Below are 56,313 nucleotides of genomic sequence, written 5' to 3'. Positions count from 1 at the left end.
CCCGATAGCCTCAAGAAGCCTTTCGGCCTGTTGCGGGTCTGGGAGTGGATCGCCATTCCGCTGGTGCTGCTGGTGGTGGGGTTGCTCGGCAAGGGCGTCTATCGGCTGATCGAGGTCATGACCCGCTGGTTACCTACCGGCTCGCCGAGCATCTTCGCCACCCAGATTCGCGGCCCCGTGGCGTTCATCGTCATGTCGCTGTTGACCCAGGCGCTGCTCGATTACGTCGTCTCCTTCTCGGCAGTCGCGACCACGACGCTGCGAGTGGTGCTGATCGCCATCCTGGCCTGGGGGACCGGCGCCGTCGCGCTGCGTCTGGTCGATACCATCATGCTGAAGATGACGCGGCGTCTCGCCGGGCAGATCGACGACTCCAAGCCCAAGGACGACCGCAAGCTGTTGACCACGCTCTACGCGGTGCGTCGGATCATCATCCTGATCATGGTGACGGCGGTCACGATCTACGTGCTGGGACAGATCCAGCTGTTCGAGACGCTGGGGCTGTCGATTCTGGCATCGGCGAGCGTGCTGGCGGTGCTGGTGGGCGTGGCGGGTCAGGCCGTGCTGGGCAACATCCTGTCGTCGTTCCAGCTGTCGCTGGCGAAGCCGATACGGGTCGGCGATCTGGTGATGTTCGAAGGGCAGTGGTGTTACGTCGAAGGCATTTTCTACACCCATATCCGGCTGCGAATCTGGAACGAGCGACGCCTGATCGTCCCGGTTACCTATTTCGCCTCGAAAGCCTTCGAGAACCTCTCCGCCAAGAGCACCAAGGAGTATCGGAGCGTGGTGCTCACGCTACACCTGAGCGCCGATATCTCGCTGCTGCGGGAGAAGTTTATCGAGTTCGCCAAGGCGGAGGATAACGTCATCGAGCATCACAAGCTGCTCTGTGCCGTGACCGACCAGACCGGCCCGGCGCAGACCGTGACCTGCTACCTGATGACCGTCGACCCGCTCTCGGGGTGGGCCGCCGAAGTGAGTGTCAGAGAGAAGCTGCTGACGTTCATTCGCGACAACCACCCGGAATGGTGGCCGAGGGAGGTGGTGGTGATCAGTCACCGGGATGTCGCCCGAGGCCACGCGACAGGAGACGACGGCGAAACGTCCCAGTGAGCGGCGGGGTTCGTGCGCTGTCGGTTCAACCCGTTGAGGGTTTCGTTCGTTGACGGTTTCGTTCGATCACGACGTCTTTCGTCGACAGGGATTGGCCTCGTTTCGACGCCTCGAGATGGGAGGCCTAAGATGGGAGGCTTAAGATAAGAGGCCGGTCATCGGTTTCCCCGGTGACCCGGCTCCCTCACACAGCGTCTCTTACCTGCAGTTTCTCTCACATAAAGCCTCTCTCACATGAGTATCGGCCATGAGCAACTCTGGAAAGCGCGGCGGCGATAAGGAGATATCGGGGCTGCAGCTCTATCTGCATGGGCTGGGCATTTCGGTGCGCGACAATGCGCAGGCCTTTGGCTTCTCGATCCTGATCACCGTGAGCTACGGCATCGTCTCGGGGGCGGCCGGCAAGCCGTCTTCGCTCGAGCTGGTCGGCTTCGCCCTGTCGGCGGTTGCCGGCATATCGCTGTTGAATGTGCTGGTTACCCTGCTCAAGGCGGAGGGGCCGGACGACTCCGAGCGCTCCTACGTGGTGCTGGTCGGGACGGCCACCGATTTCCTCTCGGTGGGCGCCGGTCTCGGCGTCGTGTTCGCGGCCAGCATGCTGGGAGGATGGCTGCCCTGGGTTATGGCGCCCTTTCTGGCAGGGGTGACCTACTGCCTGGTGCAGGGGATGCAGATCGCGCTGGCGAAGTTCGGTTCCGACGAAGAAGAGAAGAAGTAAGCCTTCGAGCGGATGCGGCGCTGGTGACGTTGAATCTGCGGCGCCGCCAGGGCAACGAAGCACGAGGACGAACGGCACGAGGACGCAAGCGGCACAAGAGAGCAAGAGCAGACGGTGCAAGAACACCGGGGCAAACGAAACGAGCCCAGGCGATGAATTCGAGTGAAGATAGATTCGAGCGGCGATAGTTTAGAGCGATGAGGATGACGGCATGAAACACGAATTCTGGCAGGCCCGATGGGAGAACGACCAGCTCGGCTTTCATCTCGCCTTCGTACACCCCATTCTCAAGCGCAATCTGGCGAGCTTCGGGCTGGCGGCCGACGCGCGAATCTTTCTGCCGCTGTGCGGCAAGACGCTGGATATCGGCTGGCTGCTCGAACAGGGGCATCGCGTCGTCGGTGCAGAGTTGAGCGAGATCGCGGTGTCGCAGCTGTTCGAGGCGCTCGGCGTCGAACCGTCGGTCGATGAATGGCGCGGTGGCCGGCGGTGGCAGCATGCGGGGCTGACCGTCTTCCAAGGCGATATCTTCGAATTGACCGCCGCCGAGATGGGCCCGGTCGACATGATCTATGACCGCGCCGCGCTGGTGGCGTTGCCGCCCGCCATGCGGCCCGGCTACGCCGAGCAGATTCTGGCGTTGGCCGGTGGTGCGCCGCAGCTGCTGATCACCTTCGAATATGATCCGGCCGAGAAGGATGGCCCGCCGTTTCCGGTGCTGCCCGAAGAAATCGAACGGCACTACGCCAATCGCTACACGCTCGAGATGCTATCGAGAAAGGACGTGCTCCAGTCGTCGCTCAACTTCCGCGATGCCGGCGTGACCCGATTCGTCGAGGTCGCGTGGAAACTGCTGCCGGCACGGACTGGCCAGGCCGCGGGTTTCATCCCGCCAGCGCCTCGTCGATGATCTCGAGCCCTTGCCGGGCTTCGGCCGGGGTGACGATACATGGCGGCACCACATGAATGCGATTGGCGACCACGAACGGCAACAGCCCGCGGTCGATCATCCCCTGCTTGAGCCGGGCCACTTCGGCGGCCGGCAGCGGGGCGCGGCTCTGCTTGCTCTCGACGAGTTCGATGGCGTGAAAGACGCCCAGGCCGCGCACGTCGCCGATGATGTCGTGCTTGTCCCGAAGCTGCTCCAACCCCGGCGTCAGCACCGATTCACCGATGCTGGCCGCGTTGCCCACCACGTCTTCCTGTTCCATCACCTCGAGCGTGGCGCAGATCGCGGCCATCGCCAGCGGATGCCCGGAGTAGGTCAGCCCGCCGTAGAACATCTCCTCGTCGAAGTGGCTGGCGATGCGCTCGCTGATGATCACGCCGCCGGCCGGGACGTATCCCGAGTTGACGCCCTTGGCGAAGGTGATCAGGTCCGGTACCACGCCGAAATGCTCCAGCGCCAGCCATTTGCCGGTGCGGCCGAATCCTGCCATCACCTCGTCCAGGATCAGCACGATGCCGAACTCGTCGGCCAGCGCCCGGACGCCCTCGAGATATCCTCGCGGCGGCACCAGAACGCCCGCGGTGCCGGGGATGGTTTCCAGCAGCAGGCCGGCGATGCTCGCCGCCCCCTCGCATTCGATGACGCGCCGGAGATGGTGCAGCGCGCGCTGGCATTCCTCCTCTTCGTTACCGGCCCAGAATTCGCTGCGGTAGAGAAACGGGTTGAAGAACCGGACGTGGCCGCGGGAGAACTCGTTGGGAACGCGCCGGAAGTCGCCGGTCGCGGCGATCGCCGACCCCGTGCCGCCATGGTAGGAGCGGTAGGCAGAGAGGATCTTCTCCCGGCCGGTCACGGCGCGTGCCATGCGGATGGCGTTCTCGTTGGCATCGGCGCCGGCGTTGGTGAAGAACACCTTGCTGAAACCGGTCGGCGCCAGGTCGAGGATCTTCCGGGCGGCGCGGCCCCGGGCCAGGTTGGCGTGAGCGGGGGCGATCGTGGCGAGCTCGTCGGCCTGGGCCTTGATCGCCTCGATCACGCGGGGATGCTGATGGCCGATGTTGGTATTGACCAGTTGGCTCGAGAAGTCGAGATAGTCGCGACCGTCGTAGTCCCACAGGCGGCACCCCTCGCCGCCCTTGAACACCATCGGCTGGAGCGCGCCCTGGGCAGACCAGGAGTGGAAGACGCCGGCGCGGTCCAGCGCTCTGACGTGATCGTTGTTCACGTTTCCGGTTTGCGAGCTTTCGCGGATTGTCATGATCGGATCGCCGTGTCAGAGAGTGGGCATGGTGTACTGGTTGGTGGCCTCGCGTAGCCCGGATGGCCAGCGGGCGGTGACGGTCTTCATGCGGGTATAGAAGCGCACGCCGTCCGCGCCGTGGACATGCAGCGCGCCGAACAGCGAGCGCTTCCAGCCGCCGAAGCTGTGGAACGCCATGGGCACCGGGATCGGCACGTTGACGCCGACCATGCCGACCTGAATCCGCTCGCAGTACTGGCGGGCGCTGTCGCCGTCCCGGGTGAAGATGGCCGTGCCGTTGCCGAACTCGTGATCGTTGACCATCTTCACCGCGGCATCGAAGCTCTCGGCGCGGGCGATGACCAGTACCGGGCCGAAGATCTCCTCGTCGTAGATGCGCATGCCGGGCTTGACGTGGTCGAACAGGGTGCCGCCGATGAAGAAGCCGTCCGTGCCGTGATCGAGACGACGGCCGTCCCGCACCAGCTCGGCGCCTTCGTTGATGCCCTGTTCGATGTAACCGCTGACCTTTTCCAGATGCTGGCGGGAGACCAGCGGCCCCATGTCGTGATCCGGGCCGTCGGTGATGCTTTCGCCCACCCGCAGCTCGTCCAGTCGGGAAAGGATCTTCTCGCGCAGCGCCTCCGCTGTCTTTTCGCCCACCGGCATGGCGACCGAGATCGCCATGCAGCGTTCGCCGGCACTGCCGTAGGCCGCGCCCATTAGCGCGTCCGCGGCCTGATCGAGATCGGCATCCGGCATGATCACCATGTGGTTCTTGGCCCCGCCGAGCGCCTGTACCCGCTTGCCGTGGGCCGAGGCGGTAGCGTAGACGTACTCGGCGATGGGGGTGGAGCCGACGAAGCTGACGGCCTGGACCCGCGGATCGGTCAGCAGCGTATCGACGGCTTCCTTGTCGCCGTTGACGACGTTGAGCACGCCGTCGGGCAGGCCGGCTTCGCTGAACAGCTCCGCGATGCGCAGGGTGGACGACGGGTCCTTCTCCGAGGGCTTGAGCACGAAGGTGTTACCCGCCGCGATGGCGATCGGGAACATCCATAGCGGCACCATGGCGGGGAAGTTGAACGGCGTGATGCCGGCACACACGCCCAGCGGCTGCATCATCGAGTACGAATCGATGCCGGGGCCGACGTTGAGCGAATGCTCGCCTTTCTGCAGGTGCGGCATGCCGCACGCGAACTCGACCACCTCGAGCCCGCGGGTCAGCTCGCCCCTGGCGTCGGAAAGCACCTTGCCGTGCTCCTTCGCAATCAGCCGGGCCAGTTCGTCGGCATGGGTTTCCAGCAGCGCCTTGTACTTGAACAGCACCCGGGCGCGCTTGAGCGGGGAAAAAGCCGACCACTGCTCGAACGCGGCCTGCGACGAGGCGATGACCCGCTCGGTGTCCGCTTTCGATGCCAGCAGAACCTCGCCGGACTGTCGGCCGGTGGACGGATTGAAAATCGGGCTGGTGCGCGTCGAATCCAGCGCGGCACGCTTGCCGTCGACGAAGTGAGTCAGCTGCTCGGACATGTGACATCGATCCTCTTGTTCGTCAATCGACGATGGAAAACCCGGATGCGGCGCGACGCCGAGCGATTGCCCGGCCGGCCTTCGGCCAAGAGTGAGCCAGGGAGATAGCGTCAAACAATCCCGGTATGCTTAATTTCACTAAAGCGAACGCTTAACTTTATCGACCGTTCCCGGCGGCGTGGGCTGTGTGCTGAGCGGCGGGCGGTGACGAGCAGGTGGTGACGAGCGGGTGGTAACGAGGGCCAGGGTCTGATGAGTCAACGCAAGATAACGCTGATGGGGCAGCTGGGAGACGTCGATCTGCGGCTGCTGCGTATTTTTCGCAAGGTGGTCGAATGCGGCGGCTTCTCCTCGGCGGAGGTCGATCTCAACATCAGCCGGGCCGCCATCAGCATGGCGATGAGCGACCTGGAGGCGCGGCTCTCCATGCGGCTCTGCCAGCGAGGCCGCAGCGGCTTCCAGCTGACCAGCGAGGGGCAGGCGGTCTTCGACGCCACCATGCAGCTGCTGGCGGCGGTGGAGGACTTCCGCACCCGCGTCAACGGGCTGCATTCCCAATTGACCGGCGAGCTCAATATCGGCATTACCGACAACCTCGTCACCATGCCCAACATGCATATCACTGAGGCGTTGAGAGCCCTCAAGGCCAGGGGCGACAGGGTGCACATCAACATCCGCATGGCGCCTCCCGGCGATATCGAGATGGCGGTTCTCGAAGGCAGCCTGCACACCGGCGCCGTGCCCAGGCTCAAGGCGATCCCCGGCCTCGATTACGTGCCGCTCTACGAGGAGCGGTCGGCACTCTACTGCAGCAGCCGGCATCCTTTGTTTGAGGATCGAGCCACCGGGCCCGATCGGATCGCCGAATACGACGCCGTCGTGCCGTCCTACGCCCAGACGCCGGAGATCCGGAAAGCGTACGAAAGCCTCAAGCCGATGGCGTCGGCCACCGACCGGGAAGGCGTCGCCTTTCTGGTGCTGACGGGGAGCTACATCGGCTTCCTGCCGACCCATTTCGCCCAACGCTGGGTAGAACAGGGCGAGATGAAGCAGCTCTGCCCCGACGATTTCGGCTACGAGACGAGCTACTGCCTGATCACCCGCAAGGGTCGCCCGCCCAACCTGGTTCTGGAAAGCTTCTTCGAGGAGCTGGATGACCTGATGGACGAATGGCGCCGCGCCGGACCGGCGTCTGGCTGAGGTTCACGGGCTCGGATTTTCGGGCGTGCCGAAGGCTTCCCAATAGATACCGGCGATCCAGTCCAGAAAGACGCGCACCCTTGGCGAAAGCTGGCGTCGCTGCGGGTAGACCGCATGGAGAGGGAGCGCCGGTTTCTTCCACCCGGGCAGGATTTCCACCAGCTCGCCGCTGGCCAGATGGGGCGCCAGGCTGAAGCGGGGGAGTTGAATCAGCCCGAAGCCCGCCCGAGCTGCTGCCACGTAGCTTTCGGCATCGTTGACGGTCAGCCAGCCACCGGTAGTAAAGGCCCGCTTTTCGCCATCGACGATCAGATCGAGAGTCCTGTCCGGAGCCTTGAACCCGGAGACAAAGTGAACGCCGTGATGGTCGCGGAGCGAGTCGGGTGTGCGCGGTATACCCATGCGTTCCAGGTAGGCCGGGCTCGCACAGATGACCTGCTCGAGTGTCGCCAGCCGCCGTGCGACCAGGCTGGAATCCTCGGGTTCGCCGCTGCGCAACGCGCAATCGATACCTTCGCCGACCAGGTCGACCCGTCGATCTCCCGTCGTGATGATCAGCTCCAGCGCGGGATAGCGCGCATGGAAGGCATCGAGCCGGGGCAGAACGATTCGACTGGCGTGCGTGCCATGCAGTTCGACACGCAATACGCCTCGTGGGTTGTCCGCAACCGGCTGCAGGATGGATTCGGCATCCTCGAGTTCCGCCAGCAGGTGGACACAGCGTTCGTGAAAGGCTTCGCCCTCCGGTGTCGGCCGAACCTGACGTGTGGTTCGCTCCAGCAGCCTCACACCGAGGCGAGTTTCCAGTTGCTGAATCGCCAGCGTCGCCGTGGCGCGGGGAATATCCAGCGCATTGGCCGCGCGCGTGAAACTGCCGCTTTCCACGATCCGCACGAAGAGCGTCATCGAATCGAACCGGTCCATTATTGTTCGCCTGGGCTGAATAGTGTTGGCAGATTAGTCGATTTATTCAGCTCATGGAAACGCCAATACTGCCTCTCGCTGGGCTGGTGGAGGCGACGACAAGGCATTGTTCGCCGGGCACTCGCTTCGCACCTGCCGATCCATCGAATGAGACAAGGAGTCGACTCATGACGAGTACTGAACAGAAAGTCGCGCTGGTTACCGGCGCCTCTCGCGGCATCGGCCGTGCCATCGCCCTGCAACTGGCCGCCGATGGTTTCGCCGTGGTGGTCAACTACGCTGGCAACACGGCGCTGGCCGAGGAGGTCGTGGCGGACGTCGAAGCCAAGGGTGGTCGCGCCCTGGCGGTCCAGGCCGATATCGCCGATGCTGACGCCGTGGCGCGCCTGTTCGAGCAGACGCTGGCGACCTTCGGCCGGCTCGATGTCGTGGTCAACAACGCTGGCATGATGCAGATGGCGAAGATGACCAGCGACAACGTCGCGATTCTCGACCGGACGCTCGAGATCAACCTGCGCGGCAGCTGGCTGGTAATGGCGAAAGCCGCCGAGAGCCTGGGCGAAGGCGGTCGCATCATCGCGTTGTCCTCTTCGGTGCTGGGCAAGTCCTTCCCGGGGTATGGCGCCTACATTGCCAGCAAGGCCGGAGTCGAAGGGCTGGTCAAGGTGCTCGCCAACGAGCTTCGGGGCCGCAATATCGCCGTCAATGGCGTGGCGCCCGGCCCGGTGGGGACGGAGCTGTTCTTCGAGGGCAAGAGCGAGGAGCAGATCCAGTCGATCGCCAACCTGGCGCCGTTCGAACGCCTGGGCCAGCCGGAGGAGATCGCCGATGTCATTTCGTTCCTGGCCGGACCGCAGGGCCGCTGGGTCAATGGCCAGATCCTGCGCGCCAATGGCGGCATGGTGTGACGCCTGGCCCCCGGGAAAGGAGATGCCGAGACGCCGCCGGTACGAAACCGGCGGCGCCCGGTGGCCTGCTGCCGTGTAGTGAGCGTCAGCGCTGCGCGGCCAGCGTCGGCGTCCGGTCGAGCAGGCGGATCAGGAACGCGCCCAGCGCCGACAGGGTCGCCAGCGCGATCACGCCCGGCCAGCCCCACGTGCCGAGCAGCAAGCTTCCCAGTGCCGAGCCCGCCGCCATGCCGATGAAGATCAGCGTGAACATCACTGCGTTGAGACGGCTGCGGGCGGCGGGGTCGAGTCCGTAGATCAGGGTCTGGTGGGAGACGAGCGTGGCCTGGATGCCGAAATCGAAGCCCAGCGCGCCAATCACGATCAGCCCCAAGGCCAGCGGCGCGGGCAGCCAGGATTCGGCCGCCATCGCCAGGAAGAAGAGCACCACGATCGCACTGCCGATGCGGGTGACCTGATGCGGGCCGCTGCGATCGGCCATGCGACCGGCGAGCGGAGCGGCAAGTGCACCGGCGGCGCCGGCCAGCCCGAACGCGCCGGAGACCGCGCTTCCGAGCTGGTAACTCTCGAGCAGGTGGATCGAAAGGGTCGACCAGAAGGCGCTGAAGGCGACCGAGAGCAGCGCCTGCGCCGTGGCGGCGCGGCGCAGTTCCGGCTGATCGCGCCACAGGTGGTACAGCGTCGCCAGCAGGGCGCGATAGCTGAGTCGCGAGGTCGGTTCGAACCGGGGCAGGCCGCGCCACAGCGCCACGCTGATGAGCATGATCAGCCCCATGGCGATGAGGAACATGGCGCGCCAGCCGAACGCTTCGGCGACCAGGCCGCTGACGACACGCGACAGCAAAATGCCCAGCAGCAGGCCGGTCATGACGGTGCCGACGACCTTGCCGCGCTCGCGATCGGCGGCCAGCACGGCGGCGGCGGGCACGATGTCCTGCGCGATGGTCGCGGTCAGGCCGACGGCGAGGCTCGCGACCAGCAGGGTAGCGATCGACGGCGCCAGCGCGGTCGCCAGCAGTGCCAGGGCCAGCAGAATGGCCTTGATCACGATCAGACGGCGGCGATCCACCCGGTCGCCCAGCGGGATCAGCAGCAGAATGCCCAGGGCGTAGCCGAGCTGGGTCAGCGTCGGGATCAGGCCGGCCGTGCGGGCATCGATGTCGATATCCGCCGCCAGAATGCCGAGCAGCGGTTGCACGTAGTAGAGCGAGGCGACGCTGAGCCCGGCGCTGGTCGCCAGCAGTAGTATCAGCCGGCGGGGGAGCGCGGGCGGCGCCGTCGCGTTCGAAGCGCAGTTCATGACGAGTTCCTGATGCGGTTTTGGGATGTCGTGCATTCTGATGGTGTATGACCATCGCGTGTAGTAGCGTGATTCGCACAACGCCTATGCACAGGATGAATGACACGCCATGGATGACGCCCGCTTTGGCTCCGCCGATCGCCTCGAACTGTTGCAGACCTTCATGCGTATCGTCGAAACCGGCAGTCTGTCCGCCGCCGCCCAGCGCCTGGACGTGAGCCAGCCCACCGTCAGCCGGCGACTCAAGGCGCTGGAGAGCATGCTGGGGCTGCGGCTGGTGCAACGCTCGACCCATCGTCTCAGCCTCACCGATGACGGCGAGCGCTGCTTTCGCCATGCCCAGGGCGTGTGCGAGCGCTGGGATTCGATGGCCCAGGACCTGCAGGGATTGACCGAGACGCCGCGCGGCAGGCTGCGGGTGCTGGTGCCGCATGCCTTCGGCCAGGAGCAGCTGCTGGAACTGCTGGAATCCTATCTTCGAGACTGCCCGGAGGTCAGTGTCGAGTGGCTGCTGCACGATCGCTATCCGGACTTCATCGCCGAAGGTATCGACTGCGTGATTCGTGTCGGCAAGGTAGAGGACCCGGCGGTCGTCGCCGTGCCCGTAGCGGAGGTGCCGCGTATCGTGGTGGCCGCGCCGGAGGTCGTCGCCGGGATCGAGATCGACGATATCGATGCCGTGGCTTCGCTACCCTGGCTGGCGCTGCGCACCTTCTACCGCGATCGCGTCTCGCTGACGCACGCCGTCGACGGTCGCGAACAGCACTTCGCCATAACCCCGCGGGTAAGTACCGACAATCTGGCAGCCATCCGTCGGCTCGCGGTTTCGGGCTTCGGCGCCGCCATCGTCTCGGCCTGGCGGGTTGCCGACGATCTGGAAGAGAAGCGTCTGGTCCAGCTGGTGCCGAGCTGGTATCCGTCGCCGCTGCCGGTCTATCTGGTCTATCCCTACGCCGAGGACTACCCGCCGCGCCTGCGTCGCTTCATCGAGCTGATGCGCGAGCAGGCCCCCGGCATGTCGGGCATGACGATGCGCCGGGAGAGCCCGCCCGCCGCCCGGTGAAGTACCGCTAGCCGGTGGATGCCTGACGCCGCCTTTCGTGCAGGATCAGCCTTGTGGCCACGGTCGCCGCGATCAGGCCGGAGGCGGCGGCCACCATCATCGCCCAGCGCGGCCCGGCATGGTCGGCCAGCCAGCCGACGATCGGGGCGCCGAGCGGTGTGCCTCCCATGATCACCGCCATGCGCAGCGCCATCACGCGGCCGCGCATGGCGGGATCGGTGGTCAACTGCATCAGCGCGTTGGACGCCGTATTGAAGGTCAGCGCCGAGAACCCGGTCATCGTCAGCATCGCGGCGAACACGATGACGTTGGGCGCGACGCCGGCCAGCGTGCAGAAGACGCCGAAGGCGAGCGTCGATACCGCCAGCAGCGGCAGGTTGGGTCGTTCGCGACGGGCGGCCATGAGCGCGCCGCCCACCGAGCCGACCGCCAGTGCCGAGGTCAGAAGGCCATACTGGTCGGCGCCGCCGTGAAACACGGTGACCGACATGGTGGAGATATAGATCGGGAAGTTGAAACCGAAGGTGCCGATCAGAAACAGCATGACCATCATCGCTTTCAGGTCGGGGCGTCTCCACACGTAGCGAAAGCCTTCCAGCAGGCCGCCGGCGCGCCGGCCCGACCTGAGCGACGTATAGAGCTGATCGGTCCTCAGCAGGAACAGCGAACCGAGCACTGCCGCGAAGGAGACCGCGTTGACGAGAAATACCCAGCCGGTGCCGATGGCGGCGATCAGCACGCCGGCTACCGCCGGGCCGATCATCCGCGCGCTGTTGAATGAGGTCGAGTTGAGGGCGACGGCATTGGCGAGATAGCGCTCGCCGACCAGATCGTTGACGAACACCTGGCGGGCGGGGCCGTCGAAGGCAGTCACGCAGCCGAGTCCGAGCGCGAACGCATAGACCTGCCACAGCGTCACCACGCCGGTCACCGTGACCAGGCCGAGCCCCAGCGCCAGCAGGCCCAGCAGCGCCTGGGTCAGCATGATCAGCCTGCGGCGGTCGAAGCGATCCGCCGCGTAGCCGGTGAACGGCAACAGCACCAACTGCGGGCCGAACTGCAGCGCCATGGTGATGCCCACGGCGCTGGCATTGTGGTCGGTGAGAATGGTCAACACCAGCCAGTCCTGGGCGACGCGCTGCATCCAGGTGCCGATATTGGAGACCAGCGCGCCGATGGCCCAGACCCGATAGTTGTAGAGTCGCAGCGAGCGGAAGAGGCGGGTATCGCTCATGATGCGCGGCATGGCCCGCGGCGGGGCACGACTATCGTGGGCAAGGTCGTTATCGAGACCGTCGTTGCGAAGACAGGCGTTATCGAGATCGTCGTTGCGAAGACAGGCGTTGTGGGAAAAATCGTCGTCATGCGAAGTTCGAAGGTTCCTTGTCCATGAAGCCGAAGCCGGCCGGGGTTCCTGGCCGGGGTCGCCCGCCGTCACGGGCGAGTGCTGTTCTCTAGTGTAGCGCGTCGACCTGCGAGGAGGGCGAGAAGGACGGGCTCTAGAAGGGCGGTGCGCGATGCCCACGCTGGCGTTTGCCCGCCTCGGTCCACCAGGCCAGGTCGTCGGCAAACCGGCCGAAAGCACGCTCGAAGGAGGCACCGGCATCGCCGAGAGGCGTGCCACTTTCATCCAGCGTCTTGCCGATCTGCCCGACGGCGACCGTGCTGGAGATCACCACCATGCCCATTTCGGCCAGCGTGCCGCGCCAGGCCATGTTGGCGTGGGCGCCACCGAGGCGGCCGGCCGAGTAGCTGACGATCCCGGCCGGCCGCCAGAACCACTCTTCCAGGAAGTGGTCGGTCAGGTTCTTGAGCCCCGGTTGCATGCCCCAGTTGTATTCGCCGGTGACGAAGACGAAGCCGTCCGCCTCGCGGATCTTGCCGGCCAGGGCTTCCATCGCCTCCGGCGCCTCGCCCTCGGGATACTCCTTGTACATGCGATCCAGCATGGGAAGATCGATTGCCCTGGCATCGATCAGTTCGGCGTCGATGCCGCGCGCAGCGAGCGTACGCACCGCATAGTCGGCCAGGCGGATACCGGCGCGGTCGGATCGGTAGGAACCGTAGAACACCAGGATGCGATCGGTCATGAGTAGCTCCTTGAAGCAGACAACGGCATTGACGGATTCCGTCAGATTAGGCTCTGAATGAAAAGTCGGCGAGCGATGGTGGCTGCATCCGGACATCGCCTTCGGCGGAATCGGATGACAGCGGCCGAGAGGTTGGTTTTTGCTCGAGGGGTCGCAAGATAATCCTTAACACGCTACCTTCCCTGGTAACCCTTACGACTCGCCATGCGTTTTTTCGTCATACGGTGCCGAGTCTTCATCGAGAGGAAAACTTCATGAGCCAGCAAAACGAGTACGTTCCGCCGAAAGTCTGGACGCCCAATAAGGAGAGCGGCGGAAAGTTCGCCAGCATCAACCGTCCTGTCGCCGGGCCGACCCACGACAAGGCGCTGCCGGTCGGCAAGCATCCGTTCCAGCTCTACTCGCTGGCCACGCCCAACGGGGTCAAGGCCGGGGTCATGTTCGAGGAGCTGCTGGCGCTGGGCAAGGACGCCGAGTACGACGCCTGGCTGATCAATATCGGCGACGGCGATCAGTTCGGCAGCGGCTTCGTCGAGGTCAACCCGAATTCCAAGATTCCGGCGCTGATGGATTACAGCGGCGACAAGCCGGTTCGCGTGTTCGAGTCCGGCTCGATCCTGCTGCACCTGGCCGAGAAGTTCGGGGCCTTCCTGCCGACCGATCCGGCCAAGCGGGTCGAGACCATGAACTGGCTGTTCTGGCAGATGGGCAGCGCACCGTATCTGGGGGGCGGCTTCGGCCACTTCTATGCGTATGCGCCGGAGAAGATCGAATACGCCATCGATCGCTTCACCATGGAAGCCAAGCGGCAGCTCGATGTGCTCGACCGGCGGCTGGCCGAATCACGCTACCTGGCGGGCGACGAGTACACCATCGCCGACATCGCCACCTGGTCCTGGTATGGGCAACTGGTGCTGGGACGGCTGTACGAGGCCGCGGAGTTCCTGGACGTGGAGAGCTACGAGAACGTCCAGCGCTGGGCCAGGGAGATCGACGCCCGCCCGGCCGTGCAGCGCGGCCGCATGGTCAACCGTACCTTCGGCGAGCCGGAAACCCAGCTTCACGAACGCCACGACGCCAGCGACTTCGAAACACGAACGCAGGACAAGATCGGCGGTTGATATCGCGCATTTGCCGCCCGGAGCCCGGCTACGTGCCGGGCTTTTTGCGTTAGGCTTTAGCTTTGGTCATGAGCTTTATCTTTGGTCATGAGCTTTAGCTTTGGTCATGAAGAGAAGATCCGGCAGAGCCATGACGCCTACTGCTTGCGATAGGGCATATCCATGAAAACGCTATTTCGAGGCTACCTCGACGCTTCGCTAATCCTGCGCGTGACCATCGCGCTGGTTCTCGGCGTGGTGGTCGGATTGATCGGTGGTGAGACGGTCGCGGGCTGGCTGGCGCCGTTCGGCGATCTGCTGCTGCGATTGCTGCAGTTTCTGATCGTGCCGATCGTGCTGTTCACCTTGATCGTGGGCATCAATCAGGCCGATCTCGGCCGCATGGGACGCATCGGTGGCAAGGTGTTTGGTTATTACGTGGCGTCCTCAGCCATGGCGATCGTGGTCGGGCTGGCGGTGGCGTCGCTGTTCTCGCCGGGCAGCGGCATGACGCTGGACGACGGCGCCAGTGTCGACGTGCCGGAAAACCCGGGCCTCGTCAGCGTGCTGTTGAGCATCGTACCGGACAATATCGTCGGCGCGCTCGCCGAACCCAACCTGCTGGGGATCATCTTTACCGCTTTCGTGTTCGGCATCGCGCTGCTGAAGATGCGCCACAGCGAGGGCCAGGGCGAGCTGGGCGAGAAGCTCTACGGCGTCATCGAAGGCTTGAACGCGGTGACCATGAAGGTGATGGCGGGCGTGCTGCAGTACGTGCCCATCGGGGTGTTCGCCATCGTCGCGGGAACCGTGGCCAGACAGGGCATGGATACCATTCTGTCGTTGGGCACCATGGTGATCGTGCTCTATCTCGCGCTGGCCATGCATCTGGTTCTCTATTGCGTATTGATGAAGGCGTTCGGGGTGCGCTTGAAAGCGTTCTTCCGTGAGGCGCGCACGCCGATGGCAACGGCCTTCGCGACCCAGAGCAGTACCGGCACGTTGCCGCTGACGCTGAACGCGGCACAGCGGTTGGGTATTTCTCGGAGTCTTTACGGCTTCAGCCTGCCGCTCGGCGCGACGATCAACATGGACGGCGCGGCAATCCGGATCGCGATCTCGGCGGTATTCGCGGCCAACGTGGTCGGCATGCCGCTGGATTTCATGACCATGGTCGAAATCGTGCTGATCGGCACATTGACCTCCATCGGCACGGCGGGCGTGCCCGGTGCCGGTATCGTGATGATCGCGACGGTCTTCGCTCAGGTCGGGCTGCCCATCGAAACCGTGGCGCTGCTGACCTCGATCGACGCGCTGGTCGGCATGGGCTGTACCGCGCTCAACGTCACCGGCGACCTGACGGGAACCGCCGTGATTGCCCGGAGCGAGGGCGAAGCCGAGCGGACAGCGTCGCAACCGGGCGAAGGCTCGTCGGCCTGATATCGGTTGCAGAGACGGGTCGCAGGGCTCGATTGCAGGAACCGGTTACAGGTCCGATTGTAGAGACCGATTTCAAGGGCCGATTGCAGAGATTATGGAATGTATTCCGAGACACATACGAACTATCTGATCATCGGTGGCGGCAGCATGGGGCTGGCGGCGGCGGATTACCTGGCCGCCCATTCCGGCGCCGGTGGCCACGTGGTGAGGGTGCTCGATGCTCATCGCCCGCCCCACGATCAGGGGGCGCATCACGGTGAAACCCGGTTGATTCGCCTGGCCTACGGCGAGGGCAGCGGCTATGTCTCGCTGGCTCTGCGTGCGCTGGAGCGCTGGCGCGAGCTCGAACGGGAAACGGGCGAATCGTTGTTTCTGCCCACCGGCGTGCTCAATCTCGGCCCGGCTTCGGCGCCGTTCATCCAGCAGGTCGAAGCCAGTGCGCGGCAGTACGGTCTGCCGCTGGAGGGCATGGATGGCTCGGCGGCATCCGAGCGCTGGCCGGGATGGCAACTCGATGCCTCGATGCGTGGCGGTTTCGAGTCGCGCGCCGGTGTGCTGCGGGTCGAGCGGATCATCGAGTGCTGGCGGCAGCGAGTCGAACGAAGTGCCAACGTGACGCTGACATCGGATGCTCGTGTCGTGCGCCTGGAACCTCTGGAGCAGGGCGGTTATGCGGCGACCTGTGCTGACGGGCGGCGATTCAGCGCCGACAGATTGCTGGTCTCCGCAGGGCAGCACGTAGCGCCGCTTTTGGCCGAGCTCGGGATCGAACTGCCACTGACGCGGGTGCGCAAGACGTTCGCCTGGTTCGAGGCCGACGACCGCTATGCCCCGGAGCGCTTCCCCGGCTTCAGCCTGACCGACGACGAGCTCGGCATCTACTATGGCTTCCCTGACATCAAGGGCGCCGGGTTCAAGATCGGCCGCCACGACAGCGGCCAGGTTCTGGCGCCGGGCGAGCCGATGGCGCCGTTTGGCGAACATCCCGAGGATATCGCCGAGCTCCAGCAGGTGATCGACCGCTATCTGCCGGGCGTCGGTACGTTGCGTCATGGCGCTGTCTGCCAATATATCCGCACCCCGGACGAGCACTTTCTGATCGATGAGCTGCTCCCCGGCCTGATCGTGGCCGGCGGCTTCTCCGGCCACGGCTTCAAGTTCGCCAGCGCCATGGGGGAGTCGCTGGGTCGCTGGCTGACGAGCGGTCGCGCTGCGCCGGAGCTGGCAGGGTTCGGGATGAGCAGGCTATCGGGGCGCGACAGCCAGGGCCCGCTGTCGTAGTCGTTCGTTCTGAAGCGCCGAGGCCTCGAGCGATGATGGATTTCGCGTAAACTGGCGGGCTTCACGAGCAAGTGGTGGCACCATGTCCTTCATTCCTTTTTCCGCGCTGGCCTGTCCGCTGGACGGAGACCCGCTGCATCGCCAGGGCCAGACGTGGCGCTGCGCGGCCGGTCACAGTTTCGATATCGCGCGGCAGGGCTATACCCACCTGCTGCCCGTCCAGCACAAGCGTTCCCGCGATCCGGGGGACAGCAAGGCGATGGTGGCGGCACGCCAGCGCTTTCTGAATGCGGGCCATTACCAGCCCATCGCCGAGGCGGTATCGCGTCTTGCCCTGGCGGAACGACCCGCCGGCGACGCGTTTCGCTGCCTGGATGCCGGCTGCGGCGAGGGGTATTACCTGCGTCGGCTGGCGGCGAGCGCCCCCGATGCCGTCTTGTCACTGTTGGGCCTGGATATCTCCAAGTGGGCGGTGCTGTCTGCTGCCAAGCAAGAGCGAGCGATATCGTCTGCTGCCAGGCAGGACAAAGACGCCGAGACGCCGGAAAGCGCAGCCGGTCGACAAGTTTCGACACATGGGCGAGAAGAGCGTGCCAGTTGGATGGTGGGCAGCAACGCCAATCTTCCGATACAGGATGGTTCGCTGGACTGCGTGCTGTGTCTGTTCGGCTTCCCGGTCTATCCGGAATTCGTTCGCGTGCTCGAGCCGGGTGGGGTGCTGATCCAGGCCGATGCCGGGCCGGACCATCTTCGCGAGTTGCGCGAGATCATCTACCCCAGCCTGAAACCGGAGCGCGAGCGATCGGCAGCGGTGCCCGAGGGGCTGGTGCGGCAAGACGTGGAGACGATCCGTTATTCGTTGGCGCTGGAGGAGCCGCAGGCCATTGCCGATTTGTTGGCGATGACGCCGCACCTCTACCGCGCCAGTGCCGAAGGCCGGGCCAGGGCGGAGGCGCTGGAAGCGCTTACCGTGACCGTCGATGTGCGCTTGACGCGGTTCGCGCGAGGGGCTGGTAACCGGGAGACCACACCGTCGGGAGTCGATTCTGCGCACACCTGATCCGGCCATTCAGGAGTGGTTCAGTGTCGCCGTTGGTAATTCTCCGCCCATTGAAGAGCCTCGTCGAAAGGTAGGGCGGGGCTGTAGTAGAAGCCCTGCCCTATGTCGCAGCCGAGATCCTTGAGATGCGCCTCGATCGAGCCATTCTCTACCCCCTCCGCAATGGACTGCCGATTGAAGCTCTTCGACAGACCGATGATCGCCGCGACAATGGCTTCGTCCTCGGGGTTGTCGAGCATTCCCATCACGAAGGAGCGGTCGATCTTGACCTTCTGGGTGGGGAAGGTGCGTAGGTAACTCAGCGACGATTGACCGGTGCCGAAATCATCCAGCGATAGCTGCAGGCCGAGCCGGAGGCAAGTCTGGATATTGGCGGCAATGGCTTCCATGTCTTCCTGCGGCGAGGTGCTTTCCAGGATTTCCAGCGTGAGCCGCTCCACGAAATTCCTATCGTGGTGCGAGAGGGTGCGGTGCAAATGGTCGACAAAGCCGCTATCCAGAAAACTGGATGGGTTGACGTTGACACTGACCGAATAGGGCAGGCCACGCCGCATGATCTCTTCGATAGCCGTCACTGCCTTGTCGATGACGTATTTGCCTATCTCGATGTCGAGCCAGGTGTGCTCTATCTGCGGGAGAAAGCAGCCCGGCGGCAGAATCTTGCCCGAGGGCAGGCGCCAGCGCAGCAACCCTTCGAATGCCGTCACCGTGTCGAAATGGTAGTCGATCTTCGGTTGATAGAAGAGTTCCAGCTGTTGCTGCGACAGCGCCAGACGGACCTTGCGGGCGGTGGCCAGGCGCTCGCGACGAAAGTGATGAAGTTTGAGATCGAAATAGCAGTACCCGTTCTTGCCCGACTCCTTGGCCGAGTACATGGCCTGGTAGGCATGGTGTAGCAACGCATCCGCATCCGCTTCGTCATCGGGGTAGCAGGTAATGCCCATGCTGGCGGTAAGGCTATGGACGTGCTCCTCTGTCTGGACGGGCATACGGATCTGATCGAGAATGCGTTGACTGATCGCTGGCTTCAGCACGTCGCGCAGAATGATGGCGAATTCGTCCCCTCCCAGATACGTCACCACGTCCTTGCGACGCACGGCATCGCGCAGGCGTTCGGCGATGACCTGCAGCACGGCGTTACCGGCGGCGTTGCCGTGCGATTCGTTGATGCTCTTGAACCCGTCCAGATTGATCAGACAGACCGAAAGGTTGCCCTGGGATTGCCTGGCAAGTGCCAGCTCTTCTTTCATCAGCTTCTGGAGCAGACCCCGATCGGGCAGGCCGGTCAGGGTGTCGATCTGATCGGGCGTCAGCCCTGGCGGACGTTGGGTCAGCAGGTAACGGCCGATCTCGTCCTCGATCTGGTGGGCAAGGACATGAAGCATCTCGAAATCCAGCGTCCGAGCCGGAATCGGCGACGTATGCAGGAGACAGAGCGTACCTATGCAGGATCCCTCGATGTCGCGCACGGGCACGCCGGCATAGAAGCGCCAATGGGGCGATCCGACGACCTGGGGATGGCTGGCGAACTCGGGATGAAGCGAGGCATCCTCGATGACGAAAAGTTCGTTGTGGCGCAGGGTGTGATGGTTGGGCGACAGGGCATTCGGGATATCGGTCGATACCGACCCGTCGCTGTTCCTGCACCATTGCTGATCGCTACCCACCAGGGTGAAACAGGCATCCGTTACCTTGTAATGCTGCCTGGCGATCCAGCGTACCCGGTCGAGCCATTCTTCGGTCAGTGCGTCGATTTGTCTTGTTTGGTCCATGACGTCTTGGCGCCATGTTTCGTAGCAATCCAGGTTCACGGCGTGGCACCTCATCAAAGCCTTTTACCTCGCCCCATCCCTGTGGCATTCAACGAGCATTTTCTAGTGAGACTGCGACCCAACGGCTACTATCGACTCCAAAATTCGATAGGGGGTTGAATTAATAATTCAATACAAATTTGAACTATGGTTCAACGGAAATTGAACAAATAGTTCAAATTCAATCCATGGATGAAAAAAGCATGTTCGCGTTGCGCCTAAAGGCGGCGCTTACCGCCGCTGGGTATGAACCGCGGCCTTCAGTGCTGGAGCGTGAGTTCAACTTGCGCTACTGGGGATCGCCGATCACTTTCCAGGCGGTCCGTCGGTGGTTGCGAGGCGACTCGATACCCTCGCAGGACAAGCTGCAGGTACTGGCGAGATGGTTGAGCATCGAGCCGCAGGTCTTGCGTTACGGTGAACAGACTTCGCAGGCTCACGCCCCCATGCAGGCGACCTGGATCGTACCCGTCAATGGCGAGGAAGACGAGGTGCTGCGGATCTACCGTAATCTGCCAGAGGAGCAGCGTCAGGTCTTGCGGCAAGTGATTCTGGCGTTCGCCAGGGCAAACGATCTGCAGCCAGGCGGTTCACAGGAGTCGAGCTGATACCCATCAATGGCTGGCGCCTTTCGTGCCCGAGGCGCTACGGGAAGCCGGTCCGGGATCGATCGTCGCCACGGACGGCCTGGCCACGATCGATCCATCGGATCAGGGCAACATGTCGGGCATCATCCGATAATAGAGGTTGAATAGAATCCACAGCGTACCGCCAACCATGATGGCCAGGATCAGGACGGTAAACAGGATCAACTGCAGATCCTCACGCTTGTTCCTGGCCAGCGTAATGTGCAGGAAGAAGCGGAAGTGCACCACGATCTGGATCACGGCGCAGCCGGCAATGACGAGATAGAGCGTTCCTGCTGCCATCTGCGTATAGGCCGCCAGGCCGAACGGAATCAGCGTCAGGATCAGTGCCAGCCCGAACCCCCAGAGATAGCTGCGCAACTCGCTGGATTTCTCACGCGCTTCCTGCTCGGAAAGTTGGCGATGGCTCATACGATGCCTCCCAGATACACCAGCGAAAAGATGCCGATCCAGACCACGTCCAGAAAGTGCCAGAGAATGGCCAGCCGCATCAGGCCGGTCTTGGTGGGTGGGTCGAGCCCATGCACGGCAATCTGGCCGAGCAGGGCAATCAACCAGATACAGGCCCCGATGACGTGAAGGCCATGCAAGGGCACCAGCGAGAAGAACGCCGAGAGAAAGCCGCTTCGGCTGGGCACGCCGCCTTCGGTAAACATCTTGTGGAAGTCGTAGAGTTCATGGGCGAGAAAGCCGAGGCCCAGCAGCAGCGTCACCAGTAGCCAGATGACGAGGACCTTCCGGTCGCTGCGATATTTCAGCGCCAGCGATGCCATGCCGAACGTGAAGCTGCTGGTCAGCAGCAACATCGTTTCGATGAAGGCGCTCTTGAGTTCGAACAAGTCACTGGGGCCGGGGCCTCCGGCAGTACCGCCTAGCATGGTGACGTAGGTCGCGAAGAGCAGGCCGAAGATAATCAGGTCGCTCATCATGAACACCCAGAATCCGAACACCATCTCTTCGCGAGTATCCTCGCTCTCTTGATGGGCTGGCCCGAGATTGAGGCCGGGATGATGCACGCGGTGCGGCGTCCGATTGGCGTGGCCGTCGTTTGGCTTCGTGATCGTCGTCATTGAACGGCTCCTTCCACGGGCGGCACGGGGAGCCCCCGGTTTTCCCTCGTCTGCTCTTTCGAACGGTCGACCGGCGTCGTTCGGCGCACGCATTCGATCCAGGCCAGGTGCGTGCGGCGAACTTCGTCGCCGGGTATGGTGCGCGTGGTCTTGCGCACGTAGCCGCGTGCAATGATGGCGACCAGCGTGACCATCGCCGCGAGAATCACCAGCCACCACATGTACCAGGTCAGACCAAACGCCATCGCCGTACCGGTCACCGCGATGATCACGCCCATGGCGCTGTTGGCGGGCATTTCGATATCGGGGAACTCGTCCGGTATCTGATACGCCTTGCCTTGCTCTTTCTCGGCCATGAAGGCGTCGCGGCTGAACACTTCGGGGATGACCGGGAAGTTGTATTCCGGCGGTGGTGAACTGGTCGCCCATTCGAGGCTCCGTCCATCCCACGGATCGCCGACAAAGACGTTGTTATGATGGCGGTCTCGGACGCTCACCCAGAGCTGGATCAGCAAGAACAGCATGGCAAAGAGAATGACGATCGCGCCGCAACCGGCGGCAATGGTCCAGGGCAGGTACGCGGGCTCGAAGAAGGTCAGCGAGCGGCGCGGCATGCCCAGTACGCCGAGCGCATAAAGCGGGAAGAACGCCAGCATGAAACCGATGACCCAACAGTAGGCGGCACGTCGTCCCCAGCGTTTTTCCAGACGGAAGCCGAAGGCCTTGGGGAACCAGAAATTGGTAGCCGCCAGCATGCCGAAGAGCGTTCCGGGAATCAGCATGTTGTGAAAATGAGCGATCAGGAACAGCGAGTTGTGCACTTGATAATCGACGCTCGGGGTGGCGAGAATGATGCCGGTCAAACCGCCGATCACGAACAGCATGATGAATCCGACGGCGTAGATCATGGGAGCCGATAGTCTGACTCGTCCGCGATACATGGTCAGCATCCAGTCGTACACTTTTACACCGGTCGGGATGCCGATCAGCATCGTCGCGATGCCGAAGACGGCATTGATGGCGGCGCTCTGCCCCATGGTGAAGAAATGGTGGAGCCAGACGGTAAACGAGAGGAAGGCGATACATATGGTCGCGATCACGAGCAGGGTATAGCCGTAGAGTCGTTTTCCTGAAAAAGTCGAAAATACCTCGGAATAGATACCGAATGGCGTCAGAATCAGAATGTAGACTTCGGGATGACCGAAGGCCCAGAAAAGGTTGATGTAGTTCATCATGTTGCCACCCAGATCACTGGTGAACATGTGAAAATCGAGATAGCGATCCAGTGCCAGCAGGGCAGTGGCGACCGTCAGCGGCGGCATGCCGAAGATCATCAGGATGGCGGTGCTCAGCGCGGTCCAGGTAAACAGCGGCATACGAAATAGCTTCATGCCGGGCGCGCGCTTTTTATAGATCGTCACCGCGAAATTGATGCCGGTCAGCGTCGAGGAGAGCGTGGATAGCGTCACCGCCCAAATCCAGTAGTCGACCCCGGCATCTGGGCTGTAGGACAGTTCCGTATAAGGGGGATAGCCACTCCAGCCGCCGGTGGAGAATGGCGCCAGCACCAGTGAAATCATCACGATCGCCGCGCCCGCTGCGGTAAGGCCAAGGCTGATCTGATTCATGACCGGAAACGACAGATCACGGGCGCCGATCTGCAGCGGCATGACGTAATTGATGATGCCGGTCAGGAACGGCATCGCCATGAAGAAGATCATGATCGTGCCGTGAGTCGTGAAGAACTCGCCGAAGTGTTCGGGCGACAGAAAGCCCCCGTCCAGCCCGACTGCCTGCTGCGCGCGCATGAATGCCGCTTCGATTATCGCGCGAGAGAGCATGACCATGGCGATGACGATGAACATGATCCCGATTTTCTTGTGGTCCGGACTGGTCAGCCATTCCGACCACAGATATTTCCACTTGCCCAGCCAGGTCACCAGGATCACGGCGCCGAGCACGCCCAGCACGACCATTCCAGCGGCTCCGCCGGCAATGATGCCGTTGATGATATTGAAGGTCGTCGGGTCGCGAACAGCCTCCCAGAAGGGCAGGGCATCCCAGCCCAGGCGACCGAAGACAAAGTTCCAGATATCGCTCACGTTGCCTTCTCCCCGCCGTTGTCGTCAGCTTCATCGTGAGTGTTTTCCTCGGCATCAGGGGGCGCGGGGGTAGCGTTCGAGGGTGGCATCCGTTCGTCCATGATTTTGCGATTTTGGGGTGGCGATATCGTCAGTGACGTCCAGTCGATCGGTGCGTGGTGGGCGATGGCGTCGAAGAGTCGCGACGGAATGGGCGAAAATGCCATGAGATCGCCATGCTGATAGTTCTCGATTCCCAGCATGCCAGCGAAATCGGTGGCATCGCTTTTTTCGTTCAATTGGTTGAAGCGTTGCCGGTCGAGCCGATAGCCGTCACGTCGAGCATGAGCGACGAAATCATCGAATTGCGCATCGTCGACGACTTGGGTCATGAAGCGCTGACGATGAAAGCCACTGCCGTTGTACTGCATGTTCTTGCCCTGGAAGCGTCCCGTATTGTCGGCTTGAAGATGAAGCTTCGTGACCATGCGGTTCATGACGTCGATCTGGCTGCCGAGCGCCGGGATGAAAAATGACTGCAGCACGGTGGCCGACGTCAGTTGAAACGCGATAGGGCGATCTACCGGCAATACCAGTTGACCCATGCTGGCAATGCCTTGTTCGGGATAGATGAAAAGCCACTTCCAGTCGAAACCCACCACTTGAACCTGCAATGGCTGCTTGTCGGAATCGAGCGGGCGGTAGGGATCGAGCTGATGGGTTTCTCGCCAGAGCACGACGGCCAGCACGATGACGACCACGAACGGCACGCCCCACATGGCGATATCCAGCCAGCGCGACATGGCCCAATGCGGTCGATAGACCGCATTGCCGCGGTAACGGTAGCGCCAGAGGATGATCGGGGTCTGGATGATCACCGGTAATACCACGATCAATGTGACGAACACCACGAACCAGAAATGGTGCTTCTGTGCCTCGGCGATCGGCCCCTGAGGGTTCATGAATCCCGGCAGAGAATGGCTACAACCCGAGAGCAATGCCATGACGAAGAGTATTGTCCCACCTCGACCGAGAGGGACGAACGAGTCGATGATTCCTTTCACGCCATGCTCCGTGAATGCGCCGTAATGCTTGGTGAATGGTGTGACGAACCTTAACTATAGAAACGATTTACGGTCCCGGCATTGATGTAATTTAGCCATGCGGTGGATTAGATCGATTTATAGGGTGGAGAAAGCGATTTAATGGCTTCAGGAGCGGTATCAAGAACGTCGTATGCTTCTTGATGATGGAATTTTTCCATCGTTTTGATTTTCTCTGCCTATCGGTGGATAGAGCCGATTAGCTATTGACTATCGTCAATGTCAACAGAGCCGGGCCTTTGCGACGGGAAGGCGAGGCTTCCGGATAAATTCACGCGAGGTCTTGACGCGACGATGGGGCGATCGGGCCGATTGGCTTGGTGGACAGAACAGCAATCACTATTTATACCTGACATTAACCTGTGTTGTGATGCTTCGACGATAGAGGTTCCGCGCAGGGGAGTCGAAGGTAGAGGCGATGCGCCAAACCCAGGGCCAAGCGACCGATAGAATCGGCAGTGCGAATCGCCAGATACACGATTAGCGTGGCAATGAATGCCGCGTGATGAAGATAACGGAGATAGCCTGTGACTAGCGACAATCGCAAACCGACGACGACAGAGGCCGGTATTCCGGTAGCGAGCGAAGAGAATGCGCTTTCCGTCGGCCCTGATGGCCCGATCGTGCTTCACGATCATTATCTGATGGAACAGATGGCGGCATTCAACCGTGAAATGATTCCGGATCGTCAGCCGCACGCCAAGGGCGGCGGTGCTTTCGGCCATTTCGAAGTGACGCATGACGTCAGCCGGTATACCAAGGCCAAATTCCTGCAGCCGGGCAAGAAGACCGAGATGGTCGCGCGCTTCTCGACCGTTGCCGGTGAATCCGGCAGCCCGGATACCTGGCGCGACCCGCGCGGCTTCGCGCTCAAGTTCTATACCGAGGAAGGCAACTTCGACATGGTGGGTAACAATACCCCCGTCTTCTTCGTTCGCGATCCGATGAAGTTCCAGCACTTCATCCATTCCCAGAAGCGTCGTGCCGACAATGGCCTGCGCGATCACGACATGCAGTGGGACTTCTGGACTCTGGCGCCGGAAACGGCCCACCAGGTGACCTGGCTGATGGGCGATCGTGGTGTGCCTGCCACCTGGCGTCACATGAATGGCTACTCCAGCCATACCTACATGTGGGTCAACGCCGAGGGCGAGCGCTTCTGGGTCAAGTATCATTTCAAGACCGACCAGGGCATCAAGTGTATGACCCAGGAGCAGGCGGACCAGATGGCCGGTAGCGATGCCGACTACCACCGCCGCGACCTGTTCAACGCGATCAAGCGGGGCGACTATCCGACCTGGACGCTACACGTGCAGATCATGCCGTTCGAGGATGCCAAGACTTATCGTCTCAACCCGTTCGACCTGACCAAGGTCTGGCCGCACAGCGACTATCCGCTGATGGAAGTCGGCAAGATGACGCTGGATCGCAACCCGGAAGATTTCCATGCCCAGATCGAGCAGGCCGCCTTCGAACCCAACAACATGGTTCCCGGTACGGGACTCTCTCCGGACAAGATGCTGCTGGCACGCTCCATCTCCTATGCCGATGCGCACCGCGCACGTCTCGGGGTGAACTACAAGCACATCCCGGTCAATACGCCCAAGTCGCCGGTCAACAGCTATGGCAAGGGCGGCGCGATGCGCATGCGAAATGCCAGCGATCCGGTCTATGCGCCCAACAGCAAGGGCGGGCCCAAGGCCGATTCCGCCCGTTATCCGGAAGACGCGGTCTGGTCGGCGGATGGCGAATTCGTCCGCACGGCCTACACGCTGCGTCCGGCGGACGACGATTTCAGCCAGGCCAACGACCTGATCAACAAGGTGATGGACGACGCGGCCCGAGACCGCCTGGTCAGCAACGTCGTCGGCCACGTTTCCAACGGTGTCGAAGAGCCGGTACTCTCGCGCGTGTTCGAGTACTGGCGCAACATCGACGAGACCATCGGCCGTCGTATCGAGGAAGGCGTCAAGGCCAACCGCGGGAAGTGATGATGGCCTGACGATATGGGTCCAGGTATGTAAAGAGGCCCCGTTCACCCTTGGTGAACGGGGCCTCGTCATGTCATGGACCCGTCAGAAACTGGTCCACTCTTCTATCTCTTCCTTTGGCTCCGTCGACGTCCTTTTGACAGGACGAGCGGAACGAGCCAGTGTCGGAGAAGCGGCGGATGCGAGAGGCGGACGATGATTCGCCGTGGCGGCAATCTCCGGGTAGCCGTGGAAGAAAGCGATCTCGCGGGCCAACTGCTCGGCCTGGGTCTGCAAGCCTTCGGTCACGTTGGTGGATTCCTCGACCAGCGACGCGTTCTGCTGGGTGACGCTATCCATCTCGCCGACCGCCAGGTTGATCTGCTGAATACCCGTCGACTGCTCACGGCTGGCCACGGCGATTTCCGAGACCAGATCCGTCACCTTTGCCACGTTATTGACGATATTGGCCAGCGTCTCGCCGGAGCGATTGACCAGTTCCGATCCGCGTGCGACGCGCTGTGCGCTCTCCGATACCAACTGCTTGATCTCGCCGGCGGCATCGGCGCTGCGACTCGCCAACTGGCGCACTTCCTGGGCCACGACCGCAAACCCTCGCCCTTGCTCGCCAGCGCGGGCCGCCTCGACGGAAGCGTTGAGCGCCAGAAGATTGGTCTGGAAGGCGATCTCGTCGATCATGCCGATGATGTTGGCGATCTTCTGGCTGGAGCTATCGATCTCCTGCATGGCGCTGATCGCTTCACTGACCACTTCGCCCCCTTTCTTGGCTTGGGTGCTCACATCGCTGGCGAGGTTGTCGGCCTGCGCCGCGTTGTCGGCATTCTGGGTGACGGTATGGGTAATCTGCTCCAGGGCGGCAGCGGTTTCCTGCAGACTGGCGGCCTGCTCCTGGGTGCGCTGACTGAGATTTTCATTGCCGGCCGCCAACTCCGCGGAGATCGATTCCACGCTTCGCGCGTTCCGGGCGACTTCGCTGATGACGCTGGAAAGTCTATTTCGCATCTCGGCCATGGCATCCAGCAAGCGGCCGAATTCATCGTGATATTTGACGCTGAGACGCACGCCGAGATCGCCCTTGGCCAACGATTCGGAAAAATCCGTGGCCTCTTTTAGAGGGCGGAGAATACCGCGGCTCAGCCACCAGCCAATGAGGATGGCCACCAGCAGACCGATGGCGATGACGGCGATGACGATATTCAGATTGGTTTCGTAATTGGTGACGCTCCGATCATAGTTATCCAGCGTTACCTGGCGCGCCATTCGATACAGAGACGTCACGGCATCGTAGACTTCTTCATAGCGCTGATTGATTGCGGCTTTCGTGGCCTGTTCACTATCCAGTAGTTCGCGCAGAGACTGTGCGGCACGGAGGTAGCTCTTGGCTGCTTCCCGTTCCGCGTCGCTGGTGACCAGTGCTGGATAGTAGTTCTGCCAGGCCTCGTCGATGCGTTGGCGGTTCGCCTTCACGTTCTGCCGCTGTTCGGCGGTCAACGTCTTGGTACCGACCTCTGCATAGATCGCGCGATTGTCGCCAAAGGTGGATCTCACTGTCGCGAGATAGATCATCGCCTGCAGATTCTTCTCGACGATGGTCTGTATGGACTGCTGCGTATGCTGATTATTGAGTACACCTTGGCCCCCGATGCCGATCAGCAACGCAATCATGAGTCCTAGGGCTATCACCAGCCTGGCTTTGACGCTTTTCCCAAGTTTTGACATTCAGTTCACCTCGCCCGAATTTTTTTAATTACTTTTTTCTGTTGGACGCGTGTCTTCTCTTACGGATAGATTGGCGTGCCAATATAGTTATCGGCGCGGCGCGAGATAGGTTTAGGTGATTGATATTCAGGCCTTTTTTTGCCGGCTGCAAAAAAAATTGTCATTGCATGAGGGTCGGAAGGGGAGGTTGCGATGGCTCGCTTCTGAATCCTGACGAGAGCGGAGGGATTGGCGCCCCGCCAAAACCCGCCCGGGAGGAGGGTTGATACCCTCCTCTGCGATATCGACGATGGCGGCGTCGGCCGAGCGGAGATCGGCAACGCGGCAGGAACGAGAGGTATGCCCTGGCGTCAGCCCTTGCGCTGCTTGATCTGATCCTTCAACTGCCCGGGGACCTGCTTGATGATCAGGCGGTCGCGCTCGTCATCGTATTCGATGCTGTTGCCGAGCAGGTGCGAATCGAAGCTGATCGAGACGCCGCTGGCGCGGCCGGCAAAGCGCTTGAACTGCTGCAGGGTACGCTTGTCCGGCGGAATCTCGGCGGCGAGGCCGTAGTCCTGATTGCGGATATAGTCATAGAACGCCTTGGGTCGCTGCTCGTCGACCAGTTCCGACAGTTCGTCCAGCGTGATCGGCTCGCCGCGCTTGGCCTGGCCGTTGGCGTAGTCGATCAGCGCTTCGGTCTTCTCCCGGCTGGCCTCTTCGGGCAGGTCCTCGCTTTCGACATAATCGCTGAACGCCTTGAGCAGGGTGCGGGTCTCGGCGCCGGCATTGACGCCTTCCTGGCAGCCCAGCCACTCCCGGAACGCTTCGACCAGCTTCTTGTTGCCCCGGTCCTGCGCGTAGGTAATGTACTGGCGCGACTGCCCGCGCTGCCACTGGGTCAGGTCGATCCTGGCTGCCAGCATCAATTGGCCGAGATTGAGCTGCTGGACGGCGACGAGGTTGAGATCGTCATCGAACCCGTAGCCGTCACGCTGATGGAGCATGGCCAGCGTCAGAGTTTCCGCCTCGCCCTGACGGGAGTGCACGAACCACCAGTGGCTGCCGATCGAAAGATGCGCATCGAGCAACGGCATCAGGCTTTCGGTGGTCTGGCGGGTAAAGTCGGTAAAGTTGATTTCCCCGCTGCGATAGCGCTCGAGCTCGAAGGCGAAGCGTGACGATGACGCAGGCGCCGCTTCGCTGTCTTCGCTGTCTCCCTCCACGCCGGCTTCGCTGAAGTGCCCCCACGCCTTGGGCTTGCCGTGAAAGCTCGAATTGAAGTTCGCGAACAGCGAGTCCGCGATTGCCGTGTCGGTCATCGCCTCGCCGCAGGTCAGCGTGGCGGGTTGTTCGTCGCTCTGTTTATCGATGCGATGGGCGCAGGCTTGCAGTATCGGCATGACGTGACTCGTGAAGCGGTGGGGGCGGGCCGCTGGGCAGCCCGCCAGGGTAAACGATGGCTTATTGCTGTGTGTTTCGGGCTATCGGCTATGGGGTGCGGGACCACGGACTAGGGGCGGAGGCGGTAGCCGGTGCGGAAGATCCAGCTGATCACGGCCAGGCTGACCGCCAGAAAGACGCCGATCATGACCAGGCTGGCGACCACGCTGACATCGCTGATGCCGTAGAAGCTCCAGCGAAAGCCGCTGACCAGGTAGACCACCGGGTTGGCCAGGGTTACCGCCTGCCAGAACGGCGGCAGCATGTCGATGGCGTAGAAACTGCCGCCGAGAAACGTCAACGGCGTGATGATCAGCAGCGGCACCAGCTGCAGCTTCTCGAAGCTGTCCGCCCAGATGCCGATGATGAAGCCGAGCAGGCTGAAGGTGATCGCGGTCAGCAGGAGAAACAGCAGCATCATGAAGGGGTGCTGTATATGCAGATCGACGAAGAAGTTCGCCGTGCCGAGAATCACCAGCCCGAGAATCGCGGACTTCGACGCGGCGGCGCCGACATAGCCGAGCACGATCTCGAAGTACGAGATCGGCGCCGACAGCACTTCATAGATGGTGCCGGTGAACTTGGGAAAGAAGATCCCGAACGACGCGTTCGACACGCTCTGCGTGAGCAGCATCAGCATGATCAGGCCGGGCACGATGAAGGCGCCGTAGCTGACCCCTTCGACCTCCTGAATGCGCGAACCGATGGCGGCGCCGAAAACGACGAAGTAGAGCGATGTCGAAATGACCGGCGAGATCAGGCTCTGCAGCAGCGTGCGCCCGGCGCGGGCCATTTCGAAGAAATAGATGGAGCGGACGGCTTGCAGGTTCATTGGCGCTCTCTGACCAGGTTGACGAAGATATCTTCCAGCGAACTTTGCTTGGTATGCAGATCCTTGAAGCGAATCCCGGCGGCTTCGATCTCGTTGATCAGCGCACTGATGCTGACATGGTCGCTGTCACCGGCCTCACTGGCGTCGTAGGTGTAGACCAGTACGTTGCCGTTCTCCGCCAAGGTCAGCGGGTAGTGGGCCAGCGCCGGCGGCACGCTGGCCAGCGGCGTCTGCAGGTGCAGCGTCAATTGCTTGCTGCCGAGTTGCCGCATCAGGGTCGCCTTTTCCCGTACCAGCACGATCTCGCCGCCATTGATGACGCCGATGCGGTCGGCCATCTCTTCGGCTTCCTCGATGTAGTGCGTGGTCAGGATGATGGTCACGCCGCTATTGCGAAGCTCCCTGACCACCTCCCACATGTCACGCCGGAGCTCGACATCGACACCGGCGGTGGGCTCGTCGAGGAACAGGATTTCCGGCTCGTGGGCCAACGCCTTGGCAATCAGCACGCGGCGCTTCATGCCGCCGGAGAGCGTAATCAGCTTGTTCTTGCGCTTGTCCCATAGCGACAGCGCCTTGAGCACGCGCTCGATATGAGTGTCGTTGGGGGCCTTGCCGAACAGCCCGCGACTGAAGCGCACCGTGTTCCATACGGTCTCGAAGGCATCGCTGGTCAGCTCCTGCGGCACCAGGCCGATCTTGGCCCGCGCGGCACGATAGTCGGTGACACTGTCGTGACCGTCGACCGTCACGCTACCGCCGGTAGCGTTGACCAGCCCGCAGATGATGCTGATCAGGGTCGTCTTGCCGGCGCCATTGGGGCCGAGCAGGGCGAAGATCTCGCCGCGCTGGATCTCCAGGTCGATCTGCTTCAGCGCCGAGAAGCCGGAATCGTAACGCTTGGAAAGGCCGCTGATGGCGATCACCGGGGAAGGGCGCGCGGCAGGCGTCTCGGTGCGTGGCGTGGGTTCCGGGGCTATGGGCGTCTCGTGACTCATGCAAACCCTGCTTCGTGACGGCGTTAGGGGCCGTTATTGTAGGCGAAAAGCGGGCTCGTCTGGAGTCATCATCGGCCACGGAGAGAAAACGCGCCGGATCGAACGGCGGCATGGGTGCGTCGCATGTGATGAGTGGGCTGAATGAACTGGCAGGACTGAACGAACTGGCGGAAAGAAACGGGGGAACAGGTCACGGCGGGACGAGATCGGGAAACGTCGTGGTTCATGCTGTGTCCGGTCGAGCTTCAGGCGCCTGTAGTCTGTCCGGAGGTCACGGCTCGGGGGCCTTGGCCTGTGCCAGCAGCTCGATCACCTCTTCGTCGGTGGTCTGGTCGAAGTCCTCGTAATGGCTGCCAACGGCGCTGAAATCGATCGGTGCCGAGAGGCAGACGATCTCATCGGCCCAGTCGCGAAGCTGTTCCAGCGCCTCTCTCGAGGCAACCGGCACCGCCAACGTGACATGCCTGGCGCCCTGCTTGTGCATCGCCTCCAGCGCGGCCCGGGCGGTGCCTCCCGTGGCGATGCCATCGTCGACGACGATCACTGTGCGTCCGGCGACATCGACGGCGGGGCGGTCGCCCAGGTAGCGGGTCCGGCGGCTTTCGATCGTCTTCAACTGACGCGCTTTCTCGTCCGCGAGATAGGAATCCGATGCGCCGGCCATCTCGACCAGTTCGGCATTGAGATACAGCTGGGGAGGATCGCCATCCACGACCGCACCGATACCGAACTCCGGGCGGCCCGGTGCCCCGATCTTGCGCACCATGATCAGGTCCAGCGGCAGGTCCAGCGCTCGGGCAATTTCGAAGGCGACGGGAACACCGCCGCGCGGTAGCGCCAGTACGAGATCCGCTCTTGGCGCATCGATCAACTGCTCGGCCAATTGACGCCCGGCATCGCGGCGATCGGCGAAGCGTGGGATGACGGTGAAAGAATGACGCATCGGCCGTCTCCTGAATCCATGAGGGCCTTGGCTTGGTGCGACCATAGCTAGGTGCGACCACGGGCCGCGCGGCACCTCGGTAAGCGAACCGCGAAGCTCGCTATCCGCAATGTTCGAGATTCAGGATTTGTGATTGTGCTTGGGTTTGTCCTTGCGAGAGGCCGATGCCATCTTCTCGAGTTCCTTTTCATCCATCGAATCGTACATCGACTTCGATGCACCCTTGAGTTCGCTGGCCTTCTTCTCGCCACGTTTGGCAGCGAGTGCGGCACCAGCGGCCATTTGCTGGGATTCGGACTTGGCTGGCATGAGCTGTCTCCTTCGTATCGGCACCTTTGGCTATGCGTTGGCGTTGAACCGCCTATTCGCTAGCGTAGAGCGTCGGATAACCCTTGCCCAAGTCTGTGGGCCACGAATGGTGGCGTTCCTTAATCGCCATTAATTGGCGTCTGGGCCTTCCCGCTCGAGCGCAACGCCAGGAAGCCGCAGAAATCGCCAGGCTGGGCTATACCTAATAGAGCAAACGATATTCACAAGACGAGCGGCTTCACAAGACGAACGGTTTCACAAGACACACGACGAAACGGCAACGTCAACGAAATGACTCATTCAGGAGAACCACGCATGTCGCATATCCTCTGGCGTCGAATTGCCTTGAGCATCATGGCCGGTGTGTTGCTGGCCGGCGGGCTTGGCGCCTGCACCACGACGACTTCCGCCGATCGCGAAAGTCGAATGTCGCAGCGGGAGCAACTGGATCAGGACGTACAGCAGACGCTTGATCGGCTCTATCGATCGGTGCCGGCTTCCCGGGCGTTGGCCGACCGTGCGGAAGGCGTGCTGGTCTTTCCGGGCGTGCTGGGCGCCAGCTTCATCGTTGGCGCCAGCCACGGTGACGGATCGCTGTTGGTCGACGGCGCCAAGGCGGGCTACTACACCACGACCAGCGGTTCGATCGGCTTTCAGGCCGGCGCGCAGTCGCAGGCGGTCATCTACATGCTGATGACGGAAAAAGCGCTCAATCGGGTACGTAGCGACAACGGCTGGTCCATCGGCGCCAGTGCCGGCGTCGCGGTCGCGGACATCGGCGCCAACGGCCAGATCACCAACGACACCGCCAATCAGGAAGCCGTCGCGTTCGTGATGAACAACCAGGGTATTCAGGGCGGGGTGTCGTTGAACGGCGCCAAGATTTCCAAGGCCAGCCCTTGAAGCGGTTCGCCCCTTGACGCCGGATTCACCGGCCCGAACGCAAGAAACCCACCGCGAGGTGGGTTTCTCGTTGATGACCGAGCAGATCTCGAAGCAATCGCGTCAGGCGTTCTGGGGCAATTCGGCGTTGTGATAGACGTTCTGCACGTCGTCGAGATCATTCAGCAGGTCGATGAACTTCTCGAACATCGCCACATCGTCGCCTTCCAGCGGCGTGTGGGTCTGCGGCAGAAACTGGATATCGTCGGCTTCGAACTCGATCTCGCCGAAAGTATCGATCAACGCCTGCTTCGCCTTGGCGTACTCGGTGTGCGGAGCGAAGACCGTGATGCGGCCCTCCTCGTTCTCGATGTCGGTAACGTCGACATCGGCTTCCATCAGCGCTTCGAGCACCGCTTCCTCGTCTTCGCCGGCGAAAGCGAAGATCGCGCAGTGGTCGAACATGTGGCTGACCGTGCCTTGCGTGCCGATCTTGCTCTTGGTCTTGGTGAAGCAGCCACGAACGTCGCCGAAGGTCCGGTTCGGGTTGTCGGTCAGGCACTCGACGATGACCATGCAGTTGCCGGGACCGAAGCCTTCGTAGCGCGCCGGCGAGAAATCTTCGCCCCCGCTGCCCTTGGCCTTGTCGAGGGCCTTTTCAATCACGTGCGAGGGCACCTGATCCTTCTTCGCCTTTTCGATCAGCCCGCGAAGCGTCAGGTTGCCGGAAGGGTCGGTACCACCGGACTTGGCGCAGACATAGATTTCGCGGCCATACTTGCTGTAGACCTTGGTCTTGGCATCGGCCGTTTTGGCCATGGATTCCTTGCGGTTCTGGAAGGCCCTACCCATTGTCACTACCTATCAGGTTGTCAACGACGGGCGAGATTTTACGCAACATTGCGCTGATGTTGCAGGTTTATTTGGCCTTTCTTGCCCGGATCGCCTGCCCCGGGGGACGAGACGGCGTCAATCACCGCGCGCTCTGGTATTCTGCCGCGCCCGAACATGACATGGTGAGACCCGAGACGTCCGCCGGTTGATTGTATCGATCCCTTCTTCTCGACCAGGAGCGTTTGCCATGTCCGAGATCAACCATGCCAAGACCAACCACGCCGAGGCTGGTCACTCCGAGGCGTTCTCTTCGCTGCCGCTGGTGCCGGCGCTTCTGGATAATCTGGAATCGCTGGGCTATCTGGCGATGACGCCGATCCAGGCCGCCAGTCTGCCGCCGATCCTGCGCGGCCGGGACGTGATCGGCCAGGGCAAGACCGGCTCCGGCAAGACCGCCGCCTTCGGCCTGGGTCTGCTGTCGGCCCTCGATGTGTCGCGCTTCCAGGTTCAGGCGCTGGTGCTTTGTCCCACCCGCGAGCTGGCGGATCAGGTCGCCGAAGAGCTGCGCCGGCTGGCGCGCATGCTGGCCAACGTCAAGATTCTCGCGCTGTGCGGTGGCGCGCCGCTGGGTCCGCAGTTGAACTCGCTGTCGCACGGGGCGCATGTCGTCGTCGGCACGCCGGGGCGCATCGAGGAGCATCTGCGCAAGGGCTCGCTGGATCTCTCGTCGCTCGCGGTGCTGGTACTGGACGAGGCGGACCGCATGCTCGACATGGGATTCCAGGCCGCGCTGGAGACCATCGTCGCGGCCACGCCGACGGCACGCCAGACGCTGCTGTTCAGCGCTACCTACGGGGACAGCGTCCGCCCGATCGCCGAGCGCATGCTGCGCGAACCGGTGGCGGTGGAAGTGGCCTCCACCCATGACGAGCAGAGCATTCGCCAGCACTTCCACCAGGTCGCCGACGAGCCGGCCCGTCTCGCGGCGCTGCGCCAGCTACTGCTGCACTACCGGCCGGAATCCAGCGTGGTGTTCTGCAATACGAAGCGCGAGACGCAGGCGGTGGCGGACGAGCTGGTCGCCATGGGATTCAGCGCGGAAGCCTTGCACGGCGACCTCGAGCAGCGTGACCGCGACCAGACCCTGATCCGTTTCGCCAACAAGAGCCTGTCGGTTCTCGTCGCCACCGACGTGGCCGCGCGCGGACTGGACATCGATGCGCTGGATGCGGTCTTCAACTACCAGATCGCCCGCGAACTCGAAGTTCACGTGCACCGTATCGGGCGGACCGGTCGCGCCGGCGCACGCGGCGTTGCCTGCACGCTGCTGACCGAGAAGGAAGCCTATCGGCTCGAACGCCTCGAAGAATTTCTGGGCGAGAGCCTGCCCGTGGAGCCGCTGCCCGGTCGTGCCGGCGCCGCGCAGCCGCCCTTTCAGCCACGCATGGCGACACTGCAGATCGACGCCGGCAAGAAGCAGAAGATCCGCCCGGGGGACGTGCTGGGGGCCTTGACCAACGGCGACGATGCCATCGATGGCGATCAGGTCGGCAAGATCAAGGTGCTCGATCGCAGCGCCTATGTCGCGGTCGAGCGCGAAATCGTCAAGCAGGCGCTGGCGACGTTGAGTGCGGGTAAATTGAAAGGGCGCAGCTGCCGGGTGCGCCGAATTGGACGCTGAGGCCAGCAGGAACCTGTGAGGATAGCGAAAGCATGAAAGTACCCAAGCGATTGCAGCCGTTGGTCGAGGATGGCCTGGTGGACGAGGTCGTCAGTCAACTGATGAGTGGCAAGGAGGCCCAGGTTTTCGTCGTTCGCTGCGGGGAGGAGCTGCGCTGCGCCAAGGTGTTCAAGGAGGCCAGACAGCGCAGCTTCAAGCAGGCGGTGGCCTACCAGGAAGGGCGCAAGGTACGTAACAGCCGCCGGGCGCGGGCGATGTCGAAGAAGACGCGCTATGGCCAGCGCGAGCAGGAGTCGGCGTGGCTGAACGCGGAAGTCGACGCGCTCTATCGCCTCGCCGAGGCGGGTGTGCGGGTGCCGACCCCGCATGGCTTCGTCGACGGTGTGCTGCTGATGGAGATGATCGTCGATGCCGAGGGCGACGTGGCGCCGCGCCTCGACGACGTCGAATTGACGCCGGAGCTGGCGCTCGACTATCACCAGCGTCTCATCGGCGAAGTCGTCCGGATGCTCAGCGCCGGCCTGATTCACGGCGACCTGTCGGAGTTCAATATCCTGGTCGGCGCCGACGGGCCGGTAATCATCGATCTGCCCCAGGCGGTGGATGCGGCCGGCAACAACAACGCGCCGTGGATGCTGGTACGCGATGTCGACAACCTGCGCGGCTATTTCGGCCGCTTCGCCCCGGCACTGTTGAAGACCGACTACGGCAAGGAGATCTGGGCGCTCTACGAGGCCGGCGAGCTCCATCCCGAAGTCCGCCTGACGGGACGCTTCACGGCGGATACCACGCTCGTCGACGTCAGCGACGTCATGCAGGTGATCGACGACGCGCGCGAGGAAGCGGCGGAGCGACAGGCGCGGGAACGGGACGACGACGAAGAGAACTGGTGACGCGCCCCGTGCTCCGCAATCTGCAATGGCGTGCCGGCAACGGGCAGCGGCATCGCCGAAAGAGCTTGATCGCCGACAGAGCTTGATCGCCGCAGGAGGAGAGCGTCTACACTCTCGTTACCATCAAAGCGATCCATCGAGGTCGTTTCGTTCAAGGAGTGTTTCATGCAAGTCGTCAATCTCAAATCCCCCGGTGGCCTGGATCAACTCAAGCTTCACGAGGTCGAAGGCCCCGGCGAGCCGGGGCCGGGGGAGATCCGGGTCCGTCTCCACGCCAGCTCGCTCAACTTTCATGACTATATCGTCGTCAGCGGCAAATCTCCGACCGAAGAAGGGCGAATCCCCATGGCCGATGGCGCGGGTGTCGTCGAGGCCGTGGGCAAGGGTGTCACGGAGTTCGCGGTCGGCGATCGTGTCGTCTCCACCTTTTTCCCGCACTGGCTCGAAGGGCCGGCGCGGGTGGCCGACTTCAAGACGGTGCCGGGCGACGGCGTCGACGGCTACGCCCGCGAGCAAGTGGTGCGGCCCGCCCAGTGGTTCACTCACGCCCCCGAAGGCTACTCCCATGCCGAAGCCGCCACGCTGACCACGGCGGGGCTGACGGCCTGGCGTGCGCTGGTCGTCGACGGCGGGCTCAAGGCGGGGGACACCGTGCTAACGCTGGGGACCGGCGGCGTCTCGATCTTTGCGCTGCAGCTTGCCAAGGCGATGGGCGCGACCGTCATCTCCACCTCGTCTTCCGAAGACAAGATCGCCCGCCTGAAGGCGCTGGGCGCCGATTATACGATCAACTACCGCGAAGAGCCGGAGTGGGGCAAGAAGGTCCAGCAATTGACTGACGGGCGCGGTGCCGATCACGTCATCGAAGTCGGCGGCCCGGGCACGTTGCCGCAGTCCATCGATGCCGTGGCCATTGCCGGGCATATCTCGCTGATCGGCGTGCTGACCGGTCGCGGCGGGGATATTCCCACCTCCAAGCTGATGGCGAAGCAGGCGCGGCTGCAGGGCCTGATCGTCGGCAGCCACCGCCACCAGATCGAGATGATCCGCGCGCTCGAGGTCACCGGCCTCAAGCCGGTCATCGACTGCTCGTTCTCGCTGGACCGGATTGCCGACGCCTTCCGTCATCAGGAATCCGGCAAGCACTTCGGCAAGATCTGTCTGGAGTTTTAAGCGCTTGGCAGGAAGAGATACGAAGCGCCAGAACGACAGCGCCGCTGGGCTATCCCGGCGGCGCTTTTTATCGTCTCGGTATCAGGTATCCGACTTGCGAGAGGCGGGGCGCAGATCGTAATCGAAGTACTGGTGCATTAGGTCTTCGAACGTGCCGTCGGCGTAGACACTGTCCAGCGCCTGATTGAAGACTTCGGCCAGTTCCTTGTCGCGGGGGCGAACCGCAATCGCGTTGCCTTTGCCGAAGATCGATTCCGGGCGGTCGATCCGCGGGCCGACCTGAACGAACTGGCTGTCGGGGTTGCCGATCTCCAGCGAGTCCAGCGCGACCGGATAGTTGAGGAAAGCCAGATCGAGCCGCTGCGACTCCAGATCCAGCGCGACATCCGCCGCCGTGGCGTAGCGCTGGATATCCAGCGTATCGGCGTACTGCTGGGTGATGTAGCTATCCTGCGTGGTGCCTCGCTGCACGCCCACCGATAGCCCCTTCAGCGAGGCCGGATCGTCGAGAGAGATATCGCTGCCGCGCCGCGCCACCCAGACCTTCGGCGACATGGCGTATGGCCTGGTGAACAGCACCTGGCGTTCGCGCGCCGGCGTGATGCGCATCGATGACATGATGGCGTCGTACTTGCGCGAGAGCAGCCCGGGGATGATGCCGTCCCAGCCCTGAACGACCCACTCGCAGTCGAGCTTGGCACGCTCGCAGAGGATATTGCCCAGATCGATCTCGAAGCCTTCCAGCTCGCCAGCGGCGTTGTGATACTCGAATGGCGGGTAGGGCACGTCGACGGCAATGCGCACGTGCTGCGGTGCCGCGGCATGCGCACCGGTAGCCAGACCCAGGCCAAGGGCCATTACCGCGAAGGGGCGGGCAAAGCGAGCGTTGAAACGTTGTGTCACGCGGAAAAATCCTTTGTCGATGGGCTTTCGAGGGCCCTTTTTGCTTGTTGGCGATCTACCGACAACGGCGCCCTGGGGTTCATGGCGCCGTCGCCAACATGGTGACGCAGCCGATAGTGAATGACCAGTGCGGCCAACGCTGACCGGGCACGAGGGAATTCACCTTTCCAAGGCGCTGGCCAACCTGTAGCTTGGCGTTATCGGTGTCGCGACGCCTTCCGCGTTCATGATCGTGACGCGTTCGAGTCGCCGGGACGACCTACCTCTGATTTTCTGACCGGGAACCTTTCATGCAGACACCTGTGACCGCCTTGTCCGTCGCCGCCCGCCAGCCGTGGCGGTGGCTGTTGCTGCTGGTATTGATGCTGTCGCTCTCCGGCTGCGGCATCAACAACATTCCGACGCTGGACGAGAAGGTGAAGTCGGCCTGGTCCCAGGTCGAGAACCAGTACCAGCGCCGTGCGGATCTGGTGCCCAACCTGGTGGAGACGGTGAAAGGCTTCGCCAGCCAGGAACGGGAAACGCTGACCGCCGTGACCGAGGCGCGAGCGAAGGCGACCTCGATCCAGGTCGACGCCGATACGCTGAACGATCCTCAGAAAATGCAGCAGTTCCAGCAGGCCCAGGGCCAGTTGACCGGTGCGCTGAGCCGGCTGATGGCGGTTTCCGAGCGCTACCCGGAACTGAAGTCGAACCAGAACTTCCTGGCGCTGCAGTCGCAACTGGAAGGGACCGAGAACCGGATCGCCGTGGCGCGACGGGATTTCATTCAGGCGGTCGAGGCGTACAACACCGAGATCCGCACCTTCCCCGGCAAGATCTGGCATAGCGTGCTCTACAGCGACATGCCGATTCGCGAGAACTTCGAAGCCACCACGGAGAATGCCGATCAGGCGCCCAAGGTGGAGTTCTGATGCGCTTGCCGGTTCGACAATCGTACAAGTGCGCTGCGTCGCTGATGCTTGGTCTATGGCTACTGGCCTTTGCGCTGGTCGCGCAGGCGGCGCCGGATTTCCCCGAGCTTACCGGCCGGGTCGTCGACAATGCCGAGCTGCTCGACCCCGCTACCCAGTCGCAACTGACCGATATGCTGGCGGCCCACGAAGAGGCGACCTCCGAGCAAGTGGTGGTAGTCACGCTGCCGGATCTGCAGGGTGAAACCATCGAGGATTACGGCTACCAGCTCGGGCGACACTGGGGTATCGGCCAGGAGGGCGAGGACAACGGCGCGCTGCTGATCGTGGCGGTGGACGAGCGCGCCGTGCGCATCGAGGTCGGCTACGGCCTCGAGGGCCGGCTGACCGACGCCCAGTCTTCGATGATCATCAACCAGATCATCACGCCGGCGTTTCGCGAGGGCGACTTCGCCGGCGGCATTACCCGCGGGGCCGAAGCGATGGTCAAGGTGCTGGGTGGCGATCCCATGGCGGAAGCGGCGCCGCAGCAACAGCCCGATCGGCAAGCGTCACGCCATATCGGCGGCGCAGGTTTCTGGTTCTTTGCGCTGTTCATGATCGTCATGCTGATCGTTCGTAGTGGCGGCGGCGGTGGTGGTCGTGGCGGCAAACGTCGCCGGCGCCGTGGCGGTTTGGGCGGTTTCCTGCTCGGCGGTGCGTTGGGTAGTGGAATGGGTGGCGGTTTCGGAGATTCCGGCGGCTTCGGCGGTGGGGGCTTCGGTGGCGGTGGCGGCGGTTTCGGCGGCGGCGGTGCCTCCGGTGGCTGGTAGACGACAGGATAACGACAGCATGTCTTTATTGAACGAAAGCGAACAGCGGCAGGTCGGCGACGCGATCACGCGGATCGAGCGCGACACCGATGCCGAAGTCGTTACTGTCCTGGCACGCCAGGCCGATGATTACACCTACATCCCGCTGCTGTGGGCCGGGCTGACGGCGCTCATCGTGCCGGGTGCGCTGAGCGTCATCGCCAACTGGCTGGGTTGGCTGGACGGCGTCAGCGCCTGGTATCTGCTGCTGGTGCAGTGGCTGGTCTTCATCGTGCTGGCGGTGGTGTTTCGGTTGCCGTCGATACTCACTCGGCTGATTCCGCGCCATGTGCGCTTCTGGCGCGCTTCCAACCTGGCCAGGCGCCAGTTCCTGGAGCAGAACCTGCACCATACCGACGCCGGTACCGGCATGCTGATCTTCGTCTCGGAAGCCGAGCGCTACGTGGAGATCATCGTCGATCGCGGGATCTCGGCCCAGTTGAGCGACGACAGCTGGCAGTCGATCGTCGAAGCGTTCACTGCCCGTGTCAAAGCCGGCGAGACGCTGCAAGGCTTTCTCGACTGCATCGAGAGCTGTGGCGACCTGCTGAAGGCTCATGTGCCGGCGACCCACGAGCGTAACGAGCTGCCCAATCGGCTGGTCGTGCTCGACTAGGCTTCCCGCGCCGGCACGGGGCCGGCATCCGGATACGACAACGCCACCGTCGATGACGGTGGCGTTGTCGTTGATGCCGAGTCGGACGTTGTGGGTCAGACGTTGCCGTTGGGCGTGCCGCCGCCACTGCGGCGTTGGCCACCCTGCGAACGCCGCCGACGACGTGCAGGCGCGTCGCCATTGCGGTTGCCGCTGTCGCCCCGGTTGCCTTCGCTGCGATTGCCACTGGCGCCGCTGCGCTGGCCCGAGGATGAGCCACGGCCACCGCCGTTGCCGCGTCCGCCCGCGTTGTTGCCGCGGCCGCCACCATTACCGCGACGCTGGCCACCGCGTGGCTGACGGCCCTCGTTGTCGTCGACCTTGGGGCCGCCGCCGGGTGTCGGTTCGAACCCTTCCACCGCTTCGCTGTTCAGGCGCTGGCTGATCAGACGCTCGATGCCGGCCAGCTCCTTCTTCTCGTCCAGGCTCACCAGCGAGACAGCCTGACCGCTGGCGCCGGCGCGGCCGGTACGGCCGATACGGTGGACGTAGTCTTCCGCCACGTTGGGCAGCTCGAAGTTGACCACCTGCGGCAGCTGGTCGATGTCCAGTCCGCGGGCGGCAATATCGGTCGCGATCAGGGCGCGGACGCTGCCGCTCTTGAAGTCGGCCAGCGCCTTGGTACGCGCATTCTGGCTCTTGTTGCCGTGAATCGCCGCCGCCTCGATACCCTGGCCTTCCAGATACTTGGTCAGACGGTTGGCACCATGCTTGGTACGGGTGAAGACCAGCACCTGCTGCCACTGATGCGTCTGGATCAGGTGCGACAGCAGCGCCGGCTTGCGGCTCTTGTCCACCGGATGGACCCACTGCTTCACTGTCGCCGCCGCGGCGTTGCGCGGCGTGACCGACAGCTCGACCGGATCGTTGACCAGGCCCTTGGCGAGATTGCGGATATCGTTGGAGAAGGTCGCCGAGAACAGCAGATTCTGACGCTGCTTGGGCAGCACGGCCAGAATCTTGCGGATGTCGTGGATGAAGCCCATGTCGAGCATGCGATCCGCTTCATCGAGCACGAGGACTTCGAGCTTATCGAAGCGAACCACTTTCTGCTGATGGAGATCGAGCAGGCGGCCCGGCGTGGCGACGAGGATGTCGACGCCCTGGCGCAGGGTGGCGATCTGCGGGTTGATCTTGACCCCGCCGAAGACCACGGCGCTCTTGAGCGGCAGGTGCTTGCCGTAGGTCGCCACGCTTTCGCCCACCTGAGCGGCGAGTTCACGGGTCGGGGTCAGGATCAGGGCGCGTACCGGGATCTGTGAGCCGCCTTGGGGGCGCTCACCTTGAGACAGGCGGTGAAGAATCGGCAGGGTGAAACCTGCCGTCTTGCCGGTGCCGGTCTGTGCGGCTGCCATGACGTCTCTTCCCTCGAGGACGGCGGGAATCGCCTGTGACTGAATCGGGGAAGGGGTGTCGTAGCCCTGTTCGGCAACGGCTTTCAGCAACGGGGCACTAAGGCCCAGTGAGGCAAAACTCATTCGGTATTCTCTAGGTCGCGGCAAATGGCGAAGCGAAGCGGCTACGCTCTACCGGGGAATGCCAGTGCTGGCTGATGCGCCTGGAGGCGGCAAATAGGAGGGTCGTCAACTCTTTCAGCTTCGCGTGACGACGGTCAGACAGGTAACGGCAATGGGAACGCAGCTTAACGCATGTCTGCCCCCGCCGCCATCCCGGAGTCGCGACTATCGAGAATTGATCCGGCGGCTCGTCTGGCCCGGAAGGGGAAATGGCTCGGCACCAATGACAAGGGCTCCAGGCGAAGTAAGGACTGACTGGGGCGATGGCGGGATGTCACTGCGCCCGGCGCTGGCTATGCTGGTGCCACGATCGTGCTGGCGTGGATCGGGTAGCGTCGGCGTCGAATCCGGTTGGAAGGCTCGATAACGAACGAAGGAGATAGCGATGACCACTGCGACACGTCACTGGCTACTGGCCTGTGGTGTCAGCCTGATGCTGCCGATCGGCGTGGCCCAGGCCGCCGATTCAGCGCCGGCCAGTAACGGCGAACCGCAAGGCTCGACGCTGTGCACCAAGATTCCGATCCCCTGTGACGCGGTGATCGCCCACCGAGGCGCCTCCTACCAGGCACCGGAGTCGACCCGACCGGCCTACCTGCTGGCACGGGATCTGGGCGTCGACTATCTGGAGCTGGATCTGCAGCGCACCCAGGATGGCGTGCTGGTGGCCGTTCACGACAACTCGCTGGGTCGCAACACCAACGTCGCCGAGGTGTTCCCTGACCGGGCCGATGCGCCGGTGTCGAGTTTCACGCTGGACGAACTCAAGCGGCTCGACGCTGGCAGCTGGTTCAATGCCGCCTATCCGGATCGGGCCCGTGACAGTTATTCGGGGCTCGAGATCCTGACCCTGGATGAAGTGATCGATATCGCCGAAGAGGGCAATAATCACCCCGGGCTCTATATCGAAACCAAGGTGCCCGAGCAGTTTCCGGGGATCGAACAGGACCTGCGTGACAAGCTTGAGGCGCGGGGCTGGCTCGGCAAGGCAGCGAAATCTCGACCCGCCGCCGAACAGGGCGCCGTCAGGGTTGGCGATACGCCGGGCCGCGTGGTGATGCAGACCTTCTCGAAGGCCAGCCTGCAGGCGCTGGAAGAGGCCATGCCGCAGGTGCCGCGCGTGCTGCTGCTGTGGCTGGGCGAGGGCGGCATCGAGGCCGCACCGGGCAGGCCGCAGGGCGACGGCGAGAGCACCGCCGACTATTATGCGCGCCAGCAGGTCGCGTCACCCGAGGCATATCGATCCTGGCTCGATTTCGCCAAGGATCATGGTGCCATCGGTGTCGGACCTTCGGCGGTGCAATCCGAGCATGACGGCGCGTTCAGCAGCCAGTTCAGCTACATGGACCTGGCCGAGCCATGGATGATCGGCATGGCCCATGACGATGGCATGCTGGTGCATCTCTACACGGTCGACGAGCCGGCAGACTTCGAGCGTTATCGGCAGCGCGGCGTCGACGGCTTCTTCACCAACCGGCCGGAGCAGCTGCTGGAATTCTACGGCCAGCCGTCTCAGGATCAGGACGCCATTCTGAAGCGTTACGGCTACTGAGCCAGTTTTTGCAGCGTGTGCCGGTGTAGCGTCGGCGCCGAACACCTCTATTTATCGATTGAAGGATTGGAATCATGAACTCCTCGCGGCCACAGGCCAAGCCTACCGTACAGGTCGACAATGACCGAGTCACAGTCACCGAGTGGCGCTTCCCTCCGGGTGCCGAAACCGGCTGGCATGCGCATGAGCACGACTATGTCGTGGTGCCCCAGAGCACCGGCAAGCTCGAGCTCGAGACGCTGGATGGCCACACGTTTTCGGTGCTGGAAGCAGGAGTTTCCTACTATCGGGACAAGGGCGCCGAACATAACGTGGTCAACGCCAACGATAGCGAATTCGTGTTCGTCGAGATCGAGCTCAAGTAGCGCACGCGGGCTGCAAGACGATGGCGCCACCGCGATCCGTGGAGGATAATCGCGCCCCGGTTATCCTCCCTTCGTTACGGTATCGCCAGATGACTCAATCACACGTTCACGGCCCGGACTGTCAGCACGATCACAGCCACGACCATAGCCACGACCATAGCCACGACCATAGCCACGACCATAGCCACGACCATAGCCACGACCACGGCGCCCCCGGCCACGTTCATGGCCCGCACTGCCAGCATCACCACCACGAACCGCAAGCCCCGGTGCGTAACGCCTTCAAGGACGTGGGCCGCAACGACCCTTGCCCCTGCGGCAGCGGCAGGAAATTCAAGAAGTGCCACGCCGGTTGATATTGTTCGCCGTACTGGTGGCGCAGATCGGCGTTCGATAGCGCCAAGTGAATTGGCGCTCAGTCAAAAGGTGGTTCGACAGTACGAGACCGATAATCGTCGTGGCTGAAAACCGCAGCCGCATGGCGACACACTCGAGTTCAGGGGTACATCCGAACAGGGTCGCAGGGGCATTGCTGTCCAAATAGGAGAGATTCATGGCGCGTTCACAAGCGCTGCAACACGCCTGGCAAGCCTTCGACAGCGGCGACTTCCTGCGCCAGCTCGAGGCCCGCGTCGCGGTACGCAGCGAAAGCCAGGAAGCCGGGCGCGACGACGAGCTGCGGCGCTATCTGACCGATTTCGTGATTCCCGATATCGAGAAGCTGGGGTTCACCTGGGAGATCGTCGACAACCCGGTCGACGGCTTCGGGCCGCTCCTGCTGGCCGAGCGCATCGAAGCCGAGGCGGCGCTGACGCTGCTGACCTACGGCCACGGTGATGTGGTGCGGGGTTACGACAACCAGTGGCGCGAGGGGCTTTCGCCGTGGCGGGTCGTGATCGAAGGCGAGCGCTGGTACGGCCGCGGCACCGCCGACAACAAGGGCCAGCACACGCTCAATTTCGCCGCACTTGCGAGCGTCATCGCCGCGCGCGGTGGCACGTTGGGTTACAACGTCAAGTTGATCCTTGAAATGGGGGAGGAGACCGGCTCGCCAGGTTTGAAGGCGGTCTGCGAAGCCCATCGTGATCGCTTGGCGGCGGATCTGTTCATCGCTTCCGACGGCCCGCGCCTGTCGGCGGACTCGCCGACGCTGTTCCTCGGCTCCCGCGGCTCGTTCAATTTCGACCTGCGCCTGCGTGCCCGCGACGGTGCTCACCACTCCGGCAACTGGGGCGGGGTGCTTTCCAATCCGGCGACGCGGCTCGCCAACGCCTGGTCGACGCTGGTCGACGCCCACGGCAGGATCCTGATCGACGGCCTGCGACCGCCGGCCATACCGACTGCCGTGAAGGAGGCCGTTGCCTCCCTGGAGGTCGGCGCAACACCTGGCGACCCGACGGTCGACCCGAACTGGGGCGAGCCGGGCCTGTTGCCGCCGGAACGGCTGTTCGCCTGGAACACCCTGGAGCTGCTGGCGATCAAGGCCGGCAACCCGGACGCGCCGGTCAACGCCATTCCCGGGGAGGCCTACGCACACTGCCAACTGCGCTTCGTCGTCGGCAGCGACCGTGAACGCTTCCTCGATCATCTGCGCCAGCATCTCGACGCCCACGGCTTCGAGGATATCGAGGTCAGCAGCGCGCGCATGTCGCAGATGAACGCGACGCGGCTCGATCCGACGGACCCGTGGGTGAGCTGGGCGCTGGCATCGATGCGGGAATCCAGCGGCAAGACACCGACGCTGCTGCCCAACCTGGGCGGCTCGCTTCCCAATGATATCTTTGCCGAGACGCTCGGCCTGCCGACGCTGTGGGTGCCGCACTCCTATCCCGCCTGTTCCCAGCACGCGCCCGACGAGCACGCGCTGGCGAGCATCGTGCGGGAAGGCCTGGGTATCATGGCCGGGTTATGGTGGGATCTGGCCGAACAGGGCCGAGACATAGTGAAGGAGCGCGAGCAATGGCATCGCTGACCGACGCGGAAACGATGATGAACACGGCCTGCGACTGGCTCGCCAGCCAGCAGGCGGAGATGATCGAGGGCCTGAAGACGCTTGTCGATATCGACTCCAACAGTTACGACAAGGCCGGCACCGATGCGGTGGCGGATGTCATCGCCGAGTGGCTGGAGGCCGACGGGATTGCCGTGACGCGCACGCCGCGTCCGGAGTCCGGCGATATTCTCGAGGCGCGGCTGGAAGGCGATGGCAGCGACGCCAGCGCCGGCCATGTGCTGATGATGGGGCACCGGGATACGGTGTTTCCCACCGGCACGGTGGCCGAACGCGGTTTCACTCGAGAGGGCGATATCGGCTATGGCCCCGGCGTCGCCGACATGAAGGCAGGTCTGGTGCTGAACATCTTCGTGCTGCGGGCGCTCAAGCGGCTGGCACCGCTGCCGTTCCCGGTGCGGGCGCTGTTCACCGCGGACGAGGAGATCGGCTCTCGCGACGGCACGGCGTTCATTCGCGAAGCGGCCAGCGGGGCGCGAGCCGTGCTCAATGCCGAACCCGGCAGGATCAGCGGCAACGTGGTGACCGGGCGCAAGGGCGGTGCCGCCTTCCAGATCGAAGTGACCGGTGTGGCTGCACACTCTGGCGTCAGCCACGCCGACGGTGCCAGTGCCATCGAGGCGCTAGCGCGCAAGATCGTCAAGCTGCATGCGCTGACCGACTACGACAGCGGCGTGACCACCAATGTCGGCCTGATCGAGGGCGGCGTCTCGCGCAACACCGTGGCGCCTCGGGCCACGGCGCAGCTGGATACGCGCTTCGTCACCAACCAGCAGCGCGTCGAGCTGCTGGCGGCGATCGAGGCGATCATCGCCGAGGAAGAAGTCCCCGGAACGCAGGCGACGATTCGTCAGACCTCCGGCTTCCTGCCGATGGAGCCCGCCATGAGCGAGGCGCTGTTCGCGCGTTACCGGGCGCAGGCCGAGAAGCTCGGATTCAGCGTCGAGGGCGAGTTCACCGGCGGCTGTTCGGACGCCGGCACCACGGCGAGCCTGGGCATTCCCACGCTGTGCGGCACTGGCCCGGTCGGCGCCAAGATGCATACCGACGACGAGTATTGCCGTCTGGATACCTTCGTGCCGCGGGCGCAGGCGGTGGCCGCGACGATTCTGGATCTCGCCGCCGACGCGTCACGCTGAGACGCGCCGGGACAGCCTACGGAAACCGGCGGATGGCGGCTCAGCGGCGATCGGCGAAGCGGTCGGTCGCCCGTATCAGGGCGGCCAGAGTTTCGGGTTCGCTGAACGCGTGGCCGGCGGCCTCGATGATCTCGAGCGTCGCGTCGGGCCAGACCTTCGACAGATCCCAGGCGTTCTGAAGCGGGCAGACCATGTCGTAGCGGCCGTGAACGATCACCCCGGGAATGCCGGCGAGACGATCGGCCTGGCGTAACAGCTGGTCGTCGAATTCGAAGAAGCCCTTGTTGATGAAGTAATGATTCTCGATCCGCGCGAAGGCAAGGGCGAAATGATCGACGGCATGCGAGGCGGTGGCGTCGACGGGAATCAGCTTCGAAGTCTCGCCTTCCCAGACGCTCCAGCGGCGAGCCGCCTCGAGCTGGCGCTCGATATCATCGCCTTTGAGCAGTTCGTGAAAGGCGGGAATGATATCGTCGCGCTGTTCCTCGGGGAGGATTTCCACCAGCCGCTCCCATTTTTCGGGGAACATGTTGCGCGCGCCGTGCTTGTAGAACCAGTCGAGCTCCTGCTGGCGCATGGTGAAGATGCCGCGCAACACGAGTTCGCTGACACGCTCGGGGTGTCGCTCGGCGTAAGCGAGGGCCAGCGTCGAGCCCCAGGACCCGCCGAAGACCTGCCACCGTTCGGCACCGATCATCTCGCGCAGGCGTTCCATATCCTCGATCAGATGCCAGGTGGTGTTGTCGTCGAGACTGGCGTGCGGCGTCGAGCGGCCGCAGCCGCGCTGATCGAACAGCAGGATGTCGTAGCGGGCTGGGTCGAACAGCTGACGATGGATCGGTTTGCAGCCGCCGCCGGGGCCGCCGTGGAGAAAGACCACCGGCTTGCCGTCCGGGTTGCCGCAGCGCTCCCAGTAGACCTGATGGCCGTCGCCGGTATCCAGATGACCGTGGGCGTGAGGTTCGATAGGCGGATAGAGCGGATTGGATTCAGACATGGTTGACCTTGTTGGAAACGGGACGCTGTCATTGCACTGACAAAAAGCGTCGCGCTGACAAAAACGTTGCATTGACGAGAAACCAGCATAAAGGCCGCGTGGGGCAGGGGCCAGGCATGGCGCCGACTCGATGCGAGGCCGGTGATGTCGTCATGCGGCTCTGCTACTATCGTCGCCATTCAATTGGCTTCGGCGCGCCGAGATCGGTGCCGAGCTATCGTTTCGTTGCCGAGGGGGCGATCGCCAGCGCGGTCGAATCAGAGAGTCCATGAAATCACGTTCCGGCGATACCGGTTTTCGCCACCTGTTTCACTCCACGGGCTACTCGTTGAAGGGGCTGGTTGCCGCCTTTCGCAACGAGGCCGCCTTTCGCCAGGAGGTGGCGCTCTGCGTCATTCTGGTGCCGTTGGCTTGGTGGATCGGCGAGAATCCCGTCGAATGGCTGGTACTGGTCGGCAGCTGCGTCTTCGTGTTGATCGTCGAGCTGCTAAACAGTGCGGTGGAGACGGTCGTCGATCGAATCGGCCCCGAACATCACGAACTTTCCGGGCGAGCCAAGGATATCGGGTCCGCGGCGGTGATGCTGGCGCTGGGCATGGCGGCGGTGACCTGGGGGTTGTTGGCCTGGGACAAGTTCTTCGGCTGAATTCCCAGACCCACCGTCCGCCCCGCGAGTTCGATACCAATCGACACCTTCTGGCTCGACTCAAACCGGCGCTTCCAGATCCCGTGGGCTATCGATGTCCCGCCAGATGCCGGCATCGTCGACGTCGATGGCGTGAACGGCTTGGCGATTCGCCTGCACGACATCCCTGGCTCCTTCACCTCCTTTCAGTTCGGCCAGTGCCGGCCACAGATCACGCCCGAACAGCACCGGATGGCCACGTTTCCCTTGGTGGCGCGGCATGACGATGCGTCCCGAGTCGGCGTGCCGGTTGAGACTGGCGCAGGTGGTGGCGTTCAGCCACGGCATGTCGGCCAGAACCACGGCGGCGGCGATAGCGCTGTCTTGCTGTGAGATCAACTCCCGAAACGCGTCGCCGAGACTGCCTCCCAGCCCGTGGCCGGCATGCGGGGCCGCCATGCGGTGGAGATCCTCGTAGCCCGCCAGGGCTTCGCCCAAGTCATCCTCCGGACGGGTGATCAGCCAGCATCGCGGATAGACCTGCGAGACGGTTGCCAGCGTCGTCTCCAGCAGGGTTCGCCCGTCATCCAGCCTGGCCCGGCGCTTGTCGCTGCCGAACCGGCGGGAGACGCCAGCGGCCATGACCAGCGCGACGATATCGGGCGTCTGCTCCTTGCCCCGAAACTCACAGCTCATGGCGTGACTTGCCGCGACGCACGCGCAGAATGTCGGCGACCACGGCGAGGGCGATCTCGGCGGGGGTCTTGCTGTCGAGATTGAGCCCGATCGGCATGTAAATCCGCGAGATGGCTTCGTCATCCAGGCCGCCGGAGCGCTTCAGGCGCTCGGCGCGCTTCTCGGAGGTGGGCTTCGACCCCATCACGCCGATGTAGAACGCTGACGTGCGCACGGCTTCGATCATCGCCAGGTCATCGATGCGGGGATCGTGGGTCAGGGCGACGATGGCGGTGGCGGCGTGAGTGGCGCCGGAGCCGATGAACAGCGACGGCAGCACCGCCTGCACCTCGACGCCTTCGACCCGAAAATCGCGGCGGGCCTCTTCTCTCGGGTCGCAGACGATCACTTCGAACCCTAGCGCGCGGGCGAATTCGGCACAGAAGTGCGATACCGGCGAGATGCCGGCGATGATCAGGCGCAGGGCCGGGCCGACGCGAAGCTGGACGATCTGGCCGTCGCGCTCGACCCGCGGGCCGTTTTCGCCGGCCTCGACGAAGCGTTTGCGACCGCTTTCCAGGTCGATCCGGCGTACCAGCGAACGTTGGCCCAGCAGCGTGGCGTGCAGCACTTCCAGATGCGTCAGGGTGGCGGCATCCGGCGTCAGGCGCTCCACCAGCACGTCCAGAATGCCGCCGCAGGGTAGCGAAACCTGGGGAGATTCGTCGGCCCCTTCACCGTAGCGAACCACCGACAGCGCATCGCCGAAATGCCCCTCGGCGATCCTGCCGAGAAAGTCCTCCTCGATGCATCCCCCGGAGAGCGAGCCGACATGGCTGCCGTCCGCTTTCGCGACCAGCATCGAGCCCGGCTCGCGCGGCGACGAGCCGAAGGTCGCCAGCACGCTGCAGAGCCAGATCGTCTCGCCGTCGTTGGCCCATTCGAGGGCGGTATCGAGAACCTGTAGATCGAGATGTTGCATGTTGCATCCGTTGTTATGCGGGAATGCCGCGTCGTCTATAACGGGCCGGGGTCGTCGTGGTCTCTAGGGTCTGTTGACGTTTCATGCACGGCCGCGCCGGAGCCAGTTTTTGTGCGGGGCAAGGCGTGAGGAGCGTAGTTTGGTCATTCCAAATGAACGACGAATAACGCAGCACCGTGCAAAAACTGGCCCGGCCCTTCGGGTTGCGCGGCAAATGGCGCCATGCGGCGTTGCGGGATTGGAAAAGGGAACCACCCTTCTCTGCATCCCGCGCCTGGCCTGGCGCCATTTGGCGCAGCAACGCGGTTCGCGCTGAAACGTCAACAGACCCTAGGATAAGCGATCGTCGACCGGGCATGACAGCCGATGATGTCAGTGCCGGGCCAGCTGCTTGCAGAAGTCCTCGAAGCGCCCGCTGTAGTAGTGCTCGCGCGGCCAGCCGGTGCGCGGAAGGTAGAAGAACATCTCTTCGAGACGTGACTTGATGGTGACGTGGTTCTTGGTGTCGATGACGAACACGTGCTTGCCCTTGGCGTCGTTGGGGCTTTCGGCCAGCTGGCGCAGGATGAAGCGCACCAGCGAGTCCTCCTGCGGCATGCTGTAGCCGACGATCACCAGCACGTCGGTTTCCCGCAGCAGGCGCACCGCCTTGGGAAACACCTGATGGAAGTAGGGCTCGTCGTAATCCTGAACCTGAGAGGGCAGGATCAGCAGGGGCGGCTCCTGACGAATCTCCGCATCGCTGCGGCGTCGGTATTCGAAGTCGAACCCCTGTGCCGTGGGCAGGATCTCGAACCCGCCGTTGATCTTGATCACGTTGCGGTCGACGGTTCGCGGCAGGTGCTCCCAGATCGAGCCGCCGCAGATGCGCTGCGGCGTGACGCCGCGATAGAGCCTTCCGAATACCGGCGCCTGCTGGCGATAGACATGCTCGAGAATGGTCTCGATGGTGAAGTCGTAATTGGTGGTCAGAAAGTGATAGAGCGGCCAGTTCTCGTCGAGGCCGGCCCGACCGGCACGATCTTCCAGCGAGGCGAAGAACTGCATGATCGCGCGCTGGCCTTCGCTATCGTAGGGCGAGGTGAAGCGTAGCGTGTCGTCATCGACGTTGTGGATGTCGCAGGCGGCGCTGAAGCGGCGCATGACCAGGGTGCGCAGCTCATGGATGCTCAGGCGCAGGTTCTGATCGTCGAAGTAGCGATTGCGGATATCGGGATAGCGCACCTGCATGTCGAGGACGTAGCGCAGGTTCTTGAAGCGCTCGAAGTCCAGATGGCGGTAGTCCTCCCAGCCGATGACGTGCATCACGTGCTGGAGATTGGGAAAGTCGCGAATGTCGTCGAGATCGATGGCGAACAGCTCGCCGTCCGTGGGCGAGCGCGGGTCCCACGCCTTGGAGAACCCGGCTCCGCACCAGAAGGTGACCACGGGCGGCTTGCGCAGGTCGAAGTCCTGATCCAGCAGCCCGGTCATCTGCGTTTCGAACGCCTCGACCGTGGCGGCATTGCTGATGTCGGTGGAGGACATCGAATCAACTCGCCTGCATCGACGGGGCATCCACGTCATCGAGACCGATGTCGACTGCCGGTGCCGACTGGGTGATACGACCGACCGAGATGAAATCGACGCCGGTTTCGGCGATATCGCGAATCGTCTCCAGGCGCACGCCGCCGGAAGCTTCCAGCGGCACGCGGCCGTCCACCAGTTCGACGGCCCTGCGCATCGTCTCGACCGGCATGTTGTCGAGCATGATCACGTCCGCACCGGCCGCCAGCGCTTCTTCCACCTGATCCAGCCGGTCGCACTCCACCTCGATGCGCGTCAGCACCGGCACCCGTGATCTGGCCCGTGCCACGGCTTCGGCGATGCCGCCGCAGACCGCGATGTGGTTGTCTTTCAGCATCACTCCGCTGTCCAGACCGAGACGATGGTTGCGGCCGCCGCCACAGGCCACGGCGTGTTTTTCCAGCGCGCGCAGGCCGGGCGTGGTCTTGCGGGTATCGACCAGTTGCGCGCCGGTCCCGGCAATCCGTTCGACGTACCGGGCGGTAAGCGTGGCGATGCCGGACAGATGCTGGATCAGGTTCAGCGCCGTACGCTCCACCGTCAGCAGGCTGCGGGCCGGGCCTTGCAGCCGCATCAGCACGGCACCCTCCGGCACCGTCTGGCCGTCCGTCGCCAGCCGTTCGATATCGATACCGGCATCGTAGAGCGAGAAGACGCGCGCCGCGACAGCGAGCCCGGCGATGGTCATCGGCTCCCGCGCGCGCATCTCGAAACGGCCCGTCATGGCTTCATCGACCATCAGGGTGGCGGTCAGGTCTACATGGCCGATGTCTTCCTGCAGGAAGTCGCGCAGGCGCGCGTCGAGCGCCATGGGATCCATCTGCCAGACGGTCGAGGTGTTCGATACGTTCGAAACGTTCGCGGCGTTAGAGACGTTCGAGGCGTTCGAGGAAAGATGCGTTGCGGTCATTGAAAATTCCATTGCGGTTTCATCGTCCCCGAGACTATCGCGTTATCATGATCCCGCCGCAGCCTCGGGGTATCGACTATAGAGACTCGGGGACCTGAGGCAGAACTCGAATAATGATCATTCAAACATAGCAGGGGAATCGCCAATGAGTGCTCGGCGCTGGATATGGGGCGTCTGGATACTGGTCCTTTCATGTTACGTCGTGCCGTATGGCATGCTCGGCCAGGTCCAGGCCTGGTACGGCAGCTTTCTGTTCTGGTGCGTCGTCGGTGTGCTGGTCATCGTGGCCAATGTCATGATCACGCGTTCCTTCCGGGATGAGGCCCCTCGCGACACGGCGTCTCGGAGAGACACGATTTCCGCTGACGGGGAGAAGCGACCATGACGACCGGACTGATCTGGAGCGCGGTCATCGTCTACTTGATCGTGGGCCTGGGCGTTGCCTTTCTCTCGCGCGGCAGGACGACCAACGGGGCCGGCGTCGACATGTCCGGCTACTTTCTCGGAAACCGGCAGATGAACGGTTTCGTCTCGGCGTTGAGCTACAGCGCCACGACCTACAGCGCCTTCATGATGGTGGGGCTGGCGGGGTTGACCTACGCCGGCGGCGTCGGGGCGTTCGGCTTCGAGATCGTCTATTTCGCCGGCGTGTCGCTGGTGGCGATCTTCGGGCCCAAGTTCTGGGCAGTGGGCAAGCGCTTCGGTTATGTCACCCCCAGCGAAATGCTGGGTCACCGCTACGCTGACAAGAAGGTCGCCGTGGCGACCGCGGCGGCGAGCTGCCTGTTCCTCATTCCCTACGCGGCGGTGCAACTGGCCGGCGTCGGCTATCTGCTGGCGGGGATGAGCGGCGGGGCGATCTCGTTCACTACCGGCGTGGTGGTGGCGACGATCCTGGCGATTCTGTTCTCCTATATTGCCGGGATTCGTTCGGTGATGTGGACGGACTCGCTGCAGGCGCTGTTCATGATCGTCGCCTCGACGCTGGTCGCGCTGCTGGTGGTGCACTCGCTTGGCGGCTTCTCGGCGCTGTTCGAGACGCTCGCCACGGAGCATCCGGCCTCTCTCGCCGTGCCCGGGCCGGGGCTGTTCAGCTTCACGACGTTCCTGGGGCTGACGATTCCGTGGTTCTTCTTCAGCCTCTCCAACCCTCAGGTGAGCCAGCGGCTGTTCATGCCGGCATCGCTCCGTTCGATGCGCCAGATGCTGATCGGCTTTCTGATCTTCGGCTTCATCTACACCGTGGTGTCGGTGCTGTGGGGTTTCTCGGCGCTGGTGGCGTTCCCCGATCTGGCCAAGTCCGATCTGGCGACGCCGACGCTGCTGGCCTCCGAGCACGTGCCGCCGGTGCTGGGCGTGATCGTGATGGTGGGGATTCTCGCCGCGGCGGTGTCGACCATCGATTCGATCATGCTGACGCTCTCCTCGATGCTGTCGCGGGATGTCTACGCCAATATGGCGACCGGCGCCAGCGAGGCGAAGCAGCTCAAGGTGGGCAAATGGGTACTGCCGATCGTTGCCATTCTCGCCTTCCTGTTCGCGGAGCTGCAGCTCAGCCTGATCGCGGTGCTTTCGGTCGCGGCTTCCACCGGCCTGGTCGTCATCGTGCCGGCGATCATCGGCGCCTTCTACTGGAAGCGCGGTACGGCGGCCGGCGCGCTGGCGAGCATCGTCATCGGTGGCCTGGTCGTCATTGCGCTCTACGTGAGTGGCGCCAAACCGCTGGGACTGCCGCCGGGCATCTGGGCGCTACCGGTCTCGGTGCTGCTGTTCGTCGGGGCGAGCCTGCTGACCCGACCGAAACGCGAGCTGGCCGAAGCGTTCATGCGCACCGCTGGCACTGGTCAGTCGGATCGGACTGCCGATCCTGCGGCACGCTCCGCCGACGTTTCCTGAGCCCTCGCCGGCTTCTCATTCGACATCCAGCCCAGCGATTCGCTGGGCTTTTTCGTTACCCGCTTTTGACAGCACCAGCAGGACGACCCACATCGCCGCGACCAGCGGGATCAACGTCATGTTGAGCGTCTGCCAGCCGAGCCAGGCATTCAGCGGGCCGGCCAGCAGCGCGGAGAGCGTCGTCAGCGAGAAGACGGCGCAGTCGTTGATGGCCTGGACGCGGGGCGCCTCGCCGGGCTGGTAGGTGGTGGTCAGCCAGGCGCTGGCGGACAGGAAGGTGAAGTTCCAGCCCAGCCCAAGCAGGAAGAGGCCGATGGCGAAGGTCCAGAATGACGCGGGCAACAGCGTGCAAAGCAGGCTGGCGAGCAGACTCAGCGAACCCAGAGCGATCATGCGCTGATGCCCGAAGCGCCGGGTCAGATCACCGGTGACGAACGAGGG

Annotated in this window: 53 protein-coding genes (2 of these 53 running past the window's edge); 27 read left to right on the top strand and 26 right to left on the bottom strand. The window is 63.2% G+C overall.

Features of this window, described 5'->3' with window-relative positions; all coding sequences use genetic code 11:
- From BC443_RS00490 to tmpT, 3 genes are all read left to right on the top strand, one after another.
- On the top strand, positions 1–1,116 hold the 3' portion of the coding sequence (locus BC443_RS00490; protein ID WP_071229870.1) for a mechanosensitive ion channel family protein. Its footprint begins 588 nt before the window's first position; 1,116 of the gene's 1,704 nt are visible here — the last part of the coding sequence; the start codon falls outside the window, past its left edge; it ends in the stop codon at positions 1,114–1,116.
- A gap of 247 nt (positions 1,117–1,363) precedes the next feature.
- Positions 1,364–1,834, top strand: coding sequence for a hypothetical protein (locus BC443_RS00485; RefSeq protein WP_071229869.1), 471 nt, complete (start codon positions 1,364–1,366; stop codon positions 1,832–1,834).
- Between the two features lie 211 nt (positions 1,835–2,045).
- On the top strand, positions 2,046–2,744 hold the full coding sequence (gene tmpT / locus BC443_RS00480; RefSeq protein WP_071229868.1) for a thiopurine S-methyltransferase: 699 nt from the start codon (positions 2,046–2,048) through the stop codon (positions 2,742–2,744).
- On the opposite strand, the gene BC443_RS00475 is transcribed toward tmpT, so the two are convergent.
- Together BC443_RS00475 and BC443_RS00470 are read right to left on the bottom strand one after the other, a co-directional pair.
- Positions 2,719–4,008 (bottom strand): aspartate aminotransferase family protein, encoded by a 1,290-nt coding sequence (locus BC443_RS00475; RefSeq protein WP_247643181.1) that lies wholly within the window; start codon positions 4,006–4,008, stop codon positions 2,719–2,721. The genes tmpT and BC443_RS00475 overlap by 26 nt on opposite strands.
- 48 nt (positions 4,009–4,056) lie before the next feature.
- Positions 4,057–5,556 carry a CoA-acylating methylmalonate-semialdehyde dehydrogenase gene (locus BC443_RS00470; protein WP_071229866.1) on the bottom strand — a complete coding sequence of 500 codons (1,500 nt, stop codon included), beginning with the start codon at positions 5,554–5,556 and terminating at the stop codon, positions 4,057–4,059.
- Between the two features lie 252 nt (positions 5,557–5,808).
- Between BC443_RS00470 and BC443_RS00465 the strand changes: the two genes are divergently transcribed.
- Positions 5,809–6,756: a LysR family transcriptional regulator gene (locus tag BC443_RS00465; protein WP_071229865.1), complete on the top strand. Its 948-nt coding sequence runs from the start codon at positions 5,809–5,811 to the stop codon at positions 6,754–6,756.
- Positions 6,757–6,759: 3 nt separating this feature from the next.
- Here BC443_RS00465 and BC443_RS00460 read toward each other — a convergent pair whose 3' ends face one another.
- Complete coding sequence (locus BC443_RS00460) at positions 6,760–7,680, bottom strand: LysR family transcriptional regulator (RefSeq protein WP_071229864.1); 921 nt, start codon at positions 7,678–7,680, stop codon at positions 6,760–6,762.
- A gap of 167 nt (positions 7,681–7,847) precedes the next feature.
- Here BC443_RS00460 and BC443_RS00455 point away from each other — a divergent pair, with 167 nt between their 5' ends.
- Positions 7,848–8,588: an SDR family oxidoreductase gene (locus BC443_RS00455; protein WP_071229863.1), complete on the top strand. Its 741-nt coding sequence runs from the start codon at positions 7,848–7,850 to the stop codon at positions 8,586–8,588.
- An 85-nt stretch (positions 8,589–8,673) separates the two neighbouring features.
- On the opposite strand, the gene BC443_RS00450 is transcribed toward BC443_RS00455, so the two are convergent.
- A complete protein-coding gene (locus BC443_RS00450; RefSeq protein ID WP_071229862.1) occupies positions 8,674–9,888 on the bottom strand; it encodes an MFS transporter in 1,215 nt (404 codons plus the stop codon).
- Between the two features lie 109 nt (positions 9,889–9,997).
- Here BC443_RS00450 and BC443_RS00445 point away from each other — a divergent pair, with 109 nt between their 5' ends.
- The gene (locus BC443_RS00445; RefSeq protein WP_071229861.1) at positions 9,998–10,951 is read left to right on the top strand and encodes a LysR family transcriptional regulator; all 954 of its coding nucleotides are present in this window, start codon (positions 9,998–10,000) and stop codon (positions 10,949–10,951) included.
- 7 nt (positions 10,952–10,958) lie between these two features.
- Here the strand turns inward: BC443_RS00445 and BC443_RS00440 are convergent, their stop codons facing one another.
- Positions 10,959–12,185 (bottom strand): MFS transporter, encoded by a 1,227-nt coding sequence (locus BC443_RS00440; RefSeq protein ID WP_071229897.1) that lies wholly within the window; start codon positions 12,183–12,185, stop codon positions 10,959–10,961.
- Positions 12,186–12,450: 265 nt separating this feature from the next.
- Positions 12,451–13,041, bottom strand: a complete 591-nt coding sequence (locus tag BC443_RS00435; RefSeq protein WP_071229860.1) for an NAD(P)H-dependent oxidoreductase — start codon at positions 13,039–13,041, stop codon at positions 12,451–12,453.
- 254 nt (positions 13,042–13,295) lie between these two features.
- Here BC443_RS00435 and yghU point away from each other — a divergent pair, with 254 nt between their 5' ends.
- The 4 genes from yghU (at position 13,296) to BC443_RS00415 (ending at position 17,922) form a co-directional block, all read left to right on the top strand.
- Complete coding sequence (yghU, locus tag BC443_RS00430; RefSeq protein ID WP_071229859.1) at positions 13,296–14,162, top strand: glutathione-dependent disulfide-bond oxidoreductase; 867 nt, start codon at positions 13,296–13,298, stop codon at positions 14,160–14,162.
- Between the two features lie 162 nt (positions 14,163–14,324).
- Positions 14,325–15,581: a dicarboxylate/amino acid:cation symporter gene (locus BC443_RS00425; RefSeq protein WP_071229858.1), complete on the top strand. Its 1,257-nt coding sequence runs from the start codon at positions 14,325–14,327 to the stop codon at positions 15,579–15,581.
- 99 nt (positions 15,582–15,680) lie between these two features.
- Positions 15,681–16,862: an N-methyl-L-tryptophan oxidase gene (solA, locus tag BC443_RS00420; RefSeq protein ID WP_071229857.1), complete on the top strand. Its 1,182-nt coding sequence runs from the start codon at positions 15,681–15,683 to the stop codon at positions 16,860–16,862.
- 82 nt (positions 16,863–16,944) lie between these two features.
- The gene (locus tag BC443_RS00415; RefSeq protein WP_071229856.1) at positions 16,945–17,922 is read left to right on the top strand and encodes a putative RNA methyltransferase; all 978 of its coding nucleotides are present in this window, start codon (positions 16,945–16,947) and stop codon (positions 17,920–17,922) included.
- A 20-nt stretch (positions 17,923–17,942) separates the two neighbouring features.
- Here the strand turns inward: BC443_RS00415 and BC443_RS00410 are convergent, their stop codons facing one another.
- Positions 17,943–19,694, bottom strand: a complete 1,752-nt coding sequence (locus tag BC443_RS00410) for a sensor domain-containing phosphodiesterase (protein ID WP_071229855.1) — start codon at positions 19,692–19,694, stop codon at positions 17,943–17,945.
- A 242-nt stretch (positions 19,695–19,936) separates the two neighbouring features.
- Here BC443_RS00410 and BC443_RS00405 point away from each other — a divergent pair, with 242 nt between their 5' ends.
- Positions 19,937–20,341, top strand: a complete 405-nt coding sequence (locus BC443_RS00405) for a transcriptional regulator (RefSeq protein ID WP_282097183.1) — start codon at positions 19,937–19,939, stop codon at positions 20,339–20,341.
- A gap of 102 nt (positions 20,342–20,443) precedes the next feature.
- On the opposite strand, the gene cyoD is transcribed toward BC443_RS00405, so the two are convergent.
- Genes cyoD through BC443_RS00385 form a run of 4 tightly spaced genes read right to left on the bottom strand, consistent with a single transcriptional unit; the run spans position 20,444 to position 24,535 of the window.
- A complete protein-coding gene (gene cyoD / locus BC443_RS00400; protein WP_071229853.1) occupies positions 20,444–20,791 on the bottom strand; it encodes a cytochrome o ubiquinol oxidase subunit IV in 348 nt (115 codons plus the stop codon).
- Positions 20,788–21,450, bottom strand: coding sequence for a cytochrome c oxidase subunit 3 (locus BC443_RS00395; protein WP_071229852.1), 663 nt, complete (start codon positions 21,448–21,450; stop codon positions 20,788–20,790). Before BC443_RS00395 ends, cyoD begins: the two co-directional genes overlap by 4 nt.
- A complete protein-coding gene (locus tag BC443_RS00390) occupies positions 21,447–23,552 on the bottom strand; it encodes a cbb3-type cytochrome c oxidase subunit I (protein ID WP_071229851.1) in 2,106 nt (701 codons plus the stop codon). The genes BC443_RS00395 and BC443_RS00390 overlap by 4 nt, the downstream gene beginning before the upstream one ends.
- Positions 23,549–24,535, bottom strand: a complete 987-nt coding sequence (locus tag BC443_RS00385) for a hypothetical protein (RefSeq protein ID WP_083387121.1) — start codon at positions 24,533–24,535, stop codon at positions 23,549–23,551. Before BC443_RS00385 ends, BC443_RS00390 begins: the two co-directional genes overlap by 4 nt.
- 626 nt (positions 24,536–25,161) lie before the next feature.
- Between BC443_RS00385 and BC443_RS00380 the strand changes: the two genes are divergently transcribed.
- A complete protein-coding gene (locus tag BC443_RS00380) occupies positions 25,162–26,625 on the top strand; it encodes a catalase (protein WP_071229849.1) in 1,464 nt (487 codons plus the stop codon).
- Between the two features lie 84 nt (positions 26,626–26,709).
- On the opposite strand, the gene BC443_RS00375 is transcribed toward BC443_RS00380, so the two are convergent.
- The 6 genes from BC443_RS00375 to BC443_RS00350 all read right to left on the bottom strand — a co-directional run bounded on the left by BC443_RS00375 (position 26,710) and on the right by BC443_RS00350 (position 32,851).
- Positions 26,710–28,344: a methyl-accepting chemotaxis protein gene (locus BC443_RS00375; RefSeq protein ID WP_071229848.1), complete on the bottom strand. Its 1,635-nt coding sequence runs from the start codon at positions 28,342–28,344 to the stop codon at positions 26,710–26,712.
- 350 nt (positions 28,345–28,694) lie between these two features.
- A complete protein-coding gene (locus BC443_RS00370) occupies positions 28,695–29,729 on the bottom strand; it encodes a nucleoid-associated protein (protein ID WP_071229847.1) in 1,035 nt (344 codons plus the stop codon).
- A 110-nt stretch (positions 29,730–29,839) separates the two neighbouring features.
- Positions 29,840–30,601, bottom strand: a complete 762-nt coding sequence (locus tag BC443_RS00365; RefSeq protein ID WP_071229846.1) for an ABC transporter permease — start codon at positions 30,599–30,601, stop codon at positions 29,840–29,842.
- Positions 30,598–31,599, bottom strand: a complete 1,002-nt coding sequence (locus BC443_RS00360) for an ABC transporter ATP-binding protein (RefSeq protein ID WP_083387120.1) — start codon at positions 31,597–31,599, stop codon at positions 30,598–30,600. The genes BC443_RS00365 and BC443_RS00360 overlap by 4 nt, the downstream gene beginning before the upstream one ends.
- Positions 31,600–31,870: 271 nt before the next feature.
- The gene (locus BC443_RS00355) at positions 31,871–32,542 is read right to left on the bottom strand and encodes a phosphoribosyltransferase (RefSeq protein ID WP_071229845.1); all 672 of its coding nucleotides are present in this window, start codon (positions 32,540–32,542) and stop codon (positions 31,871–31,873) included.
- A 120-nt stretch (positions 32,543–32,662) separates the two neighbouring features.
- Positions 32,663–32,851: a DUF3008 family protein gene (locus BC443_RS00350; protein ID WP_071229844.1), complete on the bottom strand. Its 189-nt coding sequence runs from the start codon at positions 32,849–32,851 to the stop codon at positions 32,663–32,665.
- 315 nt (positions 32,852–33,166) lie between these two features.
- On the opposite strand from BC443_RS00350, the gene BC443_RS00345 reads away from it, so the two are divergent.
- Entirely contained in the window at positions 33,167–33,754 is a 588-nt protein-coding gene (locus BC443_RS00345) for a lipid-binding SYLF domain-containing protein (RefSeq protein ID WP_071229843.1), read from the top strand.
- A gap of 102 nt (positions 33,755–33,856) precedes the next feature.
- On the opposite strand, the gene BC443_RS00340 is transcribed toward BC443_RS00345, so the two are convergent.
- Positions 33,857–34,585: a YebC/PmpR family DNA-binding transcriptional regulator gene (locus BC443_RS00340; RefSeq protein WP_071229842.1), complete on the bottom strand. Its 729-nt coding sequence runs from the start codon at positions 34,583–34,585 to the stop codon at positions 33,857–33,859.
- Positions 34,586–34,814: 229 nt separating this feature from the next.
- On the opposite strand from BC443_RS00340, the gene dbpA reads away from it, so the two are divergent.
- From dbpA to BC443_RS00325, 3 genes are all read left to right on the top strand, one after another.
- Positions 34,815–36,248 carry an ATP-dependent RNA helicase DbpA gene (gene dbpA / locus BC443_RS00335; protein WP_071229841.1) on the top strand — a complete coding sequence of 478 codons (1,434 nt, stop codon included), beginning with the start codon at positions 34,815–34,817 and terminating at the stop codon, positions 36,246–36,248.
- Between the two features lie 32 nt (positions 36,249–36,280).
- Positions 36,281–37,141, top strand: coding sequence for a PA4780 family RIO1-like protein kinase (locus BC443_RS00330; RefSeq protein ID WP_071229840.1), 861 nt, complete (start codon positions 36,281–36,283; stop codon positions 37,139–37,141).
- Between the two features lie 165 nt (positions 37,142–37,306).
- A complete protein-coding gene (locus BC443_RS00325; RefSeq protein WP_071229839.1) occupies positions 37,307–38,314 on the top strand; it encodes an NAD(P)-dependent alcohol dehydrogenase in 1,008 nt (335 codons plus the stop codon).
- Between the two features lie 81 nt (positions 38,315–38,395).
- Here the strand turns inward: BC443_RS00325 and BC443_RS00320 are convergent, their stop codons facing one another.
- Positions 38,396–39,217, bottom strand: a complete 822-nt coding sequence (locus tag BC443_RS00320; protein ID WP_247643180.1) for a transporter substrate-binding domain-containing protein — start codon at positions 39,215–39,217, stop codon at positions 38,396–38,398.
- Between the two features lie 290 nt (positions 39,218–39,507).
- Here BC443_RS00320 and BC443_RS00315 point away from each other — a divergent pair, with 290 nt between their 5' ends.
- Genes BC443_RS00315 through BC443_RS00305 form a run of 3 tightly spaced genes read left to right on the top strand, consistent with a single transcriptional unit; the run spans position 39,508 to position 41,598 of the window.
- Positions 39,508–40,131, top strand: a complete 624-nt coding sequence (locus tag BC443_RS00315; protein WP_071229838.1) for a LemA family protein — start codon at positions 39,508–39,510, stop codon at positions 40,129–40,131.
- Positions 40,131–40,943, top strand: a complete 813-nt coding sequence (locus BC443_RS00310; RefSeq protein ID WP_071229837.1) for a TPM domain-containing protein — start codon at positions 40,131–40,133, stop codon at positions 40,941–40,943. The genes BC443_RS00315 and BC443_RS00310 overlap by 1 nt, the downstream gene beginning before the upstream one ends.
- 19 nt (positions 40,944–40,962) lie before the next feature.
- Positions 40,963–41,598, top strand: coding sequence for a TPM domain-containing protein (locus BC443_RS00305; RefSeq protein WP_071229836.1), 636 nt, complete (start codon positions 40,963–40,965; stop codon positions 41,596–41,598).
- Positions 41,599–41,693: 95 nt separating this feature from the next.
- On the opposite strand, the gene BC443_RS00300 is transcribed toward BC443_RS00305, so the two are convergent.
- Complete coding sequence (locus BC443_RS00300; protein ID WP_071229835.1) at positions 41,694–43,115, bottom strand: DEAD/DEAH box helicase; 1,422 nt, start codon at positions 43,113–43,115, stop codon at positions 41,694–41,696.
- Positions 43,116–43,539: 424 nt separating this feature from the next.
- Here BC443_RS00300 and BC443_RS00295 point away from each other — a divergent pair, with 424 nt between their 5' ends.
- The 5 genes from BC443_RS00295 (at position 43,540) to BC443_RS00275 (ending at position 48,221) form a co-directional block, all read left to right on the top strand.
- On the top strand, positions 43,540–44,706 hold the full coding sequence (locus BC443_RS00295; protein ID WP_071229834.1) for a glycerophosphodiester phosphodiesterase: 1,167 nt from the start codon (positions 43,540–43,542) through the stop codon (positions 44,704–44,706).
- Between the two features lie 74 nt (positions 44,707–44,780).
- Positions 44,781–45,071 (top strand): cupin domain-containing protein, encoded by a 291-nt coding sequence (locus tag BC443_RS00290; RefSeq protein WP_071229833.1) that lies wholly within the window; start codon positions 44,781–44,783, stop codon positions 45,069–45,071.
- An 89-nt stretch (positions 45,072–45,160) separates the two neighbouring features.
- Entirely contained in the window at positions 45,161–45,427 is a 267-nt protein-coding gene (locus BC443_RS18050; protein ID WP_083387125.1) for an SEC-C metal-binding domain-containing protein, read from the top strand.
- 197 nt (positions 45,428–45,624) lie between these two features.
- Positions 45,625–47,043 (top strand): M20 family metallopeptidase, encoded by a 1,419-nt coding sequence (locus BC443_RS00280; protein ID WP_071229831.1) that lies wholly within the window; start codon positions 45,625–45,627, stop codon positions 47,041–47,043.
- Positions 47,031–48,221 (top strand): M20 family metallopeptidase, encoded by a 1,191-nt coding sequence (locus BC443_RS00275; protein ID WP_208625264.1) that lies wholly within the window; start codon positions 47,031–47,033, stop codon positions 48,219–48,221. Before BC443_RS00280 ends, BC443_RS00275 begins: the two co-directional genes overlap by 13 nt.
- Before the next feature lie 40 nt (positions 48,222–48,261).
- On the opposite strand, the gene pip is transcribed toward BC443_RS00275, so the two are convergent.
- A complete protein-coding gene (gene pip, locus BC443_RS00270) occupies positions 48,262–49,218 on the bottom strand; it encodes a prolyl aminopeptidase (protein ID WP_071229830.1) in 957 nt (318 codons plus the stop codon).
- 268 nt (positions 49,219–49,486) lie between these two features.
- Between pip and BC443_RS00265 the strand changes: the two genes are divergently transcribed.
- The gene (locus tag BC443_RS00265) at positions 49,487–49,864 is read left to right on the top strand and encodes a diacylglycerol kinase (protein WP_071229829.1); all 378 of its coding nucleotides are present in this window, start codon (positions 49,487–49,489) and stop codon (positions 49,862–49,864) included.
- A 60-nt stretch (positions 49,865–49,924) separates the two neighbouring features.
- Here the strand turns inward: BC443_RS00265 and BC443_RS00260 are convergent, their stop codons facing one another.
- The 4 genes from BC443_RS00260 to nadC form a co-directional block, all read right to left on the bottom strand.
- The gene (locus BC443_RS00260; RefSeq protein ID WP_071229828.1) at positions 49,925–50,539 is read right to left on the bottom strand and encodes a nucleotidyltransferase family protein; all 615 of its coding nucleotides are present in this window, start codon (positions 50,537–50,539) and stop codon (positions 49,925–49,927) included.
- Positions 50,529–51,500 (bottom strand): XdhC family protein, encoded by a 972-nt coding sequence (locus BC443_RS00255; RefSeq protein ID WP_071229827.1) that lies wholly within the window; start codon positions 51,498–51,500, stop codon positions 50,529–50,531. Before BC443_RS00255 ends, BC443_RS00260 begins: the two co-directional genes overlap by 11 nt.
- Before the next feature lie 372 nt (positions 51,501–51,872).
- Positions 51,873–53,027 (bottom strand): SIR2 family protein, encoded by a 1,155-nt coding sequence (locus BC443_RS00250; RefSeq protein ID WP_071229826.1) that lies wholly within the window; start codon positions 53,025–53,027, stop codon positions 51,873–51,875.
- Between the two features lie 4 nt (positions 53,028–53,031).
- On the bottom strand, positions 53,032–53,976 hold the full coding sequence (nadC, locus tag BC443_RS00245; RefSeq protein ID WP_210766218.1) for a carboxylating nicotinate-nucleotide diphosphorylase: 945 nt from the start codon (positions 53,974–53,976) through the stop codon (positions 53,032–53,034).
- 145 nt (positions 53,977–54,121) lie between these two features.
- Between nadC and BC443_RS00240 the strand changes: the two genes are divergently transcribed.
- On the top strand, positions 54,122–54,361 hold the full coding sequence (locus tag BC443_RS00240; RefSeq protein ID WP_071229825.1) for a hypothetical protein: 240 nt from the start codon (positions 54,122–54,124) through the stop codon (positions 54,359–54,361).
- On the top strand, positions 54,358–55,872 hold the full coding sequence (locus BC443_RS00235) for a sodium:solute symporter family protein (protein WP_071229824.1): 1,515 nt from the start codon (positions 54,358–54,360) through the stop codon (positions 55,870–55,872). Before BC443_RS00240 ends, BC443_RS00235 begins: the two co-directional genes overlap by 4 nt.
- A gap of 15 nt (positions 55,873–55,887) precedes the next feature.
- On the opposite strand, the gene BC443_RS00230 is transcribed toward BC443_RS00235, so the two are convergent.
- On the bottom strand, positions 55,888–56,313 hold the end of the coding sequence (locus BC443_RS00230; protein WP_071229823.1) for an MFS transporter. The gene runs 798 nt beyond the window's last position; 426 of the gene's 1,224 nt are visible here — the last part of the coding sequence; the start codon falls outside the window, past its right edge; the stop codon is at positions 55,888–55,890.

The organism is Salinicola sp. MIT1003 (assembly GCF_001858555.1).
In the GTDB taxonomy this organism is placed as follows: Bacteria; Pseudomonadota; Gammaproteobacteria; order Pseudomonadales; family Halomonadaceae; genus Salinicola; species Salinicola salarius.
This window is presented reverse-complemented; position numbering and strand designations above follow the sequence as displayed.

What these genes read in the sequence shown, in the direction of transcription:
- BC443_RS00460 (WP_071229864.1), bottom strand. Translation starts at nt 7,680, where the DNA reads ATGGACCGGTTCGATTCGATGACGCTCTTCGTGCGGATCGTGGAAAGC.
- solA (WP_071229857.1), top strand. Translation starts at nt 15,681, where the DNA reads ATGTATTCCGAGACACATACGAACTATCTGATCATCGGTGGCGGCAGC.
- BC443_RS00370 (WP_071229847.1), bottom strand. Translation starts at nt 29,729, where the DNA reads ATGCCGATACTGCAAGCCTGCGCCCATCGCATCGATAAACAGAGCGAC.
- BC443_RS00440 (WP_071229897.1), bottom strand. Translation starts at nt 12,185, where the DNA reads ATGAGCGATACCCGCCTCTTCCGCTCGCTGCGACTCTACAACTATCGG.
- BC443_RS00415 (WP_071229856.1), top strand. Translation starts at nt 16,945, where the DNA reads ATGTCCTTCATTCCTTTTTCCGCGCTGGCCTGTCCGCTGGACGGAGAC.
- BC443_RS00300 (WP_071229835.1), bottom strand. Translation starts at nt 43,115, where the DNA reads ATGAGTTTTGCCTCACTGGGCCTTAGTGCCCCGTTGCTGAAAGCCGTT.
- BC443_RS00330 (WP_071229840.1), top strand. Translation starts at nt 36,281, where the DNA reads ATGAAAGTACCCAAGCGATTGCAGCCGTTGGTCGAGGATGGCCTGGTG.
- BC443_RS00345 (WP_071229843.1), top strand. Translation starts at nt 33,167, where the DNA reads ATGTCGCATATCCTCTGGCGTCGAATTGCCTTGAGCATCATGGCCGGT.
- BC443_RS00405 (WP_282097183.1), top strand. Translation starts at nt 19,937, where the DNA reads ATGTTCGCGTTGCGCCTAAAGGCGGCGCTTACCGCCGCTGGGTATGAA.
- BC443_RS00255 (WP_071229827.1), bottom strand. Translation starts at nt 51,500, where the DNA reads ATGCAACATCTCGATCTACAGGTTCTCGATACCGCCCTCGAATGGGCC.
- BC443_RS00305 (WP_071229836.1), top strand. Translation starts at nt 40,963, where the DNA reads ATGTCTTTATTGAACGAAAGCGAACAGCGGCAGGTCGGCGACGCGATC.
- BC443_RS00325 (WP_071229839.1), top strand. Translation starts at nt 37,307, where the DNA reads ATGCAAGTCGTCAATCTCAAATCCCCCGGTGGCCTGGATCAACTCAAG.
- BC443_RS00385 (WP_083387121.1), bottom strand. Translation starts at nt 24,535, where the DNA reads ATGGCATTGCTCTCGGGTTGTAGCCATTCTCTGCCGGGATTCATGAAC.
- BC443_RS00410 (WP_071229855.1), bottom strand. Translation starts at nt 19,694, where the DNA reads ATGGACCAAACAAGACAAATCGACGCACTGACCGAAGAATGGCTCGAC.
- BC443_RS18050 (WP_083387125.1), top strand. Translation starts at nt 45,161, where the DNA reads ATGACTCAATCACACGTTCACGGCCCGGACTGTCAGCACGATCACAGC.
- BC443_RS00235 (WP_071229824.1), top strand. Translation starts at nt 54,358, where the DNA reads ATGACGACCGGACTGATCTGGAGCGCGGTCATCGTCTACTTGATCGTG.
- pip (WP_071229830.1), bottom strand. Translation starts at nt 49,218, where the DNA reads ATGTCTGAATCCAATCCGCTCTATCCGCCTATCGAACCTCACGCCCAC.
- BC443_RS00350 (WP_071229844.1), bottom strand. Translation starts at nt 32,851, where the DNA reads ATGCCAGCCAAGTCCGAATCCCAGCAAATGGCCGCTGGTGCCGCACTC.
- BC443_RS00435 (WP_071229860.1), bottom strand. Translation starts at nt 13,041, where the DNA reads ATGACCGATCGCATCCTGGTGTTCTACGGTTCCTACCGATCCGACCGC.
- BC443_RS00470 (WP_071229866.1), bottom strand. Translation starts at nt 5,556, where the DNA reads ATGTCCGAGCAGCTGACTCACTTCGTCGACGGCAAGCGTGCCGCGCTG.
- BC443_RS00360 (WP_083387120.1), bottom strand. Translation starts at nt 31,599, where the DNA reads ATGAGTCACGAGACGCCCATAGCCCCGGAACCCACGCCACGCACCGAG.
- nadC (WP_210766218.1), bottom strand. Translation starts at nt 53,976, where the DNA reads ATGACCGCAACGCATCTTTCCTCGAACGCCTCGAACGTCTCTAACGCC.
- BC443_RS00260 (WP_071229828.1), bottom strand. Translation starts at nt 50,539, where the DNA reads ATGAGCTGTGAGTTTCGGGGCAAGGAGCAGACGCCCGATATCGTCGCG.
- BC443_RS00375 (WP_071229848.1), bottom strand. Translation starts at nt 28,344, where the DNA reads ATGTCAAAACTTGGGAAAAGCGTCAAAGCCAGGCTGGTGATAGCCCTA.
- BC443_RS00315 (WP_071229838.1), top strand. Translation starts at nt 39,508, where the DNA reads ATGCAGACACCTGTGACCGCCTTGTCCGTCGCCGCCCGCCAGCCGTGG.
- BC443_RS00445 (WP_071229861.1), top strand. Translation starts at nt 9,998, where the DNA reads ATGGATGACGCCCGCTTTGGCTCCGCCGATCGCCTCGAACTGTTGCAG.
- tmpT (WP_071229868.1), top strand. Translation starts at nt 2,046, where the DNA reads ATGAAACACGAATTCTGGCAGGCCCGATGGGAGAACGACCAGCTCGGC.
- BC443_RS00340 (WP_071229842.1), bottom strand. Translation starts at nt 34,585, where the DNA reads ATGGGTAGGGCCTTCCAGAACCGCAAGGAATCCATGGCCAAAACGGCC.
- BC443_RS00295 (WP_071229834.1), top strand. Translation starts at nt 43,540, where the DNA reads ATGACCACTGCGACACGTCACTGGCTACTGGCCTGTGGTGTCAGCCTG.
- BC443_RS00250 (WP_071229826.1), bottom strand. Translation starts at nt 53,027, where the DNA reads ATGTCCTCCACCGACATCAGCAATGCCGCCACGGTCGAGGCGTTCGAA.
- dbpA (WP_071229841.1), top strand. Translation starts at nt 34,815, where the DNA reads ATGTCCGAGATCAACCATGCCAAGACCAACCACGCCGAGGCTGGTCAC.
- BC443_RS00240 (WP_071229825.1), top strand. Translation starts at nt 54,122, where the DNA reads ATGAGTGCTCGGCGCTGGATATGGGGCGTCTGGATACTGGTCCTTTCA.
- BC443_RS00465 (WP_071229865.1), top strand. Translation starts at nt 5,809, where the DNA reads ATGAGTCAACGCAAGATAACGCTGATGGGGCAGCTGGGAGACGTCGAT.
- BC443_RS00290 (WP_071229833.1), top strand. Translation starts at nt 44,781, where the DNA reads ATGAACTCCTCGCGGCCACAGGCCAAGCCTACCGTACAGGTCGACAAT.
- cyoD (WP_071229853.1), bottom strand. Translation starts at nt 20,791, where the DNA reads ATGAGCCATCGCCAACTTTCCGAGCAGGAAGCGCGTGAGAAATCCAGC.
- BC443_RS00275 (WP_208625264.1), top strand. Translation starts at nt 47,031, where the DNA reads ATGGCATCGCTGACCGACGCGGAAACGATGATGAACACGGCCTGCGAC.
- BC443_RS00265 (WP_071229829.1), top strand. Translation starts at nt 49,487, where the DNA reads ATGAAATCACGTTCCGGCGATACCGGTTTTCGCCACCTGTTTCACTCC.
- BC443_RS00355 (WP_071229845.1), bottom strand. Translation starts at nt 32,542, where the DNA reads ATGCGTCATTCTTTCACCGTCATCCCACGCTTCGCCGATCGCCGCGAT.
- BC443_RS00450 (WP_071229862.1), bottom strand. Translation starts at nt 9,888, where the DNA reads ATGAACTGCGCTTCGAACGCGACGGCGCCGCCCGCGCTCCCCCGCCGG.
- BC443_RS00310 (WP_071229837.1), top strand. Translation starts at nt 40,131, where the DNA reads ATGCGCTTGCCGGTTCGACAATCGTACAAGTGCGCTGCGTCGCTGATG.
- BC443_RS00280 (WP_071229831.1), top strand. Translation starts at nt 45,625, where the DNA reads ATGGCGCGTTCACAAGCGCTGCAACACGCCTGGCAAGCCTTCGACAGC.
- BC443_RS00365 (WP_071229846.1), bottom strand. Translation starts at nt 30,601, where the DNA reads ATGAACCTGCAAGCCGTCCGCTCCATCTATTTCTTCGAAATGGCCCGC.
- BC443_RS00425 (WP_071229858.1), top strand. Translation starts at nt 14,325, where the DNA reads ATGAAAACGCTATTTCGAGGCTACCTCGACGCTTCGCTAATCCTGCGC.
- BC443_RS00485 (WP_071229869.1), top strand. Translation starts at nt 1,364, where the DNA reads ATGAGCAACTCTGGAAAGCGCGGCGGCGATAAGGAGATATCGGGGCTG.
- BC443_RS00455 (WP_071229863.1), top strand. Translation starts at nt 7,848, where the DNA reads ATGACGAGTACTGAACAGAAAGTCGCGCTGGTTACCGGCGCCTCTCGC.
- yghU (WP_071229859.1), top strand. Translation starts at nt 13,296, where the DNA reads ATGAGCCAGCAAAACGAGTACGTTCCGCCGAAAGTCTGGACGCCCAAT.
- BC443_RS00395 (WP_071229852.1), bottom strand. Translation starts at nt 21,450, where the DNA reads ATGACGACGATCACGAAGCCAAACGACGGCCACGCCAATCGGACGCCG.